General features: G+C 58.3%; 55 protein-coding genes, 1 tRNA gene and 1 pseudogene (2 of these 57 only partly in view). 27 read left to right on the forward strand and 30 right to left on the reverse strand.

What is annotated here, in order from left to right; translation table 11 throughout:
* The 6 genes from gcvH to B195_RS17375 form a co-directional block, all read left to right on the forward strand.
* Positions 1-110, forward strand: the final stretch of a protein-coding gene (gene gcvH / locus B195_RS17350) for a glycine cleavage system protein GcvH (RefSeq protein ID WP_003440638.1). Its footprint begins 274 nt before the window's first position; only the last 110 of its 384 coding nucleotides appear in the window; its start codon lies beyond the left edge, outside the window; the stop codon is at positions 108-110.
* Positions 111-120: 10 nt separating this feature from the next.
* Positions 121-2,979, forward strand: coding sequence for an aminomethyl-transferring glycine dehydrogenase (gene gcvP, locus B195_RS17355; RefSeq protein WP_003440635.1), 2,859 nt, complete (start codon positions 121-123; stop codon positions 2,977-2,979).
* A 102-nt stretch (positions 2,980-3,081) separates the two neighbouring features.
* Positions 3,082-4,458, forward strand: coding sequence for an L-serine ammonia-lyase (locus tag B195_RS17360; protein ID WP_003440631.1), 1,377 nt, complete (start codon positions 3,082-3,084; stop codon positions 4,456-4,458).
* Between the two features lie 17 nt (positions 4,459-4,475).
* Entirely contained in the window at positions 4,476-5,600 is a 1,125-nt protein-coding gene (gcvT, locus tag B195_RS17365) for a glycine cleavage system aminomethyltransferase GcvT (RefSeq protein ID WP_003440627.1), read from the forward strand.
* Positions 5,601-5,985: 385 nt separating this feature from the next.
* Positions 5,986-6,198 carry a cold-shock protein gene (locus B195_RS17370; protein WP_003440624.1) on the forward strand — a complete coding sequence of 71 codons (213 nt, stop codon included), beginning with the start codon at positions 5,986-5,988 and terminating at the stop codon, positions 6,196-6,198.
* A 96-nt stretch (positions 6,199-6,294) separates the two neighbouring features.
* Positions 6,295-6,783, forward strand: coding sequence for an RDD family protein (locus tag B195_RS17375; protein WP_003440621.1), 489 nt, complete (start codon positions 6,295-6,297; stop codon positions 6,781-6,783).
* Positions 6,784-6,874: 91 nt separating this feature from the next.
* Here B195_RS17375 and B195_RS17380 read toward each other — a convergent pair whose 3' ends face one another.
* The 4 genes from B195_RS17380 to rpoE all read right to left on the reverse strand — a co-directional run bounded on the left by B195_RS17380 (position 6,875) and on the right by rpoE (position 10,662).
* On the reverse strand, positions 6,875-8,296 hold the full coding sequence (locus B195_RS17380; protein ID WP_003440619.1) for a DegQ family serine endoprotease: 1,422 nt from the start codon (positions 8,294-8,296) through the stop codon (positions 6,875-6,877).
* A gap of 185 nt (positions 8,297-8,481) precedes the next feature.
* Positions 8,482-9,450 carry a MucB/RseB C-terminal domain-containing protein gene (locus tag B195_RS17385; RefSeq protein WP_003440616.1) on the reverse strand — a complete coding sequence of 323 codons (969 nt, stop codon included), beginning with the start codon at positions 9,448-9,450 and terminating at the stop codon, positions 8,482-8,484.
* An 8-nt stretch (positions 9,451-9,458) separates the two neighbouring features.
* Complete coding sequence (locus B195_RS17390; RefSeq protein ID WP_003440613.1) at positions 9,459-10,049, reverse strand: sigma-E factor negative regulatory protein; 591 nt, start codon at positions 10,047-10,049, stop codon at positions 9,459-9,461.
* A gap of 31 nt (positions 10,050-10,080) precedes the next feature.
* Entirely contained in the window at positions 10,081-10,662 is a 582-nt protein-coding gene (gene rpoE / locus B195_RS17395) for an RNA polymerase sigma factor RpoE (RefSeq protein ID WP_003172477.1), read from the reverse strand.
* Between the two features lie 503 nt (positions 10,663-11,165).
* Here rpoE and nadB point away from each other — a divergent pair.
* The gene (gene nadB, locus B195_RS17400) at positions 11,166-12,782 is read left to right on the forward strand and encodes an L-aspartate oxidase (protein WP_003440603.1); all 1,617 of its coding nucleotides are present in this window, start codon (positions 11,166-11,168) and stop codon (positions 12,780-12,782) included.
* On the opposite strand, the gene B195_RS17405 is transcribed toward nadB, so the two are convergent.
* Complete coding sequence (locus B195_RS17405; protein WP_003440600.1) at positions 12,751-13,203, reverse strand: protein YgfX; 453 nt, start codon at positions 13,201-13,203, stop codon at positions 12,751-12,753. The genes nadB and B195_RS17405 overlap by 32 nt on opposite strands.
* On the reverse strand, positions 13,187-13,441 hold the full coding sequence (locus B195_RS17410) for a succinate dehydrogenase assembly factor 2 (protein WP_003440597.1): 255 nt from the start codon (positions 13,439-13,441) through the stop codon (positions 13,187-13,189). Before B195_RS17410 ends, B195_RS17405 begins: the two co-directional genes overlap by 17 nt.
* A 139-nt stretch (positions 13,442-13,580) precedes the next feature.
* Here B195_RS17410 and B195_RS17415 point away from each other — a divergent pair, with 139 nt between their 5' ends.
* Positions 13,581-14,522, forward strand: a complete 942-nt coding sequence (locus B195_RS17415; protein WP_003440594.1) for a folate-binding protein YgfZ — start codon at positions 13,581-13,583, stop codon at positions 14,520-14,522.
* Between the two features lie 19 nt (positions 14,523-14,541).
* On the forward strand, positions 14,542-15,360 hold the full coding sequence (locus B195_RS17420) for an HDOD domain-containing protein (protein ID WP_003440591.1): 819 nt from the start codon (positions 14,542-14,544) through the stop codon (positions 15,358-15,360).
* Between the two features lie 44 nt (positions 15,361-15,404).
* On the opposite strand, the gene B195_RS17425 is transcribed toward B195_RS17420, so the two are convergent.
* Positions 15,405-16,811 (reverse strand): sensor histidine kinase, encoded by a 1,407-nt coding sequence (locus tag B195_RS17425; RefSeq protein WP_003440588.1) that lies wholly within the window; start codon positions 16,809-16,811, stop codon positions 15,405-15,407.
* Complete coding sequence (locus B195_RS17430; protein ID WP_003440586.1) at positions 16,804-17,475, reverse strand: response regulator; 672 nt, start codon at positions 17,473-17,475, stop codon at positions 16,804-16,806. The genes B195_RS17425 and B195_RS17430 overlap by 8 nt, the downstream gene beginning before the upstream one ends.
* 450 nt (positions 17,476-17,925) lie before the next feature.
* On the opposite strand from B195_RS17430, the gene B195_RS17435 reads away from it, so the two are divergent.
* Genes B195_RS17435 through B195_RS17450 form a run of 4 tightly spaced genes read left to right on the forward strand, consistent with a single transcriptional unit; the run spans position 17,926 to position 21,962 of the window.
* Positions 17,926-18,903 (forward strand): tripartite tricarboxylate transporter substrate binding protein, encoded by a 978-nt coding sequence (locus B195_RS17435; RefSeq protein ID WP_003440582.1) that lies wholly within the window; start codon positions 17,926-17,928, stop codon positions 18,901-18,903.
* 57 nt (positions 18,904-18,960) lie between these two features.
* A complete protein-coding gene (locus B195_RS17440) occupies positions 18,961-19,419 on the forward strand; it encodes a tripartite tricarboxylate transporter TctB family protein (RefSeq protein ID WP_003440579.1) in 459 nt (152 codons plus the stop codon).
* 1 nt (position 19,420) lies between these two features.
* Entirely contained in the window at positions 19,421-20,935 is a 1,515-nt protein-coding gene (locus tag B195_RS17445; RefSeq protein WP_003440577.1) for a tripartite tricarboxylate transporter permease, read from the forward strand.
* A complete protein-coding gene (locus B195_RS17450) occupies positions 20,928-21,962 on the forward strand; it encodes an AbrB family transcriptional regulator (RefSeq protein WP_003440574.1) in 1,035 nt (344 codons plus the stop codon). The genes B195_RS17445 and B195_RS17450 overlap by 8 nt, the downstream gene beginning before the upstream one ends.
* Before the next feature lie 5 nt (positions 21,963-21,967).
* On the opposite strand, the gene ung is transcribed toward B195_RS17450, so the two are convergent.
* Positions 21,968-22,660: a uracil-DNA glycosylase gene (gene ung / locus B195_RS17455; protein ID WP_003440570.1), complete on the reverse strand. Its 693-nt coding sequence runs from the start codon at positions 22,658-22,660 to the stop codon at positions 21,968-21,970.
* An 84-nt stretch (positions 22,661-22,744) separates the two neighbouring features.
* Entirely contained in the window at positions 22,745-23,044 is a 300-nt protein-coding gene (locus B195_RS17460; RefSeq protein ID WP_003440568.1) for a hypothetical protein, read from the reverse strand.
* A gap of 204 nt (positions 23,045-23,248) precedes the next feature.
* On the opposite strand from B195_RS17460, the gene B195_RS17465 reads away from it, so the two are divergent.
* The 4 genes from B195_RS17465 (at position 23,249) to B195_RS17480 (ending at position 25,312) form a co-directional block, all read left to right on the forward strand.
* Positions 23,249-23,470, forward strand: coding sequence for a cysteine-rich CWC family protein (locus tag B195_RS17465; RefSeq protein ID WP_003440566.1), 222 nt, complete (start codon positions 23,249-23,251; stop codon positions 23,468-23,470).
* A 33-nt stretch (positions 23,471-23,503) separates the two neighbouring features.
* The gene (locus B195_RS17470) at positions 23,504-24,196 is read left to right on the forward strand and encodes a pseudouridine synthase (RefSeq protein ID WP_003440564.1); all 693 of its coding nucleotides are present in this window, start codon (positions 23,504-23,506) and stop codon (positions 24,194-24,196) included.
* A gap of 77 nt (positions 24,197-24,273) precedes the next feature.
* Positions 24,274-25,131, forward strand: coding sequence for an alpha/beta fold hydrolase (locus B195_RS17475; protein WP_003440562.1), 858 nt, complete (start codon positions 24,274-24,276; stop codon positions 25,129-25,131).
* Positions 25,132-25,238: 107 nt separating this feature from the next.
* Positions 25,239-25,312, forward strand: a tRNA-Gly gene (locus B195_RS17480).
* Positions 25,313-25,496: 184 nt separating this feature from the next.
* On the opposite strand, the gene betA is transcribed toward B195_RS17480, so the two are convergent.
* The 4 genes from betA to speB all read right to left on the reverse strand — a co-directional run bounded on the left by betA (position 25,497) and on the right by speB (position 31,441).
* A complete protein-coding gene (betA, locus tag B195_RS17485; protein WP_003440560.1) occupies positions 25,497-27,185 on the reverse strand; it encodes a choline dehydrogenase in 1,689 nt (562 codons plus the stop codon).
* A gap of 2 nt (positions 27,186-27,187) precedes the next feature.
* Positions 27,188-28,741: a cytosine permease gene (locus B195_RS17490; protein WP_003440557.1), complete on the reverse strand. Its 1,554-nt coding sequence runs from the start codon at positions 28,739-28,741 to the stop codon at positions 27,188-27,190.
* Between the two features lie 118 nt (positions 28,742-28,859).
* Entirely contained in the window at positions 28,860-30,368 is a 1,509-nt protein-coding gene (locus B195_RS17495; protein ID WP_003440554.1) for an aldehyde dehydrogenase, read from the reverse strand.
* 95 nt (positions 30,369-30,463) lie between these two features.
* Positions 30,464-31,441 (reverse strand): agmatinase, encoded by a 978-nt coding sequence (speB, locus tag B195_RS17500; protein WP_003440552.1) that lies wholly within the window; start codon positions 31,439-31,441, stop codon positions 30,464-30,466.
* Positions 31,442-31,594: 153 nt separating this feature from the next.
* Here speB and B195_RS17505 point away from each other — a divergent pair, with 153 nt between their 5' ends.
* From B195_RS17505 to B195_RS17520, 4 genes are all read left to right on the forward strand, one after another.
* Positions 31,595-32,509 (forward strand): LysR family transcriptional regulator, encoded by a 915-nt coding sequence (locus B195_RS17505; RefSeq protein ID WP_003440549.1) that lies wholly within the window; start codon positions 31,595-31,597, stop codon positions 32,507-32,509.
* A gap of 123 nt (positions 32,510-32,632) precedes the next feature.
* Positions 32,633-34,129, forward strand: coding sequence for a PLP-dependent aminotransferase family protein (locus tag B195_RS17510; RefSeq protein ID WP_003440546.1), 1,497 nt, complete (start codon positions 32,633-32,635; stop codon positions 34,127-34,129).
* A gap of 134 nt (positions 34,130-34,263) precedes the next feature.
* Complete coding sequence (locus tag B195_RS17515; RefSeq protein WP_003440543.1) at positions 34,264-35,334, forward strand: sugar phosphate isomerase/epimerase; 1,071 nt, start codon at positions 34,264-34,266, stop codon at positions 35,332-35,334.
* Between the two features lie 51 nt (positions 35,335-35,385).
* On the forward strand, positions 35,386-36,660 hold the full coding sequence (locus B195_RS17520; RefSeq protein ID WP_003440542.1) for an MFS transporter: 1,275 nt from the start codon (positions 35,386-35,388) through the stop codon (positions 36,658-36,660).
* A 95-nt stretch (positions 36,661-36,755) separates the two neighbouring features.
* Here B195_RS17520 and B195_RS17525 read toward each other — a convergent pair whose 3' ends face one another.
* The 3 genes from B195_RS17525 to B195_RS17535 form a co-directional block, all read right to left on the reverse strand.
* Positions 36,756-37,391 carry a LysE family translocator gene (locus tag B195_RS17525; RefSeq protein WP_003440539.1) on the reverse strand — a complete coding sequence of 212 codons (636 nt, stop codon included), beginning with the start codon at positions 37,389-37,391 and terminating at the stop codon, positions 36,756-36,758.
* A gap of 147 nt (positions 37,392-37,538) precedes the next feature.
* Positions 37,539-38,696 carry a phosphatidylserine/phosphatidylglycerophosphate/cardiolipin synthase family protein gene (locus B195_RS17530; protein ID WP_003440537.1) on the reverse strand — a complete coding sequence of 386 codons (1,158 nt, stop codon included), beginning with the start codon at positions 38,694-38,696 and terminating at the stop codon, positions 37,539-37,541.
* 1 nt (position 38,697) lies between these two features.
* The gene (locus tag B195_RS17535; RefSeq protein ID WP_003440535.1) at positions 38,698-39,288 is read right to left on the reverse strand and encodes a YceI family protein; all 591 of its coding nucleotides are present in this window, start codon (positions 39,286-39,288) and stop codon (positions 38,698-38,700) included.
* A 263-nt stretch (positions 39,289-39,551) separates the two neighbouring features.
* Here B195_RS17535 and olsB point away from each other — a divergent pair, with 263 nt between their 5' ends.
* Positions 39,552-40,307 (forward strand): L-ornithine N(alpha)-acyltransferase, encoded by a 756-nt coding sequence (gene olsB / locus B195_RS17540; protein WP_003440534.1) that lies wholly within the window; start codon positions 39,552-39,554, stop codon positions 40,305-40,307.
* Complete coding sequence (locus B195_RS17545; RefSeq protein ID WP_003440531.1) at positions 40,307-41,107, forward strand: 1-acyl-sn-glycerol-3-phosphate acyltransferase; 801 nt, start codon at positions 40,307-40,309, stop codon at positions 41,105-41,107. Before olsB ends, B195_RS17545 begins: the two co-directional genes overlap by 1 nt.
* Before the next feature lie 10 nt (positions 41,108-41,117).
* Here the strand turns inward: B195_RS17545 and B195_RS17550 are convergent, their stop codons facing one another.
* Entirely contained in the window at positions 41,118-41,702 is a 585-nt protein-coding gene (locus B195_RS17550; protein WP_003440529.1) for an ACP phosphodiesterase, read from the reverse strand.
* A gap of 156 nt (positions 41,703-41,858) precedes the next feature.
* On the opposite strand from B195_RS17550, the gene B195_RS17555 reads away from it, so the two are divergent.
* Genes B195_RS17555 through B195_RS17565 form a run of 3 tightly spaced genes read left to right on the forward strand, consistent with a single transcriptional unit; the run spans position 41,859 to position 44,410 of the window.
* Entirely contained in the window at positions 41,859-42,161 is a 303-nt protein-coding gene (locus B195_RS17555) for a helix-turn-helix transcriptional regulator (RefSeq protein WP_003440527.1), read from the forward strand.
* 12 nt (positions 42,162-42,173) lie between these two features.
* Complete coding sequence (locus B195_RS17560; protein WP_003440525.1) at positions 42,174-43,340, forward strand: MFS transporter; 1,167 nt, start codon at positions 42,174-42,176, stop codon at positions 43,338-43,340.
* 20 nt (positions 43,341-43,360) lie between these two features.
* The gene (locus tag B195_RS17565) at positions 43,361-44,410 is read left to right on the forward strand and encodes an alkene reductase (RefSeq protein ID WP_003440520.1); all 1,050 of its coding nucleotides are present in this window, start codon (positions 43,361-43,363) and stop codon (positions 44,408-44,410) included.
* 626 nt (positions 44,411-45,036) lie between these two features.
* Here the strand turns inward: B195_RS17565 and rpoS are convergent.
* From rpoS to B195_RS17605, 8 genes and pseudogenes are all read right to left on the reverse strand, one after another.
* A pseudogene (gene rpoS, locus B195_RS17570) lies at positions 45,037-46,041 on the reverse strand (RNA polymerase sigma factor RpoS).
* A gap of 106 nt (positions 46,042-46,147) precedes the next feature.
* Positions 46,148-46,975, reverse strand: coding sequence for a peptidoglycan DD-metalloendopeptidase family protein (locus B195_RS17575; RefSeq protein WP_003440517.1), 828 nt, complete (start codon positions 46,973-46,975; stop codon positions 46,148-46,150).
* 192 nt (positions 46,976-47,167) lie between these two features.
* Positions 47,168-47,803 carry a protein-L-isoaspartate(D-aspartate) O-methyltransferase gene (locus B195_RS17580; protein ID WP_003440502.1) on the reverse strand — a complete coding sequence of 212 codons (636 nt, stop codon included), beginning with the start codon at positions 47,801-47,803 and terminating at the stop codon, positions 47,168-47,170.
* Positions 47,804-47,844: 41 nt separating this feature from the next.
* Positions 47,845-48,594 carry a 5'/3'-nucleotidase SurE gene (gene surE, locus B195_RS17585; protein WP_003440501.1) on the reverse strand — a complete coding sequence of 250 codons (750 nt, stop codon included), beginning with the start codon at positions 48,592-48,594 and terminating at the stop codon, positions 47,845-47,847.
* Entirely contained in the window at positions 48,582-49,640 is a 1,059-nt protein-coding gene (gene truD / locus B195_RS17590) for a tRNA pseudouridine(13) synthase TruD (protein WP_003440499.1), read from the reverse strand. The genes surE and truD overlap by 13 nt, the downstream gene beginning before the upstream one ends.
* Positions 49,637-50,110, reverse strand: coding sequence for a 2-C-methyl-D-erythritol 2,4-cyclodiphosphate synthase (ispF, locus tag B195_RS17595; protein ID WP_003440497.1), 474 nt, complete (start codon positions 50,108-50,110; stop codon positions 49,637-49,639). The genes truD and ispF overlap by 4 nt, the downstream gene beginning before the upstream one ends.
* Positions 50,111-50,153: 43 nt before the next feature.
* Positions 50,154-50,999 carry an S-formylglutathione hydrolase gene (fghA, locus tag B195_RS17600; RefSeq protein WP_003440495.1) on the reverse strand — a complete coding sequence of 282 codons (846 nt, stop codon included), beginning with the start codon at positions 50,997-50,999 and terminating at the stop codon, positions 50,154-50,156.
* 87 nt (positions 51,000-51,086) lie between these two features.
* Positions 51,087-52,199 (reverse strand): S-(hydroxymethyl)glutathione dehydrogenase/class III alcohol dehydrogenase, encoded by a 1,113-nt coding sequence (locus B195_RS17605; protein ID WP_003440492.1) that lies wholly within the window; start codon positions 52,197-52,199, stop codon positions 51,087-51,089.
* A 108-nt stretch (positions 52,200-52,307) separates the two neighbouring features.
* Here B195_RS17605 and B195_RS17610 point away from each other — a divergent pair, with 108 nt between their 5' ends.
* The gene (locus B195_RS17610) at positions 52,308-53,204 is read left to right on the forward strand and encodes a LysR substrate-binding domain-containing protein (RefSeq protein ID WP_003440489.1); all 897 of its coding nucleotides are present in this window, start codon (positions 52,308-52,310) and stop codon (positions 53,202-53,204) included.
* Between the two features lie 79 nt (positions 53,205-53,283).
* Here B195_RS17610 and ispD read toward each other — a convergent pair whose 3' ends face one another.
* The 4 genes from ispD to B195_RS17630 form a co-directional block, all read right to left on the reverse strand.
* Positions 53,284-53,988: a 2-C-methyl-D-erythritol 4-phosphate cytidylyltransferase gene (ispD, locus tag B195_RS17615; RefSeq protein ID WP_003440486.1), complete on the reverse strand. Its 705-nt coding sequence runs from the start codon at positions 53,986-53,988 to the stop codon at positions 53,284-53,286.
* Positions 53,985-54,263, reverse strand: coding sequence for a cell division protein FtsB (ftsB, locus tag B195_RS17620; protein ID WP_003440483.1), 279 nt, complete (start codon positions 54,261-54,263; stop codon positions 53,985-53,987). The genes ispD and ftsB overlap by 4 nt, the downstream gene beginning before the upstream one ends.
* Positions 54,264-54,426: 163 nt before the next feature.
* Positions 54,427-55,716: a phosphopyruvate hydratase gene (gene eno / locus B195_RS17625; protein WP_003440481.1), complete on the reverse strand. Its 1,290-nt coding sequence runs from the start codon at positions 55,714-55,716 to the stop codon at positions 54,427-54,429.
* 328 nt (positions 55,717-56,044) lie between these two features.
* A protein-coding gene (locus B195_RS17630) for a CTP synthase (protein WP_003440470.1) crosses the window boundary here: on the reverse strand, positions 56,045-56,929 show its 3' portion. The gene runs 747 nt beyond the window's last position; the window shows 885 of its 1,632 coding nt (coding positions 748-1,632); its start codon lies off the right edge, out of view; the stop codon is at positions 56,045-56,047.

Here is a 56,929-nt window from a genome sequence, read left to right on the forward strand (position 1 = left end):
TGGGTCAAGGCTGGTTCTTCCGTTTCAAGCCTGCTGATGCGAATGCCGTCGAGCAATTGCTGGATCAAGATGCCTACGACCGCTTGATCAAAGCTCAAGACGACAACTGAGGAGCCTGTCATGACCATCAATCTCAGCACCGCCAATGAATTTATCGCACGCCACATAGGCCCGCGTCAGGCCGATGAGCAAGCCATGCTCGCCACCCTCGGTTTTGATTCCCTTGAAGGCCTGAGCGCCAGCGTGATCCCGGAAAGCATCAAGGGCACCAGCGTTCTCAACATGCCGGCCGGGCAAAGCGAAGCCGACGCGCTGGCCTCGATCAAAGCCATCGCCGCCAAGAACCTGCTGTGCAAGACCTATATCGGCCAGGGCTATTACAACTGCCACACCCCTTCGCCGATCCTGCGCAACCTGCTGGAAAATCCGGCCTGGTACACCGCCTACACCCCGTACCAGCCAGAAATCTCCCAGGGCCGCCTCGAAGCCCTGCTCAACTATCAAACCCTGATCAGCGATCTCAGCGGTCTGCCGATTTCCAACGCATCGTTGCTCGATGAGGCCACCGCCGCCGCCGAGGCAATGACGTTCTGCAAGCGCCTGAGCAAGAACAAAACCAGCCGCAGCTTTTTTGCTTCCAGCCACTGCCACCCGCAAACCCTCGACGTGCTGCGCACCCGTGCCGAACCACTGGGCATTGAGGTGGTCGTGGCTGATGAGCGCGATCTGACTGACGTGTCGGCCTTCTTCGGTGCCCTGCTGCAATACCCGGCAAGCAACGGCGACGTGTTTGATTACCGCGACCTGGTTGAACGTTTTCATGCCGCCAATGCACTGGTGGCCGTAGCGGCTGATCTGCTGGCCCTGACCCTGTTGACACCGCCAGGCGAGTTTGGCGCCGACGTGGCCATCGGCAGCGCCCAGCGTTTTGGCGTACCTCTGGGCTTCGGCGGCCCCCATGCGGCCTACTTCGCCACCCGCGATGTCTTCAAGCGCGACATGCCGGGGCGTCTGGTCGGTGTTTCGGTTGACCGTCACGGCAAACCGGCATTGCGCCTGGCCATGCAAACCCGCGAGCAACATATCCGCCGCGAGAAGGCCACCAGCAACATCTGCACCGCCCAGGTCCTGCTGGCCAACATCGCCAGCATGTACGCCGTGTACCACGGGCCCAAGGGCCTGAGCCAAATCGCCCGGCGCGTTCACCAACTGACGGCGATCCTGGCCAAAGGCCTGAGCGATCTGGGACTGAAGGTCGAGCAAACCGCCTTCTTCGACACCCTGACCCTGAACACCGGCAGCCACACCGACGCCCTGCATGCCAAGGCCCACGCCCAACGCATCAACCTGCGCCTGATCGATGGCCAGCGTCTGGGCCTGTCGCTGGACGAAACCAGCGGCCAGTCCGATGTTACTGCGCTGTGGGCGTTGCTGGCAGCGGACGGTCAGACCCTGCCTGACTTCGACGCACTGGCCGCGACAGTGACCGGCACCCTGCCGGCGGCACTGCTGCGCCAGTCGCCGATTCTCAGCCACCCGGTATTCAATCGCTACCATTCTGAAACCGAACTGATGCGCTATCTGCGTCGTCTGGCGGACAAGGACCTGGCCCTGGATCGCACCATGATCCCGCTGGGCTCGTGCACCATGAAGCTCAATGCCGCCAGCGAAATGATTCCGGTGACCTGGGCCGAGTTCGGCAACCTGCACCCCTTTGCACCCGCCGGGCAAAGCCTGGGCTACCAGCAATTGACCACCGAACTGGAGGCCATGCTGTGCGCTGCCACCGGTTACGACGCCATCTCGCTGCAACCGAACGCCGGCTCCCAGGGTGAATACGCCGGCCTGCTGGCCATTCGTGCCTATCACCAGAGCCGTGGTGAAGAACGTCGCGATATCTGCCTGATCCCGTCCTCGGCCCACGGCACCAACCCGGCAACCGCCAACATGGCCGGGATGCGCGTGGTGGTGACGGCATGCGATGCACGGGGCAACGTAGACATCGAAGACCTGCGCGCCAAAGCCATCGAGCACCGCGAGCACCTGGCGGCCCTGATGATCACCTACCCCTCGACCCACGGTGTATTCGAGGAAGGCATCCGCGAAATCTGCGGCATCATTCATGACAACGGCGGCCAGGTGTACATCGACGGCGCCAACATGAACGCCATGGTCGGCCTGTGCGCACCGGGCAAGTTCGGCGGCGACGTGTCCCACCTCAACCTGCACAAAACCTTCTGCATCCCCCATGGCGGCGGCGGCCCGGGTGTCGGCCCGATCGGCGTCAAATCGCACCTCACGCCATTCCTGCCGGGTCACGGCACCATGGAACGCAAGGAAGGCGCGGTGTGCGCGGCACCGTTTGGCAGCGCGAGCATTTTGCCGATTACCTGGATGTATATCCGCATGATGGGGGGCGAAGGCCTCAAGCGTGCTTCGCAGCTGGCGATCCTCAATGCCAACTACATCGCCCGCCGTCTCGAAGAGCATTACCCGGTGCTGTACTCGGGCAGCAACGGTCTGGTGGCACACGAATGCATTCTTGACCTGCGCCCGCTCAAGGACAGCAGCGGCATCAGCGTCGACGACGTGGCCAAGCGCCTGATCGACTTCGGCTTCCATGCGCCGACCATGTCGTTCCCGGTGGCCGGCACGCTGATGATCGAGCCGACCGAGAGTGAATCCAAAGAAGAACTGGACCGCTTCTGCGAAGCCATGATCCGCATCCGCGAAGAAATTCGCGCGGTCGAAAACGGCAGCCTGGACAAGGAAGACAACCCGCTGAAAAACGCCCCGCACACCGCCGCTGAAATGGTCGGTGAATGGACCCACCCGTACAGCCGCGAACAGGCGGTGTATCCGGTGGCGTCCTTGATCGAAGGCAAATACTGGCCGCCGGTTGGCCGGGTCGACAACGTATTCGGTGACCGCAACCTGGTGTGTGCGTGCCCGTCCATCGAAAGCTACCAGGAGGCGTAACCCACCCATCCCTGCAGGAGCGAGCTGTTATGCAACGAGAAGCTCGCGCCTGCAGTGGATGATGTTTTTTGCCAATAAACCTATAAGAAACCGGAGAACCCCATGTCGTTAAGCGTGTTCGACCTGTTCAAGATTGGCATCGGCCCCTCCAGCTCCCATACCGTCGGCCCCATGCGCGCAGCCGCGCGTTTTGCCGAAGGTCTGCGCCGTGATGAACTGCTGCAAGACACAGCCTGCGTGAAAGTTGAACTCTATGGCTCCCTCGGCGCCACCGGTAAAGGCCACGGCAGCGACAAGGCCGTGCTGCTGGGGCTTGAAGGCGAGCATCCGGATACCGTAAACACCGAAACCGTAGCCGAACGTCTGGCCACCATTCGCAGTAGCGGGCGTTTGAACCTGCTGGGCGAACACCCCATCGATTTCAACGAAAAGTCGCATCTGGCGATGATTCGAAAACCCCTGCCCTATCACCCCAATGGCATGATTTTCCGGGCGCTGGATGGCGCCGGGATTCAGATCCGCAGCCGCGAGTATTACTCGGTGGGCGGCGGCTTTGTGGTGGATGAAGGCGCGGCAGGCGCTGATCGCATCGTCGAAGACAGCACCCCCTTGAAATACCCGTTCAAGACTGCCAAAGACTTGCTGCGCCATTGCGTCACCCACGATCTGTCGATCAGCCAGGTGATGATGGCCAATGAAAGCGCCTGGCGCCCTGAAGCACAAACCCGCAGCGGCTTGCTGAATATCTGGCAAGTGATGCAGGACTGCGTGAGTGCGGGCTGTCGTAACGAAGGTATTTTGCCGGGCGGCCTGAAGGTCAAGCGACGGGCGGCAGCGCTGCACCGTCAGTTGTGCGCCAACCCCGAGGCCGCGCTGCGCGATGCGCTGTCAGTGCTGGACTGGGTGAATCTGTACGCCCTGGCCGTCAATGAAGAAAACGCCAACGGCGGCCGGGTGGTCACAGCGCCCACCAATGGTGCGGCGGGGATTATTCCGGCGGTTCTGCATTACTACATGCGTTTTATTGGTGGGGCCAATGAGGACGGCGTGGTGCGCTTCATGCTGACTGCCGCCGCCATCGGCATTTTGTACAAGGAAAATGCCTCGATCTCGGGCGCCGAAGTGGGCTGCCAGGGCGAAGTGGGCGTGGCCTGTTCCATGGCCGCAGGCGCGTTGTGTGAAGTGCTGGGCGGCAGCGTTCAGCAAGTCGAAAACGCCGCCGAAATCGGCATGGAGCACAACCTTGGCCTGACCTGCGACCCCATTGGCGGACTGGTACAGGTGCCCTGCATCGAGCGCAATGCCATGGGTTCGGTCAAGGCCATCAATGCCGTGCGGATGGCCCTGCGCGGCGACGGCCAGCATTTTGTCTCACTGGACAAGGTAATCCGCACCATGCGCCAGACCGGCGCCGACATGAAAAGCAAATACAAAGAGACTGCCCGCGGCGGTCTGGCCGTCAACATTATTGAGTGCTGATTTTCAAGGAGTGACCAATGTCCACCGAACAACTGCTTAAAACCCCGCTGCACGCACTGCACCTTGAACTCGGGGCCCGTATGGTGCCGTTCGCCGGTTATGACATGCCGGTGCAATACCCGTTGGGTGTAATGAAAGAACATCAACATACCCGTGAACATGCCGGGTTGTTCGATGTGTCGCACATGGGGCAAATTCTGCTGAGCGGCGCTGATGCGGCCAGGGCCCTGGAAACCCTGGTCCCGGTAGACATCATTGACCTGCCGGTTGGCATGCAGCGCTATGCCATGTTTACCAATGAACAAGGTGGCATCCTGGATGACCTGATGGTCGCCAATCTGGGCAATGACCAGCTGTTTCTCGTGGTCAACGCCGCCTGCAAGGACCAGGACCTGGCGCATCTGCGCAAACACCTGGGCAAGCACTGCGACATCCAGCCGCTGTTTGAAGAACGCGCCCTGCTCGCCCTGCAAGGTCCGGCAGCGGTTACCGTGCTGCAAGGTCTGGCTCCCGAAGTGGCAAGCATGACCTTTATGCAATTTGCCCCGGTCACCCTGCTGGGAACTGAATGCTACGTCAGTCGTTCGGGCTACACCGGGGAAGACGGTTTTGAGATTTCGGTCCCCGCTCAACACGCAGAGGCACTGGCGCGCCACCTGCTGGCCGATCCGCAAGTGCAAGCCATCGGCCTTGGCGCCCGTGATTCGCTGCGACTGGAGGCCGGCCTGTGCCTGTACGGGCATGACATGAACGACAGCACCACGCCGGTTGAAGCCAGCCTGCTCTGGGCGATCTCGAAAAATCGGCGCGCCGAGGGTTCCCGGGCCGGCGGTTTTCCGGGTGCAGACATCATTTTTGCCCAGCAGCAAAACGGCGTAGCGCGCAAGCGTGTGGGCCTGCTGCCCCAGGAGCGCACACCCGTACGTGAAGGCGCTGAAATCGTTGACGCTGAAGGCACTGTCATCGGCAATGTATGCAGCGGCGGTTTTGGGCCGACTTTGGGTGCGCCTCTGGCCATGGGTTATCTGGATACAGCCTTTACCGCGCTGGACTCAGAGGTGTGGGCAATCGTGCGCGGCAAACCTGTACCGCTGAAAGTTTCGAAGTTGCCATTTGTTCCACAACGTTATTATCGCGGGTGAGCTAAAGCTTAATTAGTGCAGTTGCATGTTCACGCTCCATGGGTGTCATGCAACCGCCACCAAATGGTGCAAACTTTCGATAGCGAAAACACATGTTTCAACATGAGCGCAATCGAACATCCGCATGATCAACAGCCTTGTAAAACTGCATTAACAACCTGAAAAAACGGGCTTGGCGCGGCCTGCCAAAGGGGCTTGTTTTTTCATTTCCGGTTTCGTAAAGTTTGCTCACTGTGTTTGCATGGGTCGCTGGAATCGTGACCTGGGCAGTAGCTCTATGTTTGCTACAACCCGTTCTGCGTCTCTTACTTTCCTGCAACCCAGCACCAGTCCTCTTACACAACTAAGAGGCTGTCATTAATTGTTAGCGTCAAGGAATTAAGAAATGTCCCAACGTCAGAGCGGTACCGTTAAGTGGTTTAACGACGAGAAAGGTTTTGGTTTCATTACCCCGGAAAGCGGTCCGGACCTGTTTGTGCACTTCCGTGCCATTCAGGGTAATGGCTTCAAAAGCCTGAAAGAAGGCCAGAAAGTGACCTTCATCGCAGTTCAGGGCCAAAAAGGCCTGCAGGCTGATGAAGTGCAAGCAGAAGGCTAAGCTTTCTCGCGTTGAAAAGCCTCTGATGGTGACATCAGAGGCTTTTTTGTTGGCGTAATTCCGTAAGATGGCGCTTTTCCTTCACGAGACCCTGCCATGTCGAAACAACCGCTTAGCCCGCAAGGCGACTTTCCCGCCGTTGGCCTGGGGCGCCGCCTGGCAGCTATGTTCTATGACTTTTTGCTGTGCACGGCCCTGCTGATCGTCACTACGTTCATCTACAAACTGATCATGATGAGCTTTATCGGCGAAGCCAAAATGCGGGCGTTGTCCGAGTCGGGCGCTCTGGATGGCGACCCGCTGCTTTCCACCATTTTGTTTTTTGTCCTGTTCGGTTTCTTTGCCAAGTTCTGGACCCACTCAGGGCAGACCCTGGGCATGCAGGTCTGGGGCATACGCGTACAGAATGCCGATGGCAGCGCGATCAGCCTGTGGCAGGCCCTGCTGCGATTTATCGTCTCTATCGGCTCCTGGCTGTGCCTGGGGCTGGGGTTTATCTGGTCGCTATTCGACAAGCACAAACGTACCTGGCACGACATGTACTCCAGCAGTCAGCTGGTACGCATTCCCAAGCCAAAGAAATAAAAAAAACCCGTATCTCGCGATACGGGTTTTTTATTAGCAGTGACTTCAGAACTGCAGGAGCAACATGCTCGCTCCTGCAATTCACATCAGGTTATTCAGCCAGCTTGAAGGTAATGAAGCTGGCACGACCCTGACGCAGAACCCGCATCGATACCGAACGGTTCTTCGGCAATGCCTTGGCAATATCAGTGAACTGCTTGGCATTGGTAATTGCCTGATTGTTCAGATGAGTAATCACGTCGCCAGGTTGCAGGCCGATCAGGGCAGCCGGGCCGTCCTGTACGTCTTTGATGATCACGCCACCTTTGATGTCATTGGCTTTCTGCTGCTCTTCGGTCAGATCCGCCACGGACACGCCCAGACGATTGCTGCTGAGTTCTGCACCTGCTGCAGGAGCCATTTCTTTCCCTTCATCGGGAATAGCACCCACCGTCAGATCCAGGGTTTTGCGCTTGCCGTCACGAACCACTTCAAGGGTCGCCTTGCTGCCGGCCTTGAGCGCGCCAACCAGGTGCGGCAGGTCTGCGGACATCACGATCGGCTGACCATTCATGCTCAGGATCACGTCACCCACTTGCAGGCCGCCTTTGGCAGCAGGACCATCATCGAGCACCTGAGCCACCAGCGCACCGGCCGGTTTATCCAGGCCAAACGACTCGGCCAGGTCTTTGTTGACCTCTTGAATCACCACACCCAACCAGCCACGGCTTACCTTGCCGCCTGCCTTGAGCTGATTGGCAACATCCATCGCCACATCGATAGGAATGGCGAAGGACACGCCCATGAAGCCGCCGGAACGGGTATAGATCTGCGAGTTGATGCCCACCACTTCGCCCGTCAGGTTGAACAACGGGCCACCCGAGTTACCCGGGTTGATCGGCACGTCAGTCTGGATGAACGGCACGTAGCTTTCATTGGGCAGGCTGCGACCGATAGCGCTGATGATGCCCTGGGTTACAGTGTGGTCAAACCCGAACGGCGAACCGATGGCAACCACCCACTGACCGGCCTTGAGGTCCTGGGATTTACCCAGTTTCAAAACAGGCAGGTTTTTGCCCTCGATTTTCAGCAATGCGACGTCGGAACGGGGATCAGTTCCGACCAGCTTGGCTTTCATTTCGCTGCGGTCAGACAGGCGCACAACGATTTCATCAGCATCCGCCACCACATGGTTGTTGGTCAGAATGTAGCCATCCGGCGAAATGATGAAACCCGAGCCCAGGGACTGGGCCTCACGCTGACGGCCACCCTGGCCACCACTGCCTGGGGGCAGGCTGCGTTCGAAGAAGTCGCGCAGGCCGGGCGGCAAACCTTCGAGGTCAGGCATTTGGCCCATGCTCGATACTTTGCGCTCCGGCAGCTTTTGTGTGGTGCTGATATTCACCACAGCCGGAGAGGCTTGCTCGACCAGCTGCGTGAAATCAGGTAACTGCGCTTCAGCAAGAGCCGGCACTGCCTGCCCGAGCATCAGCACGGCTGCAAAAATGGGTAAGTAAGATTTCAATCGAGGCATTGATTTACAGCTCCCGTTAATAGCAAGCAGAGTTAAGCGACAGGCACCAAAAAACTAAAGCCAGCATAGACCCTTTTTTTTGGCCCCGGAAAACAAACAAGGCCAGAGCCTTGCGGGCCCTGACCTGTACGAAAAGATAAAAGGTACGGTAAAACTGAATGCTCACCCATCATGTTCGAGCACCGCTATGGCTTGCCCTGGGGCGCAGGATCGCTCTGACCGGCACGCATCGAGAGTGCGATGCGCTCTGCGGTACCCATCGGAATTTCACCCACAACAGTGGCCATCATGTTCCCCTGCGGGGTGGTGAGATGCCTTGACACCGCAACGGTCGGGCCCAGCTGCAACCGCGTATCGGGTACAGCGTTACCCTTCAGTGGCTCAAGAAACACGGAGAAGCGCGTCAAACCATCGTCATACAAGAGGCTGGTAACTTCAGACTTGGTCTTGGGATCCAGGCGCACTGTACTGCTGATCTGTTCAAAACCCGGCGGCAACCAGTCGGAATGCCAGACATGCGAAGTTTTGACTAAAGGTGGCTCAGCATCAGCCGCAACAACGGGACGGCATTTACCAGTGGGCTTGAGTTCACTGTCATCCGGGGGCGTAGTATCGATACTGGTGAACTGGAAACGCTCAAGTAACTGCCCTTTATCATTGAGTAACAACGATTTCAGCGCTAAACCGGTTTCGTTATCCAGATACAGTTCAACCCCGTAACGATGTTGATCGCGAGGGGTGAAAGCAATTACTGATACCGGTCTTCCAGCGACCCGAGAGTCGCCAACTTTTGCAACCGAATACCAGTCATCAATTCTCTTGGTATCGAGCTGACGCGCCGTAGCTGCAGGAATATCCCCGAGACCGGAGATAAACTTGCCAGTGACGCACTCGGTATGTCCATCTGCACGAACAACCTCTTGCGCAGCACCGTCCAACTGCATCAGTCGTTCACGAACGGAGCCGTCCTGCACTCGGTGCCAGATGCCATGGGTAGAAAAACTACCATTACGTTCGTAGACGAAAGTGCCCTTGTAGCTTTGTTGTTGCTCGGCTTGCCCAAGACGTTTGAGCCAGTCCCGGGCTTCATCTGCCTGGGCCGGAAGAACAAACAGGCCCGTCAGCAGAAGAGGTAACAGAGGTAGGACGCGCATGATGGTCCTTAGCGATTTTCCAGGCTGGCAGCACGAGCATAAGGCAGAGGGCTTTCAGTCCCCTTCATCGCCGCTTGCTGGGCATGCTGGCGCAGATAACCTGGCAAACGCTGATCTTGCCATCCTGGCTGACCTTGCAGAACACCGTTAGCCATGGGACCGGTGGCCTGATCGGAGCTCTCGCTGTAGTTTGCCAGTACCGCCGGGCCTTTAACCATCGGAGCGCTCAGGCTCTGCTGGCTGTTTTGCTGGGCCAGCTGGGCACCTACGATGTCATCCTGGTTGTACAGTCTTACGCCCGCCAATACGGCAACGGTGACCGAAGCAGCGACGGCCAGACGGCCAATGCTGCGCCACGGACCACGTACGACTTTGGCAGGGGCCTGCTCTTCAGCCAACGCGGCCGAAACGGCAGATGCGATATCCAGACGCGGAATCAACAGGTCTTTGTGCATCACAGCACGCGCCACCTGATAACGGGACCAGGTCTCACGTGTTTGTGTATCGTCAAAGGCATTCAACACCCGACGCAATTCCAGTTCGTCCGCTTCGTTATCCATCACCGCGGACAGCGATTCCTGCAGGGCTTCACGACTCATGGCGGTTCCTCTCTTGGCTATCGCCGCTGTCTCAGTTTTCCTGCAACAACGGCTGCAGGGCTTTATCGATGGCTTCCCGAGCGCGGAAAATCCGGGAGCGCACGGTACCCACCGGACATTGCATGACGCTCGCAATGTCTTCGTAACTCAGACCATCAAACTCACGTAAAGTTAACGCCGTACGCAAATCTTCTGGTAATTGCTGAATGGTGCGGTGAACCGTGCCCTCAATCTCGTCACGGAGCAAAGCGCGCTCCGGCGACTCAAGATCCTTGAGACCGTGATCACCATCATAAAATTCAGCGTCTTCAGAACTCACATCACTATCAGGGGGACGTCGACCGCGAGACACCAGATAGTTTTTCGCCGTATTGATGGCAATACGATACAGCCACGTATAAAAGGCACTGTCACCGCGAAAATTACCGAGTGCCCGATAAGCCTTGATAAAAGCTTCTTGAGCGACGTCCTGGGCTTCATGGGTGTCGTGCACAAAACGCACGATCAACCCGAGAATTTTGTGTTGATACTTCAACACGAGCAGATCGAAAGCTCGCTTGTCGCCACGCTGTACGCGCTCGACCAGCTGCTGATCCTCTTCCTGGGTTAGCATGAACACTCCTCATAAGACCGGGAGGAAGATTGCTTTGCTAATTGATCAGGCTTGCAAACATAGACTCGGCTTTTACGCAAAAGTTCTCTCCCCCCTGGCAAGTTTCCTGCGCACTCTGATTTGGCACGCACGAAAACGCAGCTCGGGTCAGCCCGGCTGCGTCGATAATCTTGTCGCCAAATTCAGCAACTGAAGTCAGACCATAACCCCAGCTGCACATTTGACGCTGTTCTCCCACATGAAGGGCAACCCTCTATGGAACCCTGGCCCGCAGGAAAAGTTCAAAATCCCATACGAAATCAAGCCATACGGTACCGGGCAACAGGCCAATGCCGGGCAGCCCCGAGCGCTTGCCGATCAATTGTGCAAATCGACATGCAGCCCCCGCAAGTCTGAGGCACACTCCCTGCCCGCGGTACTTTCCCAAAGCCACAAAAGCCCGGCTATTGTGCCGATCCCCCCCTCTATATACTAGAGGGCGCTTTTATTGCGGATTCAGAAGAATGAGCCAACATTTTCAACATGATGTGCTGGTGATTGGCAGCGGCGCTGCCGGTTTGAGCCTGGCCCTTACTCTGCCGGGCCATATGCGCATTGCAGTTCTCAGCAAAGGCGATCTGGCCAATGGCTCGACGTTCTGGGCACAGGGTGGCGTGGCCGCAGTTCTTGATGACACCGACACCGTACAGTCCCACGTCGAAGACACCCTCAATGCCGGGGGTGGCTTGTGCCATGAAGACGCGGTGCGGTTTACCGTAGAGCACAGCCGCGAAGCCATCCAGTGGCTGATCGACCAGGGCGTACCCTTCACCCGTGATGAAGACGCAGACCCCGAACAGCCGGGCTTTGAGTTCCACCTCACCCGCGAAGGCGGGCACAGCCACCGGCGAATTATCCATGCCGCCGACGCTACCGGCGCTGCCATTTTCAAAACCCTGCTCGAGCAGGCCCGCCAACGGCCCAATATTGAATTGCTGGAACAGCGGGTTGCCGTCGATCTGATTACCGAGCGCCGGCTTGGCCTGGATGGCGATCGCTGCCTGGGTGCCTATGTGCTCAACCGCGCCACCGGAGAGGTCGAGACCTTCGGCTCACGCTTCACTATTCTGGCCACGGGCGGCGCCGCCAAGGTCTACCTCTATACCAGCAACCCCGACGGCGCCTGCGGTGATGGCATTGCCATGGCCTGGCGCTCCGGGTGTCGCGTGGCGAATCTGGAGTTCAACCAGTTCCACCCCACATGCCTGTATCACCCCCAGGCCAAAAGCTTTCTGATTACCGAAGCTTTGCGTGGCGAAGGCGCACACCTCAAGCTGCCTGACGGCGAGCGCTTCATGCATCGCTTCGATCCGCGCGGGGAACTGGCACCACGAGATATCGTCGCCCGTGCTATCGACCACGAGATGAAGCGCCTGGGCATCGATTGCGTCTATCTCGATATCAGCCACCAGTCCGATACCTTTATCAAAAGCCACTTCCCGACCGTCTATGAGCGCTGTCTGGAGTTCTCCATCGATATCACCAAGCAGGCGATCCCGGTGGTCCCGGCGGCGCATTACACCTGCGGCGGGGTAATGGTGGACGAGCATGGGCATACCGATGTGCCGGGCCTGTATGCCATTGGTGAAACCAGCTTCACCGGCCTGCATGGTGCCAACCGCATGGCCAGCAACTCGTTGCTGGAATGTTTTGTGTATGCCAAGTCGGCAGCGGCCGACATCCTCTCCCAACTGCCACAGGTAGCGACGCCTGTGGCCCTGCCGGACTGGGATGCCAGCCAGGTCACGGACTCGGATGAAGATGTGATCATTGCCCACAACTGGGATGAGTTGCGGCGCTTTATGTGGGACTACGTAGGCATAGTGCGCACCAACAAGCGCCTGCAACGGGCACAACACCGCGTGCGCCTGCTGCTGGACGAAATTGACGAGTTCTACAGTAATTACAAAGTCAGCCGCGACCTGATCGAGCTGAGAAATCTGGCGCAAGTGGCCGAGCTGATGATCCGCAGCGCCATGGCGAGAAAGGAGTCACGGGGCCTGCATTACACCCTCGACTACCCGCACATGCTGCCCGAAGCCCTGGACACTATTCTGGTGCCAACCACCTACGTCGACTGAACTTCAGGCGCACGCGCAAACGCCGGTGCTGATCCGGCGCCAGCGCGTCGCGGGGTATGCACAACGTGCGCACCCGACGCTCGCCGCGCAGGCTGAAACGCACAATCACCACACTTGGCAGCGCCAGACTGTCACGGCGCAACTGCACGGCCTGCCAGCCCCTGGCCCGGTTCCATAGCTGCCAGCCATCGGCAGTGCGGCGCAATCCGCGAAAGGCCGTGGCGTGGGTCAGCCGAATGTGCCGCCCCCACAGCCAGATGCCATGGGCCAGGCACAGAAAAGCACCGGACACACGCGCCCAGACAGGTATCGAGAGAAGGAAAATTGAGATCAGCGCCAGCATCTGGGCTGCGAGACAGGCCGCCAGCAATTGCCCTGAGGCCTGCCAGCGGCACTCGAAATAATTACTTGGGCTGGACACGATCCAGGATCATGCGAACCATGCGCTGCAGTTCCGGGTCTTCGGACTCTGCGCGCTCCATGAACCAGCCGAACATGTCCTGGTCTTCACACTCGAGCAGCTTGCGATAGCATTCGCGATCGACATCATTCAGGGTGGCGTACACTTCCTTGACGAAAGGCACCAGCAACACGTCAAGTTCAAGCATGCCGCGACGGCTGTGCCAGTAGAGACGATTGAGTTCAACATCTTCGACCATGGAGCGCTCCTCAAATAGAGCGCAAGTATACAGGCCGATCCGCCATAGAACAGTCGGCTTTGGTCGCCCGGCATTGAACTACCCATTTACAGGGCGCACCTCTATGATGTGTCCCAGACTTTATTACCTGCGAAGACCCATGGCCGACTCTGCTTTTTTCTGCACCCTGTCCCACGAAGGCGTTCTCGCCGTCATCGGCAATGACGCCAGCAAGTTCCTGCAGGGACAGCTGACCTGCAACCTCAACTATTTGAGCGAGACGCGCTCGAGCCTGGGTGCGCGCTGCACACAAAAAGGCCGGATGCAGTCCAGCTTCCGCATTCTCCTTGAACCTGAAGGCTGCCTGCTGGCGATGGCCCGCGAACTGGTCGAGCCACAGTTGGCAGACCTGAAAAAATACGCCGTGTTCTCCAAGTCGAAACTGACCGACGACAGCGCCAGCTGGGTACGCTTTGGCCTGAACCAGGCCGATGCAGTGTTGCAAAGCCTGGGCCTCGACCTGCCAGCCGAGACCGACAGCGTAGTCAGAGCCAATGGCCTGATCGCCATTCGCGTGTCCCCGGGCCGGGCTGAACTATGGACCGCGGCCGACCAGGCCGACAGCCTTTTACAGCAATTGAAAGCGCAACTGGTAGAAGCCGACCTCGATCAATGGATCTTGGGTCAGATCCGCGCCGGTATCGGCCAGGTCATGCCCCAGACCCGCGAACTGTTCATTCCGCAGATGCTCAACCTGCAGGCGGTGGGAGCAGTCAGCTTCAAAAAAGGCTGCTACACCGGCCAGGAAATCGTCGCGCGCATGCAGTATCTGGGCAAGCTCAAACGCCGCCTCTACCGCCTGCATCTGGAAGCCGGCGAATTACCCGAGCCTGGAACGCCTCTGTTTACTCCTGCGAATACCGGTAGCGTGGGTGAAGTGGTGATTGCAGCCCATGCAGAAAACGGCATTGAGCTGCTGTGTGTTCTGACTGCCGATGCCGTTGAAGCAGGCGAAATCCATGTAGGTGATGCACAGGGCCCCACCCTTTCGCTGCTTGATTTGCCGTACCAGCTAGACCGCGATCGTGAGATCCAGCGCTAATTGCCACTAGAGAACAGAAATGAGCACGCTGGCACACAAAGTCCAGATGGACTTGATTAAGGCCATAGATAAAGATGACCTGGTTTTGCCCACGCTACCGGAAGTGGCGCTGAACATCCGCAAGGCAGCAGAAAACCCTGAAATCAGCGTCAGTCATCTGAGTAAAGTCATAGGTCGCGACACCGCCCTGTCGGCGCGACTGATCAAGGTCGTCAACAGCCCGCTGCTACGAGCCCTCTACGAAGTCACCGACCTGCACACCGCCATCACCCGTCTGGGCGTCAACTACAGCAGTAACCTGGCTATCGGACTGGTGATGGAGCAGATCTTTCATGCCCGTTCGCAAGTGGTCGAAAACAAAATGCGCGACGTCTGGCGCCAAAGCCTGGAGGTCGCCGGGATTTGCTACACCTTGTGTCGTCGATACACCTCGCTCAAGCCTGATCAGGCAGCACTCGGGGGGCTGGTCCATCAAATTGGCGTGCTGCCGATCCTGACCTACGCCGAAGACCACAATGAACTGCTGTTCGATCCGGTATCGCTGAATCACGTGATCGAAAGCATTCATCCGCGCATTGGCGACAAGCTGCTGACGGTCTGGGAATTCCCGGAAATGTTGCTGAAACTGCCCGGTCAGTACCAGGACTTCACCCGCGATTCCAAAACCATCGACTACATCGACCTGGTACAAATCGCGACCCTGTTCTGCTCGCAAGGCAGCAACGCAGTTCCGGGGCTTGAGCTGAGCACCCTGCCGGCCTTCAAAAAACTGGGGGTGGATGCCGACGATCAAAGGTTCCAGGACGATCTGAACGCTGCCCGCGGGATGTTTATCTGAAGCCGGATCGCACCTGTAGTCGCTGCCGCAGGCTGCGGCAGCGACTACGAGGTCTGCATCCGCCTGTCGGCCAGCACAAAACTCACCCGCACTTTCAACCCGCCCTGCTCACCGTCGTGCAGGCTGATCGGTGCCAGGTGCGCCCGACAAATCTCACCGACAATCGCCAGCCCGAGCCCCGAACCTGCCACCTGGTGGTTACGCCGATAAAAGCGTTCAAAAACCCGCTCGCGGTCCTCAAAGGGGATGCCCGGCCCGTCGTCCTCAACCTCAAGCACGGCATGGGGCGTCACCCGCAGAATCACATTGCCGCCCTGTGGAGTGTGGGCCAATGCGTTATCCACCAGATTGCTTAACAACTCACTCAACAAGGTGGGCTCCCCGCGCATCCACACTGGCTGGTCGGCCTCAAGCGCCAGGGCCACGCCCCGGGCATGTGCGAGCGGCGCCATGGCCATTCCCAGCTCCCGGGCCAACTGGCTGAGATCGAGCAACTGCGCACCGCCTTCGGCAATGGCCCGTGCCCCGTTTTCAATCCGCGCCAGCGACAACAACTGATTCGCCAACAGGGTCAAACGGTCGGTGTCATCGGCAGCCTGTTCAAGGGTGTTGCGCCAGGTGGGCGGCTCATTCGCCCGCAGACCCAACTCAAGCCGGGCCTTGAGCACCGCCAGTGGGGTACGCAACTCATGGGCGGCGTCGGCGATAAATTGCGCCTGGCGCTCAAACTGCCCGCGCAAACGCTCGGTGAAGTGATTGAGCGCCTGCACCAATGGCCGCAACTCGCGCTGGACCGACACCAGCGGCAATGGCCGCAAGTCATCGGGCTGGCGCTCCTCGACGGCGGTGCGCAAGCGCTCGAGCGGTCGCAGTGCGGCGCTTACCGCAAACCACACGACGATCAAGGCTCCCAGCCCCAGCATGCCCAGGCGCAATAGCGTATCGGCCATCAGGCTGCGCGCCATGGACACCCGCGCCTCGTCGGTTTCAGCAACGCGGATTTCCGCCATGCCATTCATGTTGGGCTCGCTAACCGCCTTGAGCAGACTCACCACCCGCACGTTCTGCCCCAGATACTGGCCGTTATAAAACCGCGCCAGGGCCGGGTAATCATCGGTACGGGGGGTACCGGGTGGCGGAGCCGGTAACTGTTCATAACCGGAAATCAGCCGCTGATGAATATCGTTGACCTGGTAGTAGATACGTCCGGCGCTATCGTAGGCAAAGGTGTCGAGCGCTACATAGGGTACATCGGCACTCAAACTGCCATCGCGCTGTGACAGCCCGGCAGCAATAGTGCGCGCCGACGCCAGCAAGGTCCGGTCATAGGCGGTGTCGGCAGCTTCACGGCCGTTGAAGTAAGCGCTAAAGCCACTGGCCAGCATCAACACCACCAACAGCAGCGAGAGGTTCCACAGCAGGCGCCCGCGCAGGCTGTCGAATTTAAACATCGCGGCCTTCCAGCAAGTACCCCAGACCCCTGAAGGTCACAATGGCTACTGCCTGGCCGTCGAGTTTTTTACGCAGGCGGTGAATATAGATTTCGATAGCGTCAGAACTGGCTTCCTCATCCAGGCCAAATACCTGGGCTGCCAGTTGCTCCTTGCTCATGACTCTGCCGGGCCTTGCGATCAGCGCCTCAAGCACCGCTTGCTCGCGGGAGGTGAGAATCAGCAGTTCATCGCCAAGGGTGAAGCGCCGGGTGCCCAGGTCGTACACCAGAGATCCGCACCGCTGCTGGCGCTCCCCGCCCAGTACAGTGCGCCGCAGCAGGGCTTTGACCCTGGCCTCCAGCTCAGTCAGTTCGAAGGGTTTTGCCAGATAATCGTCAGCCCCCAGATTGAGCCCGTGAACCCGGTCCCTGACATCGCTGCGGGCAGTCAGCATCAATACCGGCAAGGTCTTGCCCCGGCTGCGCAAACGCGCCAGCACCTCAAAACCGTCCATGCGCGGCAATCCCACATCCAGGATCGCCACTGCATATTCCTCGCTGCTCAAGGCCAGGTCGGCAGCCACACCGTCGTGCAGCACATCCACGGTCAGACCAGTGCTTTTCAAGGCCTGGGCAACACTCTCGGCCAGCTGCAGCTGATCTTCGACCAAAAGTACACGCATCGGGTTTACCTCATTATTTTTGTGCAGGCCGGGGCCTTTCTTTGCGCGGAGTGTACAGACGGCAGAAATACTGTGAAGTGCGAAAACCGGGAAAGAGCAATGAAAGGCAACTGAAAGGTTCGCGAAAGGTTGGCTGATTAGGATCCGGAAACGGACAGTTACAACTGTCATCGCGTTACGCCCTGAAAAACGCCTCGAAGCGTTTTCGCCAATAAGAACAATAATGGAGCACCCTGCATGCTGACTCTTCAGCCCAAGGCCCGCCGCCTTTCTGTTTCCTCCCTGTTGGCTCGACACTCCCGCTCCCTTGCGAAAGACTTTTTGTCGCCTCCCTGTTTTGCGCAATAAAGCTGATGCACGGCGCCAGCCCGGCACGGGCGTTTCCCGCCGCCACCGGCTTTCAGCGAACAATTGCTGCCCCCTAAAAACAAAAACTCCTTTGGAGACACCATGAATCTATCACTGCGCACCGTAGCTCTTGCCGCCGGCTGCATGCTCTTCGCCGGCCAACTGATGGCAGAACCGAAACGCCCGGAATGCATCGCCCCGGCCTCGCCTGGCGGTGGTTTCGACCTCACGTGCAAGCTGGCCCAAAGTGCACTGGTTAACGAAAAACTGCTCAGCAAGCCGATGCGCGTGACCTACATGCCCGGCGGAGTGGGCGCCGTTGCCTACAACGCCGTGGTCGCCCAGCGTCCCGCCGATGCCGGCACCCTGGTGGCCTGGTCCAGCGGTTCATTGCTGAACCTGGCGCAAGGCAAGTTCGGTCGCTTCGATGAAAATGCCGTGCGCTGGCTCGCCGCCGTGGGTACCAGCTATGGGGCGATTGCGGTGAAAAATGATTCGCCCTACAAGAACCTCGATGATCTGGTTCAGGCACTGAAGAAAGATCCAGGCAAAGTGGTCATCGGCTCCGGCGGAACCGTGGGCAGCCAGGACTGGATGCAAACAGCCTTGATCGCCAAGGCGGCAGGAATCAATCCGCGGGACTTGCGCTACGTTGCCCTTGAGGGTGGCGGTGAAATCGCAACCGCGCTGCTGGGTGGTCACATTCAGGTAGGCAGTACCGATATTTCCGACTCCATGCCGCACATCCAGAGCGGTGATATGCGCCTGCTCGCCGTGTTCGCCAATGAACGTCTGGATGAGCCCGAAATGAAAAACATCCCGACCGCCAAAGAACAGGGCTACGACATCGTCTGGCCTGTGGTTCGCGGTTTTTACCTGGGTCCAAAAGTCAGCGATGAAGACTACGCGTGGTGGAAAGACGCATTCGACAAGCTGCTGGCTTCCGAAGAATTCGCCAAGCTGCGTGATCAGCGCGAGCTCTTCCCCTTCGCCATGACCGGGCCGGAGCTGGACACCTATGTGAAAAAACAGGTGGCTGACTACAAAACCCTGGCCCAGGAATTCGGCCTCATCCAGTAACCGCCGCTGACCGCTGGCTGTGCCCCTGAAGACCGGGGCACATCCCAGGAGTGAACCATGCTCATACAACGAATTTTTGCCTCGGTCCTGCTCGTCGTCTGCGCCGGTCTGGCGATCATGGCCTGGCCGTATCAGGCTGCTTTTTCCTACGAGCCCGTAGGTCCTCGCGCCTTCCCCTTGCTCATGCTCGCCTTGATGGCACTGGGTCTGATCTACATGATTTTTCGCCCCTCGCCTGTGGTGCATAGCGAAGAAGACCCGCAGCTGGATCGCCAGACGCTGACCAAGATCGGCCTGTGTGTCCTGCTGTTACTTGTCTTCGCCGGCACCTTCGAACCCCTGGGTTTTATCCTCAGCAGCGCGCTGGTCGGCATCCCGATGGCACGTTTGTATGGCGGCCGCTGGTTGCCCGGCATCCTGATCATCAGCTTGATGAGCGTCGGCCTTTATCTGCTGTTCGATAAAGCCATGGACGTACCGCTGCCGCTTGGCCTGCTCGACGTTCTGGAGAACTGATATGGATACTTTTGGCTATTTGGGCCAGGGCTTTGGCGTCGCGCTCACGCCCTACAACCTGATCACCGCACTGTGCGGCACCCTGATCGGCACCGTGGTCGGATTGCTCCCCGGCCTAGGCCCCATCAACGGGGTGGCACTGCTGATTCCCATTGCCTTCGCCCTGGGACTGCCTCCCGAATCCGCGCTGATCCTGCTGGCTGCCGTGTACCTGGGCTGTGAGTACGGCGGGCGTATCAGCTCGATCCTGCTGAATATCCCCGGTGAAGCGTCCACCGTAATGACCACCCTCGACGGCTACCCGATGGCCCGCAAAGGCCTGGCAGGCGTGGCGCTTTCACTGTCCGCCTGGAGCTCTTTCATTGGTGCCTTTATTGCCACCTGCGGCATGGTGCTGTTCGCCCCGCTGCTGGCCAAATGGGCGATAGCCTTCGGTCCGGCGGAGTACTTCGTACTCATGGTATTCGCCATCGTCTGCCTGGGCGGCATGGCCGGCGATCGTCCACTCAAGACATTTATCGCCGCCTTGATCGGTCTGTTTCTGTCGACGGTGGGGATTGATGCCAACAGCGGGGTTTACCGTTTTACAGGGGACAACATCCACCTGACTGACGGCATCCAGTTTGTGGTGCTGGTACTGGGCCTGTTTTCCATCAGCGAAATCCTGTTGCTGCTGGAAAAAACCCATCGCGGGCAAGAAGCCGTGAAAGCCACCGGCCGCATGATGTTCAACTTCAAGGAAGCCTCTGCGGTATTCGTGGTGAATATCCGTTGCGGCCTGCTCGGATTCATCATGGGCGTCCTGCCGGGTGCAGGCGCAACCCTGGCCAGTGCCGTGGCCTACATGACGGAAAAACGTCTGGCGGGTACTTCGGGCAAATTCGGCGAGGGTGACATGCGCGGTCTGGCCGCTCCCGAGACTGCCATCGGTGCTTCGGCCTGCGGTGCCCTGGTACCGATGCTGACCCTGGGCGTACCGGGTTCGGGTACCACGGCTGTGATGATTGGCGCATTGTCGCTGTACAACATCACGCCCGGCCCGCTGCTGTTTCAACAACAGCCGGATATCGTCTGGGGCCTGATCGCTTCGTTGTTTATCGCCAACATCATGCTGGTGATCCTCAACATTCCGATGATTCGCATCTTCACCCGGATTCTTTCGGTGCCTAACTGGGCGCTGGTGCCGGTGATCGCGATTATTACCGCCATCGGCGTCTATGCCGTCCACGCCACCACCTTCGATCTGTTCCTGATGATCGGTATCGGCATCTTCGGCTATATCCTGCGCAAGCTCGATTTCCCGCTATCGCCGGTACTGCTGGGTTTCATCCTCGGCGGACTGATGGAACAGAACTTGCGCCGCGCCCTGTCGATCTCCAACGGCGCGCTGGAAATTCTGTGGGCAAGCCCGATCACCCTGGGTGTTTGGGTACTGACCGCGATCATGCTGTTGATGCCTGTTCTGCGTATCTGGCGCAAGCGCAGTGCCAAACGCCGCGCCCTGGCCAATGCCTGAGCAAGGGTTCAAGCACTGGTGGGGAACGCCGCTGGTCGGTCTGGCCGGCGGATTTCTCGCCAGCCTGATCGGCTGGCCACTGCCCTGGATGGTCGGCTCGTTGCTGGCGATCATTTTGGTCCGCTGCCTGACTCCGTGGCAGCTGGCCGAGATTCCGGGCGGACGTAAATGTGGGCAGTGGATTGTGGGCATCGGCATCGGCCTGCACTTCACCCCCCTGGTCATGGAGCAGGTGCTGGCGCATTTCGGCCTGATCTTTGTCGGCGCGCTGCTCACCAGCGTGTCGAGCGTGCTCGGGGTGTGGATCATGCGCCGCAGTGGAGAGGACCGCGCTACGGCGTTTTTCTCCAGCATGCCGGGCGGTTCGGGGGAGATGGTCAATCTCGGCGCTCGCAATGGTGCCGTATTGAGCCGGGTCGCTGCCGGACAGAGCCTGAGGGTGCTGATGGTGGTGCTGTGCGTACCGGCCGCCTTCAAGTACTTGCTCGGCGAAGGCGCTCCGGCGCTGCATCCCGCATCAGTCAACCTCTACTGGTTAGCCCTGCTGTTTCCGGCCGGTGCGCTGATGGCCTGGCTCTGGCAACGCTTGCGCCAGCCCAACCCCTGGTTATTCGGACCGCTGCTGGTCAGCGCCAGCGTCAGTATTTATTGGAACTTGCACATAGGCCTGCCCGATGGCAGCAGCCAGGCGGGCCAATGGTTGATCGGCAGTGGACTGGGCTGTCATTTCAACCGGGCGTTTTTTCGCCGTGCCCCGTCCTTCATCGGCCGCACATTAACAGGTACGGCGCTGACGATGCTGATCGCCAGCCTGTGCGCACTCGGCCTGAGCAGCCTGACACAACTGGATCTGCGCTCCATGACCCTGGGAATGATGCCTGGCGGTATCGCAGAAATGAGCCTTACCGCAGAAACCCTGCAGTTGTCGGTACCTCTGGTCACCGCCCTGCAGGTGATGCGTTTGCTCTTCGTGCTGTTTTTGGCCGAACCGCTGTTTCGCTACTGGGTACGGCCTCGCCCGGACTAACGCCCTCAGGCCGGCGGCAGTTTCCAGTCGATCGGGGACAACCCGTTTTGCTCAAGAAACTTGTTGGTTCGACTGAAGTGACCGTTGCCGATAAACCCCCGATAGGCGGAAAGCGGCGAAGGATGTACCGAGGTCAGCACCAGATGCTTGGTGGCATCGATCAGTTTCTGTTTGCTTTGCGCATGGGCGCCCCACAACAAAAACACCAGTTTGGGCTGTTGCTCACTCACCACCTGGATAATCCGGTCGGTGAAGTGCTCCCAACCTTTTTTGGCGTGGGACGCGGCATTGGCGCGCTCCACTGTCATGGTGGTGTTGAGCAGCAACACCCCCTGCTCTGCCCAATGCTGCAAGCAGCCATGGGTGGCGATATCGATATTCAGATCGCGCTTGAGCTCTTTATAAATATTGACCAGCGAAGGCGGCACGGGAATGCCGGGCTGGACCGAAAAACACAGGCCATGGGCCTGACCGGGACCGTGATAGGGATCCTGTCCAAGAATCACTACTTTGATCTTGTCCAGCGGGGTCAGGTTGAGGGCATTGAAAATAAGCGGGCCCGGCGGATAGATTTCCTTCCCGGCGGCATGCTCCTGGCGCAGGAACTCGCGCAGCTGGGCCATATAAGGTTTTTCGAACTCCTCGCGCAAAGCCTGCTTCCAGACCGGTTCAAGTTTTATACGATCATCCGACGTCATGACTACATCCTGAAAAACAATGGAGCGGACACTAGAAAAGCCCGTCTCCATTGTCAATTCATCAATGCATCTGCCGGGCATTCTCTACCTGTCCCACCCCCGGCCCTGGCCACCGCCACCATAACCGTGGCCATTACCGTAGCCATATCCATGACCCGACGGATAAGCAGGTCCATGGTTATAGTGCGGCGCACCCTGGTAATAGCGTGGCGGCGCAGCATAGTAGCCACGGGAATGACCGTAGTAAGGGCCGTAATAACCATAGCCATAAGGCGCTGGCGCTACATAAACCTCAGAGCGATAGCCGCTGTAGCCCGGGTAATAGGGCACACAGGCAGACAAGGCCAGAGCAAGCACAACAAGGCTGAGCAGACGACGGTACATGGCGGCCTCCTGGACCGCTGATGAGCACACCCGGCGGCGCCGGGGGCAGTAAATGGCGATGCCATCCACACCTTTTAAGACCACGAAAAACAGTTTCGGTGCCGCGGATCAAATAATTCTGACAGGCGTGGCGGGCGACATATCACTGCGCCTGCTTCCCGTCGAAGGGCATACAATAGCCGGGTCATTCACCGGACCCCAGCCATGACCACGCCTGATCTCTGCCCTGCCTGCGGGGCGCGCAACGACTGCTCGATGGCCAACGCCAATACCGCGGAACAACCCTGCTGGTGCTACAGCGTCAGTATCGACCCGCAGGTGCTGCAAGCCTTGCCACTCGCCCAGCAAGACCTGGCCTGCCTGTGTCCCCGCTGCGCGCAGGTGCAAAACCAATTGCCGCCCGCGCAACCGGAACGCCTCGGGTAAGATGCCAGCCTCTATTTTTTGTGATCGAGCGTCATGCGCGTAGACCGTTTTCTGAGCAACTTGCCCCAGTTCAGCCGCCAACAGGTCCGCCTGCTCCTGATCGAAAAACGGATACGGGTCGATGGCCGCATCGTCTGCGATCCACACCATGAAATACGGGCTTTCAGTCGCATTGAATGTGATGACGTGCTGCTGCAGGCTGGCAAACCTGCGCGGTATTTCATGCTGCATAAACCCCCCGGTTGCGTCAGCGCCACCCAGGACCCGGAACATCCGACAGTCCTCGATCTGCTGGATGAACCGGACAAGCAGGAACTGCATATTGCTGGCCGGCTGGACTTCAATACCAGCGGGTTGATGCTGATTACCAATGACGGGCAATGGTCACGCCGTCTGACCCAGCCGCAGACCAAACTGCCCAAGGTGTATTACGTTGAGACAGAACAAGTCATAGGCCAGGAGTATGTCTCCAGGTTCAATGAAGGGGTCTATTTCGCCTATGAAGACCTGACAACACAACCCGCCGGGCTCGAACTGCTGGGCCCTTGCAGTGCACGCCTGAGTATCGTTGAAGGACGCTACCATCAGGTCAAACGCATGTTTGGCTACTTCAACAACAAGGTTGTTCACCTGCACCGGGAGAGCATCGGGCCATTGCAGCTCGACAGCCAGCTCGCCCCCGGCCAGTACCGGCCCCTGAGCCCCCAGGAAGTCGATCTGTTCTGACCCCGTGTCCGCATGACTGTCATATAGCCGGTGCATCCTCGGTCTTGCCGACACTCGGTTCACTGGAGTCTGACGCCATGCTCAAGCCCGAAATCAAAGTGCTCGATGTTCAAGGTCAATACCGAATTCACACCGAGTTCTATCGCTCGGATACTGCCGAAAACACCATTATTCTGGTCAACGGTTCCATGGCCACCACCGCCTCGTTTGCCCAGACCGTGAAGAATCTGCACCCGCATCTGAACGTCGTGCTCTACGACCAGCCCTATGCCGGCAAATCGAAACCGCACAACCGGCATCAGAAAATGCTGACCAAGGAACTTGAAGCGCAAATGCTTCTGGAGTTGATCGAGCATTTTTCGGCGAATTACCTGATGTCGTTTTCGTGGGGCGGGACTGCCGCGCTGACAGCCCTGGCGTGCACACCACGGCGCATCGAGAAGGCCGTGATCAGTTCATTTTCACCCCTCATCAACGGGCCCATGCGCGACTACCTGGAGCGTGGCCGGCGCTGCCTTGCTGACTGCAACCGCACACAAGTGGGCAACCTGGTCAACGATACCCTGGGCAAGCATTTACCCTCGCTGTTCAAGCGCTTCAACTTTAAACACGTCAGCAGCCTGGCCGAGCATGAGTACGCACAAATGCATTTTCACATCGAACAGGTGCTGACCTGTGACCAGCCGTGCTTGCTTGATACGGCCAGCGGTATCGAGATCCCGGTGCTGTTCATCAATGGCGCATGGGATGAGTACACCTCGGCCAGCGACGCGCAACACTTTGTCCAATCGATTGAGAACAGTCAGTTTGTTCGCCTGGAAAACACCGGGCACTTTCTGGATATGGAGCACAAATCAGCGAGCCATATCAGCAAGGCTGCCATGCTCGGTTTTCTGCAGCCGGCACACGCTGAGCATCTGGCAGCGAGCCGCTGATGCAGTGCCAAGGGTAAGAGAGGGAATGAATGCGCTTGAAATTTACAATTTCAGGAATAAAAACTTCTCATCAAGGCCGACTTCTGGTACAAAGTCAGCCGCTCTGAGCGGGTATAGTTTAGTGGCAAAACGAAAGCTTCCCAAGCTTTAGTTGAGGGTTCGATTCCCTCTACCCGCTCCACTTTTGCTTCCATGCAAACGCAGCAAACTCCCCCCCGAACATCTGAAACCAAAACGCTGTTGTGCTCATCAGAGCAACATCCTCACTGCAAGCTCACCCCGTCAGCCTGACGCGGCAGTTTCGCGAGCCTGGTTCATGGCCGGCAGCAAGCCACGACGCACTTGCTGCACAGCACATTGAAGATTTAAACCCTGACATTTCTCACTGGTGCCGAAGGCCGCTGGCTGGTTTCCCACTGCGCAGCCAGGCCCACCACCACATCGGACTCAGGCAACATCCCGCACCCGCGAACCAGATCTGCGGCCCGCTCGGCAAGCATGATGGTCGGGGCGTTGAGGTTGCCGTTGGGTTCGGTTGGAAAGACCGATGAATCGATCACCCGCAGACCCTCAATCCCGCGTACCCGTAGTTGTGAGTCCACCACTGCCATGTCGTCTTCACCCATACGACACGAGCCGCACGGATGGTAGGTGCTTTCAAGGTTCTCACGTACGAACTGGTCAATCTCGGCATCAGTGTTCACATTCGGCCCCGGAGCGATTTCGCTCTCACGGAAGCGGTCCATCGCCGGCTGGCCGATGATTTCCCGGGTCAGCCGCACACAGCGACGGAACCCCTCGCGGTCCTCTTCACGCTGCAAATAGTTGAAGATAATTTCGGGATGCTCGTAAGGGTCAGCCGAGCGAATTCGAACATGGCCACGGCTCTTGGGTTTGTTCGGCCCGGTGAGCACCATGAAGCCGTGCCCCTTGATCGGCTTTTTACCGTCATAACGCATGGCCGCCGGCAAAAAATGAAACTGAATGTCCGGCCAGCGCAACCCTTGCCCCGAGCGAATGAAACCGCCGGCTTCAAAGTGGTTGGTTGCACCCAGCCCATCCTTGCAGACCAGCCAGCGCAAACCGATCATCAACTTGCTCAGCGGGTCCATTTTACTGTTCAGGGTCACCGGCTCTTTGCAGGCGTACTGAATGTAGATTTCCGAGTGGTCCTGCAAGTTTTCGCCGACCCCGGGCAGATCATGCCTGACCACCACCCCGGCCTTGTTCAGTACCGCAGCCGGACCGATACCCGAGCGTTGCAACAGGTGCGGCGAACCGATGGGCCCCGCCGAGATCAGTACTTCCCGGGAGCAGCGCACGGTATGGGTCTGGCCGCCGTGGTCGTAGCTCACCCCCACTGCACGCTTGCCGTCGAGCACGATCTGGCGCGTCATCGCCCGGGTGATCACCGTCAGGTTGGGACGCTCCATGGCCGGGCGCAAATAAGCGTTGGCCGTGGAGCATCGAACCCCGTCCTTGACCGTCATATGCATGGCACCAAAGCCTTCCTGCATATAACCGTTGCAGTCGTCGGTCTTGATGTAACCCGCCTCTTCACCGGCATCGACCCACGCCCCGTACAGCGGGTTCTTCATTTTGTTGCCACTGCTGGTATGCAACGGGCCGCTGCCGCCGCGATAAGCATCACCGCCGGCATCACAGCTCTCGGCACGCTTGAAATACGGCAGGCAATTACGGTAGCCCCAGCCTTCGGCACCCAGGGACTCCCATTCATCAAAGTCATAGGCATGCCCGCGGATATAGACCAGTCCGTTGATGGAGGATGAGCCCCCAAGCACCTTGCCGCGCGGACAGTGAATGCGACGTCCGTCGAGGTAAGGCTCCGGCTCGGTTTCGTAGCGCCAGTTGTAGCGGGTGGTGTTCATGGGCATCGAAAAAGCGCTCGGCATCTGAATCATCACGCTGCGATCACTGCCGCCGAACTCCAGGACCAGCACCTCTACGTCCGCATCTTCGGTCAGACGGTTGGCCAGCACGCACCCGGCAGAGCCCGCGCCAATGATGATGTAGTCATATTTTTTATTGTTCATGGTTATCTCCAAATACTCGTTTCACTGACCAGCGGCACAAGTGGTACCGGCATCGGCATGACCGCCGCCCCTGGGTCCCCGGTGCTGTAATGCGGATGCGTCTGTTCGATGTCCTGAATGACCCGCTCTTCATGATTGAGATCAATCGAGCGGCTGAGCCAGAAGTACGTCAGGCCGGACACGATCAGCCCGACCAGCCAGGCAACGTCGATATTGCCCAGGGCTTTGGCCAGCGGGCCGACAAACACTTCTTTCTGGGCCACGCCATCGAAGATGTAGAAAAACGGGATCATTGCGACGAAACCAATGGCATACGACGCAAGGCCGCGCAGGCCCCAGCTGCCGTAAAGACTGTCGCGGGCCATGAAGAAATGCGGGATGGCGTAGCGCCCCTTGCGCACAAAGAAGTAGTCCGTCAGGTTCACCGCAGTCCAGGGCACCAGGAAATACAGCATCACCACCAGGTAGATGCCCAATACCGAAAGACCCTTGTCAGAGTCCTGCAGACCCAGCGATACACCCAGCTGCAGCAGGATCACGAAAATGATTGCCAGCACCCGTGCCTTGCGCGTCGGTTCGATATGCCTGATGGAGTCGACGCAGGTCAGGGTGGTCAGCTTCGCGCTGTAGATGTTCATGGCCATGACCGGCAGAAACACCAGGATGGTAACGCCGACCACCACGATGCCCATCACGGACGAGACGGTATTGCCCACTTGCGACAGGGCCACCAGAACGTTGGTGGCATGCAGGTGGTCGGCCAGCCAGGCGCCCACCGCAATCATCCAGGCACCCGACAGCGAGGCACCGAGAAACACCACGGCAATCAACTTGCCGCTATGGGTATTCTTCGGCAGGTAACGCGAATAATCGGACACATACGGCGCATAGGCGATGTTGTAACTGGCCGCCGCGGCAAACTGGGTGATAAAGCCGGTCCAGTTAAAACCCAGGGGCGGTGCCTCGACCTCGCCGATAGCGAGCAATGGCAGCGGCGTGTCGGGCACCCAATGCATCAGCACCGCCAGTGTCACCAGCCCGTACAGGGGAATTGACAGAAACAGGGCCCATTTAAAACTGCGATGCATCCAGTCATGCCCCAGGATTGCCAGGACTGTCGCCGGCACCGTCACCACCAGCGCAACCGTCAGCGGATCAAAACCGAACAGTTCCTTGAGGCCCTGCATCATCAACACCAGGTTGACGATATTGAAACCGGCGAACACAAACAGCGTCGCCAGCAGCGCCAGAATCACCCCGCGATAGCCGAACTGGGCCCGCGACTGGATCATCTGCGGCAACCCCAGGTGCGGCCCCTGGGAACCGTGGAAGGCCATGAACAAGGTGCCAAACATGATGCCCAGCGTTCCGGCCAGAATCGTCCATAGGGCGCTCAAGCCAACACTGGGCCCTACAAAGCCGATGGTCATGGTGAAAAAGGTGAAGTTGCCGAGAAACCAGAAAGGTCCCTGGCTGGAAAGTTTGTCGGTGCGCTCATTTTCGGGAATGAAATCGATTGAGTGCCCTTCAACAGCCGATGAGGGTGGTGTGTGCATGATGTACTCGCAGAAGTAGTGAAGATCATGACCCGATAACTGCCCTGCCCCGGGGCGAGCTGTCGCCCTTTATCAGGGTTGTGACAGCCGCCCGGTGCACAGGAGTGTCAATCGACACTCAGGGCAGCGTTATCCACACGGCTTTGGTTTCCAGCAGGTGATCGAGCTGTTCAGCCCCCAGATCCTTGCCAAAACCGGACTGCTTGTAGCCACCAAACGGCATCGAAGGATCGATGGTGCCGTGGCCGTTGACATAGACCATCCCGGCCCGCAGACGCGGGATCAGGCTGTGCACCCGGCCCAGGTCGTTGGAGTACAGGGCTGCAGCCAGGCCATAGGAAGAGTCGTTGGCCAGCGCCAGCGCTTGCTCATCATCATCGAACGCAGCCGTGACCAGCACGGGGCCGAAAATCTCTTCCTGGACGATCTGCATGTCGTTGCGACAATGGGCAAAGATCGTCGGCTCCACGAAGTAGCCCGGCCCGTCGACCGGCTGGCCGCCGTATACCAGCTCGGCCCCCTCACGCTTGCCGAGGGCGATGTAGTCCAGTACCCGTTGCTTCTGCTGTTGCGATACCAGCGGGCTGATAAAGCAGTCCGGGTCCAGCCCGGGGGCCATTTTCAGTGCGCGGGTACAGGCGATCAGTTCACGCAAAAAGCTGTCGTAAATGCTGCGATGGACGTAGGCCCGGGTGCCGGCGTCGCACACCTGGCCCGAGTTGAAGAACACCCCGTTGGCAATCGCTTGCGCCGCGGCAGGCACGTCGGCGTCCGCGAGAACGATTACCGGGGATTTCCCCCCCAGCTCCAGGGTCAGGCGCTTCATGTCGCCCAGCGCCGCCTGGCCGACGGTGCGGCCGACCGGCGTCGAACCGGTGAAGGTCAGTTTGTCGATACCCGGATGCGTCGCCATCGCGGCACCCACCACACTTCCCCGTCCGGTGACGATATTGATCACACCATCCGGGATGCCCGCTTCCTGCACCAGCTCAGCGAAGCGCAGGGCCGACAGCGAAGTCAATTCAGCCGGTTTGACCACTATGGTGCAGCCGGCTGCCAGTGCCGCGCCGAGTTTCCAGGCCATGGTTTGCAGAGGGAAGTTCCACGGCACGATAGCGCCCACCACCCCGATCGGCTCTTTACGGGTGTAGGCCAGATAATTACCGGGCAGCGACGGTTCAACAGTACGGCCGTGGATTTTCGTGGCCCAGCCTGCAAAGTAACGCAGGGTATCCACTGTGCCTTGCACATCCACTGCCCGTGCCGCGACCACCGACTTGCCCATGTCGATCGACTCGATTTCAGCCAACTCATCGCCATGGAGCTCAATCAGTTCTGCCAGCCGATGCAGCATCCGCTCACGTTCCAGCGGTTTGACCTGACGCCACGGGCCACCGTCAAACTGGGCCCGGGCGGCTTGCACGGCGCGGTCCAGATCGGCCGCGGTGCCCATGGGAACACGGGTCAGAAAGCCCCCGGTAGAGGGCTCGATGACATCCGAGGTTTGTTTGTCGCTGGCCTCGACCCATTCACCACCAATAAACATCTTCTGCTGTTTGCCGAGAAAAGCCTGGGTGGCTTCGCTCAAGCCGAATTTCTGCAAGTACTGCTTGACCGTCGTGTCCATTATTATTCTCTCGGGCCGGGCGTCAGACATCGCGCCAGGCCTCCTGGGTTCAAGACTCAATCCGGGGCTGCACGCAAGCCCCCGGCACTGGTGTTTCAGAGTGCGCGGGCCTTGGCCCGTTCGTGGTAGATAAAACCGATGCTGTTGAGCAGCAGTTGCGCGGCAAGAATCGACGTCACGCCCGCCGGGTCATACACCGGAGCGACCTCCACCAGGTCCATGCCGATGATGTTGCCTTTGCTGCGCTTGGCCAGCGCCTGAATAATCTCCAGCACCTCGTAGTACAGAAAGCCGCCATGGCTCGGCGTGCCTGTGCCCGGGGCGATCGAAGGGTCGAAACCGTCAATGTCGATGGTGATGTAGTACTTGACCCCCTGAGGGATCAGCTCCAGAACGCCCTCGGTACCCAGGCGACGGACATCGCGCACCGAGAGGATTTTTGAGCCGGCAGCGTGGGCCGCTTCATAGTCATCGCGGTTGGAGGACGAAACGTTGCGGATGCCCATCTGGGTCATGCCGACGATATGGTTCATTTCTGAAGCGCGGCGCAGCGGGTTGCCGTGGCCGTAGCGAACCCCATGACGCTCATCAACAAAGTCCAGATGCGCATCAAAGTGCACGATATGAATTGGCCCTTTGCCTTCGAAGGCCTTGATGACCGGGGCGTGAACCGAGTGGTCGCCGCCCAGGACCACAGGCATTGCGCCTGACTCGAGAATCTTGCGGACCGCAAATTCGATATTGTCATTACTCGCTTTCATATCGGTGTGGACGATATCCGCATCCCCCACATCGACCATGCGCACGTCCTGGGAGGTAAGGTACATCACGTCATCTTCGTGATCGTAGGCACCGGCATGACCGAAAGAAAACAGGGTCGATGCCTCGCGAATCCCGCGCGGCCCAAAACGGGCGCCCGAACGCCACTGTGTACCCATGTCATTGGGTGCGCCGAGGATGGCGACATCGGCATCCAGGGTTTCCCAATCAGTACAGACCGGGGATTTACCGAACGTGCAATGCCCTACAAACGGAAGGTTCAAACGGCCGGACTCATATCCATTGCTAGACATATCGATCTATCTCCAATTCTTGTTATTGCCATGGGGGCGCACTGGTAAGTGCCTGGCGCTGGAGTGACTATGAGCGCAGCTTTTCATAGAAAAAATGCTAATCATCCGATACATATATCGGCAGATCCGATGCATCGATAGGGAGAGGACCGGTTGAATCAGCTACATACCGTGGACCTGAAGCTGCTCAGAGTATTCGCCGAGATCGTCAAATGCGGCGGCTTCTCTGCGGCTCAAGCAGCGCTGAATATCGGCCAGTCGACCATCAGCGAACAGATGACCCATCTGGAAACCCGTCTTGGGGTCAAGCTCTGTCAGCGCGGGCGCAGCGGCTTTCGCCTTACAGAACAGGGCGTGGCGATTTTCGAATCTACCCGGCGGCTGCTGGCCGCCGTAGATGACTTCTGCCTGGATGCCGATGTGCTCAAGCAGAAGATCACCGGCAAGCTGAACCTGGGCATCATTGACTCAACCATTACCGACCCCGATTCTCCCCTGCCGAAAACCACCCAGCGCTTCGTTTCCAGAGGCCACGATGTTCACCTCAATGTGTATGTCGGGACCCCTGCCGAACTCGAAGAACGGGTGCTGGACAACCGCCTGCATCTGGCCATCGGGCACTTCCCGAATCACGTCTCGGGGCTGGACTATTTACCCCTGTACCAGGAGGCCCTCGGACTGTATTGCGGGCGGCGCCATCCCTTGCACGGCAGTACCGCAGAGAATGCCGAACTGCTTGAAGAGATCAGCGAGAGTCGAATCGTAGCCCGGGGCTTCATGCAGCAGCACGACCTGGACCGACTGGGTGTGAGCAAGGCCGCCGCCACCGTAGACAACATCGAGGCGCTGGCGATCCTGATCATCTCCGGTGCTTATCTGGGGTTTCTGCCCATCCACTTTGCCGCTCAGTGGGTCAATACCGGTGAGATGCAACAATTGGCCCCGATGAGCCTGCACTTGAAGTCGCCGTTCGATGTCATCACCCGACGCGGCGTTGCCCCGTCACCGATTTTGCGGGTATTCCTTGAGGACCTGGCGGCCACCGCACGGCAAGAGGTCCAGCCTTGAACACAGTGTCGCCTACACCTCGCACATTCTTGTGCAGACGGGTTTTGCTGCGCCGGTCCGTGCAACATAATGGCGCCCCTCAGTGCCTGAGGGCGCAATAAGAACAATAGAGGCAAACAGACCATGAAATCCCCCGGCGGTCGGCTCCTGACCGGCCTCACGCTGGACCGCACCAGCTCAACCCCCCTGTACCGTCAGCTGTACTTGCAGATTCGCCAGCAAATCCTCGCCGGCCGGCTGCAAGGAGGCACCCGCCTGCCCTCCACCCGGACCCTGTGCAAAGAACAGGGGCTGTCACGGATTACCATCCTCAATGCCTTCGACCTGCTGATCGCTGAAAGTTTTCTGGTCTCACGCCCCGGTGCCGGTACCTATGTCTGCGCGGAATGGGAGAACCGCGAAGCCGCCCCTGACGAGCCGCCCAGACCGCCGCGCCTGTCACACTTGAGCCAATCTGTGCTGTCCATGCGCAGCGACCATTTCAACGGCGTCTCCTACCAGGCCTGGGAGCCGGACTGCCCGACGTCTTTCCTGCCCAGTCAGGTCGCGTTCGATGCCTTTCCACTGCACGTCTGGAAACGCCTGATGAACCGGCACCTGTGCCAGCCGACCAAAGCCATATTGGGTTACGGCGAAGTAAAGGGTTTGCTGCAACTGCGCGAAGCGATTGCCGAGTATGTCTATGACGCTCGCGGTATCGAGTGCGATGCCGGCCAGGTGGTGATCGTCTCGGGTGCCCAGCAGGCGTTCAACCTGCTGGGCATGTTGCTGCTCGATCCGCAGGACAGTATCTGGATGGAAGACCCCGGCCATATCTCGGCGCGCATTGCCCTGCAGGCCCAGGGTTGCCGGGTGGTGCCATTGCGTATCGACGACCAGGGAATCGATCTGCAGCAAGGCCTTCAAGAATGCCCTGAGGCTCGTCTTGCGTTCACCACGCCGTCACGCCAGCACCCGCTGGGCATTACCATGAGCTACGGCCGGCGCCAGGAATTGATCGAGTGGGCAAATCGTGGCCATCGCTGGATCATCGAGGACGACTGCGACAGCGAATTCACCTATTGCGCAAAGCCACTGCCCGCTCTTTACGCCATGGACCAGTGGTCCCGTGTCATCTACGTCGGCACCTTCAGCAAGGTGCTCTACCCTTCCTTGCGCCTGGGCTACGTGATACTGCCCCAGGCACTGGTGGAGCCCTTCTGTGCCATGCGCGCGGTCATGGACCGCAGCCCGTCGACCCAGCTGCAAGCGGTTACGGCCGACTTCATCCGCGAAGGTCATTTCCTTGGCCATATCCGGCGTATGCGCGCTCTTTACCAGTCGCGCCAGGACTGCCTGATACAGGCACTGAAACAGCGGCTGGGCAATTTCATGGACGTGAAGCCGGTCAATGTCGGCATGCATGTCATTGCCTGGCTTGACCCCGGACTGGATGACGCGGTCATTGCCAAGGAGCTGGCCCGACACCAGATCCATACCTATGCCTTGAGCGACTACTGCGTGAAACGTTACTTGCCGCCCGGACTGCTTATCGGCTTTGCCGGAACCCCGATCGAACAGGCCACAGAAAAAGTCGAGGCGCTGGCTCAGGCGCTGCTGAAGATGGGCCACGCTCTGTGAGCAGGCAGGCCCCGGTGAAACAGAGGCTGAAAGTGGTCATAAGAATTAAAAAATAATGGCTCTATTGGTAGAACCACTCTGGTGCGATAAAGGCCTTACCGACCGATTCGGTGCCTGTACCAGGAATAATTCTAATGAACTGTATTCAAGCACGCTTCAACTCCCTGCTAAGCCACAACAGCCGCAGCGACTGCCCGCCTCCACTGTTGACTGCGCAACTGGCCAGCAAGCTTATCGATCGCCTGGAGCGCATGCGTCTGTTCGCCCATGCCTATCCCTTGCTGACCAACCTGACCCACGGTCGGGTCAAGCCCGCTGAACTGCTGGACTTCGCCTGGCGCCATGAGTTGCAAGGCCTGAGCCTGCATCTGCTGGATGGCGAGGCCAACAGCCTGAGTAACATGAACCCGCAACAGCTTCAGGAGTTTTCCCATAAGGCAGCAACGCTGGGCCTGGACATACATCTGGAGATCAGCAGCACCCGCAAAGAAGACGTGGATCAGGTTATCGCCATCGCCAAGGCTATCGGCACTCGCAACATCCGGGTCTATGCGCGTTATGAAGGTCATCTGTCACGGGTAATGGCACTGATCGAGGAGGATCTGCGCTATCTGGCGCAACAGGCAGACCTGCACGATCTGTTCTTCGACTTTGAGCAGCATGAAGAGTTGAAAAGCCATGAAATCGCCCAGTTGCTCAGCCGCCTGGATCACCCCCGCCTGCATGCGTTGTTCGACTTCGGCAATATGATCAATGCCTGCGAGCAACCCTTGACGGCCCTGAAGCAGTTGTCTGCGCACATCCGCCAGGTGCACATGAAAGGGGTACGCGTGGTGCCCGAGAAAAATGGTTTCGGCCATTACGGGGTGCTGCAAGGGGGTACCGAAGATCACCTGCCAAGTGCACGCATGATGTTCGAGTTGCTGATGCTCGGCGAGCAGGAGCCGCAGGTTATCGCCTTTATTCTTGAGCAGGAAAATCACTACGCCGCCCCCGCCTTCCGCCAGTCGGATGAGACACAAGACCCTTTCATCGAGTACCGCCAAATGAGTGAAACGGCACTGCCGCCGGGGTTTTGCGCCGAACGCATGATGGCTGCAGAGCACCAGTGGGCGAACAACCAGATTCGCTATGTGCGCGGCCTGCTCGGTGAGCTGAAGGTTCTGGCACAACTAACACTGGCGGATACGCCGGTCTGTGCCTGACCCCGCACCACACTCGCCAAAACGTCACGTTACTTTCTGTGGAAAACAAAAATGACCGCACAGACAAAAGCCAAATGGCTGCGTTTCCTCGTCCTCATTCTTGGCGGCGGAACCATCTATAAACTCGCCAGCCTGAAAGATGCCTTTTACGTTCCCATCCAGCAATACATGGGGCTGAGCCATACCCAACTGGGCACGTTACTGAGTGCCAACGCTATCATCGCCACAGCGTTATTCGTGGTCGGCGGTTATCTGGCGGACCGCTTTGCCACACGTAAACTGATTCCCCTGGGGTTGATCGGGACAGGCAGTCTGGGACTTTACCTGGCCACCTTTCCCGGCTTCGACAAGATGCTGATCGTGTTCTGCCTGCTGGCAGTCTGCGCTGACTGTATCTATTGGCCTGCCCTGCTCAAGGCTGTGCGCAATCTTGGCGAGGAAGGCGAACAAGGCCGCATGTTCGGTTTTCTGGAGGGTGGCAGGGGCATCGTCGATACACTCGTGGCGTTTTCAGCCCTGGGGGTGTTCGTTGCCATGGGCTCGGGCGAAGCAGGCCTGAAATCGGCCATCGTCTTCTATTCTCTGGTCGATATCTTTGCCGGGATCATCACCTGGTTCCTGCTGCGAGACAGCAAGACAGCCCCCGCCCCCAAGAAAGAGGACAGCCTGTCGGGTATGTCCGGATTGCTTGAAGCCATTCGGATTCCGGGGATCTGGCTGGTCAGCTTCAACGTGTTCATGGTCTATATCGTCTACTGCGGCCTGACCTATTTCATTCCCTACTTAAAGGATATCTACGAATTGCCCGTGGCACTGGTCGGTGCCTACGGGATCATCAACCAATACTTCCTCAAGATTCTGGGCGGGCCGGCGGGCGGCTTCATGGCAGACAAGTATTTCAAGAGCCCGTCGCGCTATCTGAAATGGGCGTTCCTGGCCCTGATTCCCGCCATGGCCGCGGTGTTGCTGGTGCCCAAAGGCGAACACTTCATTTATATCGGCATGGCCGCCACCCTCTCGTTCGCGCTGATTGTTTTCACCATGCGCGGCGTGTTCTGGGCTCCCATGAGCGAGGTGGGGATTCCTCAGCGCATCACCGGCTCGGCCTTCGGAATTGCCTGTCTGATCGGCTATGCGCCCGGCATGTTTGCCTACGTGATTTACGGTTCGATCCTGGACCACTTCCCGGGCCAGCAAGGCTACAACTATGTGTTCAGCCTGATGAGCCTGTTTGCCGTCATTGGCTTCATGGTTTGCAGCCTCTTGTACCGTGTAGTGCGCAAGGAAACAGCCGGCACCCCTGACAGCGATCTGGTCCGGGCCTGAGTATTCAACCAGGGCGAAGGTGAGTCACTTGCCTTCGCCTGCGGTTGTCGACCACTGCGGTGCTATCAATAGCGGCGGCCTTGCCAGCGGCCCCCTCAGCGAATACTTGCCAGCAACCCTGGCAAGGCATGCATCAGGGCGCTGATGGCAAAACCGATGAACATCACGCCACACAGCCGGGTAATCAGTCGTTCATGGCGTTGATACAGCGCCCGCACGTGCCCGGCGCCAACAATGCCAATCAGAATTACATAAGCTGCGGCGCCCCCCAAAAAGCTCAACACAATCAGCCACGGCAGCATTGCCCAGGTCAGCAGTTCGGCACGACTGGACAGCAGCGCAGTGAAGGTGGCCACCGCAACGGGGTAGGCCTTGGGGTTGGTCAGGCCAAACAGAATGCCGTGGGCAAAGGGCTGGCGCGCAGGGCCTTGCCGGGCCTCGTTGCCAGGCTGGGCGCGCACTGCACGCAGCCCCAGCCAGAACAGATAAAGACCGCTGAGCAAGCCCAGAATGTTGAATGCGGTACTGCCGAACTCCCGCGCCCCGACAATGGCAATCAGGGCAGTGCTGCACCAGATCACGTCACCCAGCAAATGCCCGCATAGAAATCCGGCCCCGGCACGTCGACCGCGGGCGGCGCCAATCCCGAAAACCGCCAGCACCCCGGGTCCCGGGGTGATGCCATAGATAAAGCCAGAAGCCAGTACCGCCAGTAACAACGAAAGTGTCATGCAAAACGCTCCAGAAAAATCGTGCCTCAGGCTGTCCATTGGCCCGCGAGGTGGCAAGATTCTGCACGTTCGGCAGCGCTCTGTAACCGAATGCCCGGGGAAAATTTGCATAGGACTCAACAAAACCCTCAACGCGGGTTTTGCCGGCTAGTGGCGGCGCCCCAGAACGTTGACCACCAGACGGTCAACCCAGCCCCAGATTCGCTGTTTGACCCGTCGCCATAGAGGACGTGACTGCCAGGCTTGCAGGCTGATGGGCATGCTCTGGGCGAAGTCGGTGACAAAACTGGCGGCCACTGCCTGAGTCAGCACCGGGTCCAGCGCCTCCAGATTGGCTTCAAGGTTAAAGCGCAAATTCCAGTGGTCGAAGTTGCACGAGCCAATACTCACCCAATCGTCGATCAGGACCATTTTCAGATGTAAAAAGCACGGCTGGTATTCAAATATCTGCACCCCGGATTTGAGTAGCCGCGGGTAGTAACGATGCCCGGCATAGCGTACTGACGGATGATCGGTACGCGGCCCGGTCAGCAACAAGCGCACATCGACGCCCCTGCCCGCCGCACGACGCAGCGAGCGACGAACGCTCCAGGTGGGCAAAAAATAGGGGGTGGCGAGCCAGATGCGATGTTGCGCACTGTTAATCCCACGCACCAGCGATTGCAGAATATCGCGATGCTGGTGGGCATCGGCATAAGCCACGCGCCCCATACCTTCACCTTCATCGGGGACCCGCGGCAAACGCGGCAAACCGAAGTGCGTTGCAGGTTTCCAGGCCTTACGGCTGATATTGGCGCGCCACTGGCGATCAAACAGCATCTGCCAGTCCTGCACCAACGGCCCCTGGATGGCGACCATGACTTCATGCCAGTCGCAGGTGTTTTGGCCGGGCTGCCAAAAGTCATCGGTCACCCCGGTGCCACCGACCACGGCCAATTGATGATCCACCAGCAATAGCTTGCGATGATCGCGATACAGGTTGTTCAGGCCCCGGCGCCAGCTCAACCGGTTGTAAAACCTGAGCTCTACCCCCGCATCGGTCAGTCTGCGCCGCAAGCCCGGGGTAAACGCCAGACTGCCGTATCCGTCAAACAGACAACGCACCCGCACTTCGCGCCGGGCCGCCTGTTCCAGGGCCTGGACTATGGCTTCGGCACAGTCGCCGGCCTCCACCAGATACAGTTCCAGATCGACATGTACCTGCGCCTGGTCGATAGCCGCCAGCATGCGAGGGAAAAATTGCGGGCCGTCGATCAGCAACTCGAATTGATTGGCGCTGCGCCATGGAAACACTGCGCCAGCCATATCAGCGGGCCGTGAAAATCAGCACCGCACCCACCGGTACTGAAAAACTGATGGCCGACAAGCCGGCCATTTTCCGCAGGGTTTCGAGCTGGGGTTGCAAGCCAAAGTCTTCGGCCTGCAGCATCAGCGGTTCAAGTGTCACCACTTGAAAACGCCGCTCATCAAGACGGGTGGCCAAGAGTTCGGCTTCGTAGGTGTGCTGCTTGCCACGCAGGCTTACCGTGACCGGCAAGTGCAGCTCCAGTTGCGCACCATTGGCCAGGTCATTGATGGGCTGCAGATCGATCTGCGCGGTGATTTGCGCTTCCGGGAAGTTTTTGAAATCGAACAACAGGTCGCGCATGCGCTCATCGCGCAACGGCACCGCACTGTTGACCGAGTCCATTTCGATCCGCAATTGCGCGCGGCCTTTAGGATCGACCTTGCCGTGCAGCACTAAAAAACGATGCAGGTCGGCGACATTGGCATTTTGCGTGGTGATAAATGACAGCCTTGAGGACTCACCGTCCAGGTACCAGTTGGCCTGGGCAGACAGGCTCACGCCGAGGGTCAGGCACAGGGCGCAGGCAGAAGATAAAAACGCTTTGAACATAAAAACTCATAGGCAGATAAACGTGGGCGAACATTACCCCGAGTCCGGGTACTTGCAAGTGCTGTGGCGGAAAATTTTCATACAGCCTTAGGACGCTTATCCGATCCTACAGTTCCTCCAGTAAAGCACTCCCATAGAGCCTGTCATACAAGCATCACCCAAACGTCACGGTGATGACATTGCACCTGCCTAGCCTGAAGTTGCACCCCTCAGTCGATTGGCAGAAAACCAAGGCAGGCACCATGTCTGCACGGAGATTCGCAATGTCCCAGCTCGTCCGTATCCGCGACACGGTTCAAGAACGACGCCTGAAGGCAGAACGTCTGATCGGCCCCGGCGCCTTGCGTGAAGCTCAAGCCCTGCGCTTTCGCGTATTTGGCGGCGAGCTGAAGGCAAAACTCAAGAGTGCCGAACACGAACTGGATGAGGATGATTACGACGCCCATTGCGAGCATATCGGCGTTCGTGACCTCAATAGCGGCCAACTGGTAGCCACCACCCGCCTGCTCGATCATTGTGCGGCGCTGAACATCGGCCATTTTTACAGCGAAGAAGAATTCAGCCTTCACGGGCTGGCGCACCTGCAGGGCTCAGTGCTGGAGATCGGCAGAACCTGTGTCGACCCGGCCTACCGCAATGGCGGCACCATCGCTGTGCTCTGGGGTGAATTGGCCGAGGTCCTCAATCAGGGCGATTACCACTACCTGATGGGGTGCGCGAGCATTCCGATGCAAGACGGCGGCGTCCAGGCCCAGGCGATCATGCAGCGTCTGCGTGAACGCTACCTGAGCACCGTGCACTTGCGTGCAGTACCTAAAAAACCGCTGCCGGCCCTGGATATTCCAGCCAACGTCATCACCGAAATGCCGCCACTGCTCAAGGCCTACATGCGCCTGGGTGCAAAGATCTGTGGCGAGCCGTGCTGGGATGAGGATTTTCAGGTCGCCGACGTCTTCATCCTGCTCAAGCGTGACGAGTTGTGCCCGCGATATGCCCGCCATTTCAAGGCGGCCGTGTAATGCAGCGCCTGCGCCAGTATGGCCGGGTAGTGCGGGTTCTCGCCGTGGTCAGTCTGGGCCTGGGCATGGCGAGTCTGTTCGGGCTGATGGAGCGCTTGCACCTGGACAGTACGATGGCCCGTCGACAGCGCTGGTCGCAATTTTTCATGACCCGCCTGTGTGCTGCCCTGCCCTTTCGCGTCACCCTGGTGGGCGAGGTGCCTGCAACGCCAATGCTGTGGGTCAGTAACCATGTGTCATGGACCGACATTGCCCTGCTCGGAAAACTGACGCCACTGTCTTTCCTGTCCAAGGCCGAGGTTCGCGGCTGGCCAGTGGCTGGCTGGCTGGCCGCCAAGGCAGGCAGCCTGTTCATTCGCCGGGGCGCGGGCGACAGCCAGCTGGTTCGCCAGCAAATGAGCCGGCATCTGCAACAACAACTGCCGCTGCTGATGTTTCCCGAAGGCACCACTACCGATGGACGCTCCGTACGCACGTTTCATGGGCGTTTGCTGTCGGCGGCCATTGAAAGTCGGGTGGCGCTGCAACCGGTTGCGATTCGTTACTTGCGCAATGGCGAGGTCGACCGGATAGCACCCTTCATTGGCAATGATGATTTGCTGTCCCATTTATTGCGTCTGTTCAGCCATGAACAGGCGGACGTCGAGATTCATCTGCTTGAGCCAATTGCCTGTGACCGGCAGGAACGTGCCGTGCTGGCCTATAGAGCCCAGGAGGCGATAAGCCGAGTGCTCAGTGGTGCGCCGCGTCACTGCAGGAGCGAGCCTGCCGGCGCTGGCATCTGCGTGCAGGACACTTGAACCCGGGCGACTAGGGCAACAGCGAGCGCTGTTGTCTGGCGTACGTCTGTAACTGCGGATAAAACGCCCGGAAATCCTCACTGAGGGGCTCATACAGCGCCTGCAGATCCGCCATCGCCCCGGCCAGTTCCTCTGGCCGCGAAAGACGTCGGGCAATGCCCCGGAACACTTGTTCCAGTACCGCGAAATCCCGATAGGAGCCAAGCCAGTCATCCGCCGCCATGTGCGGCGCGATGGCGGCAAGACGTTTGGGCAATTGCGGCTGCGTCACCAGCACCTGGTAGAAACCTGAGGTAAAGCGGTCCAGAGGACCTTCGGCATACTGCGCCCAGTCCCGGGCCAGGCAATGGTCGAAAAAAACGTCAAGCACTATGCCAGCATAGCGCCGGCGGGTCTGGCTGAATCGCGACAGCGATTGATCGACCAGGGGATGCGCATCGGTAAATACATCAATGCTTCGATGCAGCTGGATCGCAGATTCGATTTGAGGGCTGTATTCGCCTTGCAGGCGTCCTTTTACAAAGTCGCCATACAGGCTTCCGAGTAATTCGTCAGGGCGCTGGCCGCCAAGGTGCAGATGTGCGAGATAATTCATGCCGGGCAGTTTAACACTGCCACACCAATATCGTTATAACCCGATATACCGATTTATGCTGATTCAAGAAGCAAATCGTATTTGTATATCGCGATATAACGATTTAAAGTTCGCAACTTCGCGATATAACGCTGCATTTCAATGAGCACCACCACCATGCCGATCGACCTCGACGAAATAATAAAAGCGCTGGCACACCCAGTACGCCGAGAAATCATTTGCCTGCTTAAAAACCCGCAAGTGGAGTTCCCCGACCAGCATCACAGCACTGAACACGGCGTCTGCGCCGGACAGTTCGACCAACGTTTCGGCCTGTCGCAATCCACTGTCTCCGCCCATCTGGCCACCTTGCAACGCGCTGGTCTGATCAGCAGCCAGAAGGTTGGCCAGTGGCACTTTTTCAAACGCAATGAGGAAACCATCAAGGCTTTCCTCGCCGCAATCAACCAAGAGCTTTAACAAGGATTTCCAATGCCCCTCTCGCTACTCATTCTGGCGCTCAGCGCTTTCGCCATCGGGACCACCGAGTTCGTGATCATGGGGTTGCTGCCCGATGTCGCTGCGGACCTTGGTGTGTCGATCCCGGGCGCAGGCTGGCTCGTCACCGGTTATGCACTGGGTGTAGCTATCGGGGCGCCATTCATGGCGCTGGCAACTGCCAAATTGCCGCGCAAGGCAGCCCTGGTGGCGCTGATGGTGATATTTATCATCGGCAACCTGCTCTGCGCACTGGCCAGTGATTACAACGTGCTGATGTTTGCCCGTGTGGTAACCGCCCTGTGTCACGGCGCGTTCTTCGGTATCGGCTCGGTAGTGGCTGCAGGCCTGGTACCGGCCAACAAGCGCGCTTCGGCAGTGGCGCTGATGTTCACCGGTTTGACCCTGGCCAATGTGTTGGGCGTGCCCCTGGGTACCGCACTCGGTCAGGCGGCAGGATGGCGTTCGACGTTTTTCGCGGTGACCGTGATTGGCGTGGTGGCGTTGATTGGCCTGATCCGCTTCCTGCCTGCCAAGCGTGACGAAGAGAAACTCGACATGCGTGCCGAACTGGCCGCACTCAAGGGCGCTGGCATCTGGCTCTCTCTGAGCATGACGGCGCTGTTTTCCGCATCGATGTTCACTCTATTCACCTATGTCGCGCCCTTGCTGGGCGATGTCACCGGCGTCTCGCCCAACGGTGTGACCTGGACCTTGTTGCTGATCGGCCTGGGCCTGACCGTGGGCAATATCATCGGCGGCAAGCTGGCTGACAAGCGTCTGGCCGCGACCTTGATCGGCGTGTTCATCTCGATGGCGGTTATTTCCACCGTTCTTAGCTGGACCAGTGTCGCGCTGATTCCGACCGAGATCACTTTGTTCCTCTGGGCCACCGCTTCGTTTGCCGCCGTGCCCGCACTACAAGTGAACGTCGTGACCTTCGGCAAGGCCGCCCCCAATCTGGTATCCACCCTGAACATCGGTGCTTTCAACATCGGCAACGCGCTGGGCGCCTGGGTTGGCGGCAGCGTGATTGCCCACGGCTTCGGCCTCACCAGCGTGCCACTAGCTGCCGCGGTTCTGGCGGTTCTGGCATTGCTGGTCACCCTGATTACTTTTCGCCAGAACGGCAATCCCGAACTGGCCACTGCCACACATTGATCCTTGAGAGGGCTGCATAAATGACCACGATTTTCGATCCGATCAAGCTGGGCGACCTTGAACTGCCTAACCGCATCATCATGGCCCCCCTCACCCGCTGCCGCGCCGATGAAGGGCGGGTTCCAAACGCGCTGATGGCTGAGTATTACGTTCAGCGCGCGTCGGCAGGGCTGATCCTGAGCGAAGCCACTTCGGTAACGCCAATGGGCGTCGGCTACCCTGACACCCCCGGCATCTGGTCTGCCGACCAGGTTCGCGGCTGGGGCAACATCACCAAGGCGGTCCACGCGGCCGGTGGCCGTATCGCGTTGCAGTTATGGCACGTTGGCCGGATCTCCCACGGGATGTATCTGAACGGCGAAGCCCCTGTTGCACCAAGTGCCATTGCAGCTAAAGGCCATGTAAGCCTGGTGCGTCCAAAGGTGGATTTCCCCACCCCACGCGCACTGGAAACTGCCGAGATTGCAGACATTGTCGAGGCTTACCGTGCCGGCGCCGAGAACGCCAAGGCCGCAGGCTTTGACGGCGTAGAAATCCATGGTGCCAATGGTTACTTGCTCGATCAGTTCCTGCAAAGCAGCACCAACAAGCGCACCGACCAGTATGGCGGCTCGATCGAGAACCGCGCCCGTCTGCTGCTCGAAGTCACCGATGCCGCCATTGATGTCTGGGGTGCCGGCCGGGTTGGCGTGCACTTGTCGCCACGTGCCGACCTGCACGACATGGGTGATGACAATCTGGCTGAAACCTTTGGCTATGTCGCCCGTGAACTCGGCAAGCGCGGTATCGCTTATATCTGTGCCCGCGAGCATGAAGCGCCAGACAGCCTCGGCCCACAGCTCAAGGCAGCCTTTGGCGGCCCGTACATCGTCAATGAGAGTTTCACAAAAGGCAGTGCCAATGCCTGGATCGCAGCGGGTAAAGCCGATGCTGTCGCGTTCGGTGTGCCATTCATTGCCAACCCGGACCTGCCAGCACGCCTGAAGGCCGATGCACCGCTCAATGAAGCAGACCCGCAGACCTTCTATGCTAAAGGCCCTACCGGGTACATCGACTATCCAGCGCTGTAACGCCTGACCCGGGAACAGGCGCACACTGCACCTGTTTTCTGTCTGTAACGCAAAACGCCCAGGGCCATTGCCCTGGGCGTTTTGCGTTTGATTCGGGTAACCGGCTCAACGATGAATCGCCGCTGCAGCCACTTTTTTCAAGGCAAAAAAAGGGGCGGTTTGACCCGCCCACATTTTTTCCCTATTCCCTTTTGTCCCTTTCATCATCCTGATGAATCACGTCCTGCGATTGTCCCTGAGCACTCATCCTTGAGCACTGTGTCGATCCGTCGGCACAGTTGAGATACTAAAGACTTTAAGAATGGCTGCAAGCGCATCAGTTAGGGTTTTTAAATCCGGATCAGACTTAACAAAACAATAAAAATGTTTAAATTCAATCAGTTACAACCTATGAAAGTCAGAAGCAAACTATCCGCAAGCCTGTTTTCGCCCTTGGCTTACATGAAAGGTAAGCAAAGGCTTACAGCCCATGACAGATAAAGTTCCAACCCCTGCCTGACTGCACTTTTGAGACTGACCGGTCACCCGCACGCACTCAAAAAAACCCCTTGGCAGCAGCGGTCCAGATTCTGCGGGCACAAAAAAGCCCCGAATATTTCGGGGCTTTTTAGCGAGCAGGATGCCTGTTACTGAAACAGCGACTCACTGGACAAACCGTTGCGCTCAAGGATCTCGCGCAAACGCTTGAGCCCCTCGACTTGAATCTGCCGAACACGTTCGCGTGTCAGACCAATCTCCAGACCAACATCTTCGAGGGTACTGCTTTCATGACCACGCAACCCGAAGCGGCGAATCACCACCTCACGCTGCTTGTCTGTAAGTTCAGACAACCACTGATCGATACTTTGCGACAGGTCATCGTCCTGAAGCAGCTAGCAAGGATCTGTAGGTCGATCATCTGTCAGGGTATCGAGCAGGGTTTTATCGGAATCAGGGCCTAAAGAAACATCCACCGAGGACACCCGCTCATTCAGTCCAAGCATGCGCTTGACCTCTGCGACGGGTTTTTCGAGCAGATTGGCAATTTCTTCAGGGGAAGGTTCGTGATCGAGCTTTTGCGTAAGTTCGCGTGCAGCCCGCAAGTAGACATTGAGCTCTTTGACGACATGAATCGGCAAACGAATGGTGCGGGTCTGATTCATGATCGCCCGTTCAATCGTCTGGCGGATCCACCAGGTGGCGTAAGTCGAGAAACGGAAACCGCGCTCGGGGTCAAACTTCTCTACTGCGCGAATCAGTCCCAGGTTGCCCTCTTCAATCAGATCCAGTAGCGAGAGCCCACGATTGACGTAGCGACGGGCGATTTTCACCACCAGACGCAAGTTGCTTTCAATCATGCGCTTGCGCCCGGCCGGATCTCCACTTTGCGACAAGCGCGCAAAATGAACTTCTTCTGCTGGGGAGAGTAACGGAGAAAAGCCAATTTCATTGAGATACAGCTGGGTCGCATCGAGCGCCCGGGTGTAGTCAATGTACTTGTGCTGTTTTGTAGCGGTCGCTTTTTTGGACTTGGTGCGGGCAGTAGGGGTTGATTCGTCGTCTTCTGACATCAAGTCGCTGTCGATGCCGGAGTCCATAAGGAGCACCTCATCGTCGATGTCAAACCCCGGGGCTTCTTTACTGAGAGCCATTGTTGTAGTCCTTTGGTGAGTTCGACCTCAAGCTCAAGCTTCGCCTATATCCTTGGCAATGCTGGAGCCTGTTCCTTAACTACATCAGGAACAGGCTGGTAAGCGATCAACGGCGTGGAAGGAATTGCAGTGGATCTACAGGTTTACCCTGACGGCGAATCTCAAAGTGAAGTTTCACCCGGTCTGTACCAGTTGACCCCATTTCGGCAATTGTCTGTCCGACCTTGACCTGCTGCCCCTCCCGAACCAACAGCCTACGGTTGTGGCCGTAAGCACTGACGTAGGTATCGCTGTGCTTGATGATGACTAATTCGCCGTAGCCCCTCAATCCACTGCCGGCGTAAACAACTGACCCATCAGACGCAGCCAAAACAGGCTGTCCCAAATCTCCGGCGATATCAATACCTTTATTCAAACTACCGTTTGAAGAAAATTTGCCAATCAAAATGCCATTAGAAGGCCATCCCCAGCCTTTGGGAGCAGGGCCTGCAGGCAGTGCCGCAACGGCCGCTGGCGCAGCTGCTGCGGTGCTCGCGCGTTTGATTACCGTGGTTTTGCTGCCTGCAGAATTCGAGACGACAGTCGTGGTGGTGCCACCTGCGGGCAGGGTTCCGGCACGTCCGTCAAAGCGAATTGTTTGACCTGGGACAATAGTGAAAGGAGCCGCAATATTGTTTTTCGCCGCTAGAGCCTTCCAGTCCCAGCCGTAGCGAAAAGCAATTGAGAACAACGTGTCGCCACGTCGCACCACGTATTGCCCGGTTGTTACCGCCGGACGCTGAGCGACCCCGTTGCGGTCAACCACACGCACGCCATTCTTGGGTGTGCTGGAGCACGCGGCCAACAAAACCAGGACGGCACTCAGGCATAGACCGACTACCAGTCTGTGATAGCTTTTGGTTCCCATACGCTGCGCAATGACTGTGAGACTCACCCGCCGCTCCCTTTGAAGATGGCTAAATATTAGTACGCCAGTATTGGCCATGGTTTGGCGCAAGTATAACTGGCAACACAGCTTTACAGACGGCAAAGCCAAATCATAAAAAATTCAGGCAACGACAGAGCCCGACCGCTGCGCAGTATGACCTGCACCCGGCCCCATAATTCAGCAGGGCCGAACAAAGACTCAGGCCAGGGGCCCGTTGAGCAGCGGCACAAAGCGCACATTGCCGATCACCCGCCGGGCAAAACCGTGCTCTTCACGTACGATCAGCATCAATTGCTGAACCTCGCCTGCCCCCACCGGAATCACCAGGCGCCCGCCGGGGGCCAATTGATCCAGCAGCGCCTGGGGGACATCGGTCGCCACCGCGGTCACGATAATGCCGTTATAAGGCGCCAGCGCAGGCCAGCCTTCCCAACCGTCGCCCCATCGGAACACCAGGTTACGCAGGTTGAGCTCGAGCAGTCGCTCCTTGGCCCGATCCTGCAACACCTTGATCCGTTCTACGGAAAATATTCGCTCGACCAGCTGCGAGAGAACCGCGGTTTGATAACCCGACCCGGTCCCAATCTCCATGACCTTGTCCAGCGGGCCGTCCTCAAGCAGCAACTCGCTCATGCGGGCGACCATATAAGGCTGGGAGATGGTCTGGTTGTTGCCTATGGGCAGCGCCGTGTCTTCATAGGCCCGGTGCGCCAGTGCTTCGTCCACGAACAGATGCCGTGGCGTACGCCGAATAACCTCAAGCACTTTCTGGTTAACGATGCCCTCTTCCCGCAGGCGCTGAATCAGCCGCTCCCGGGTACGCTCGGAGGTCATGCCAATGCCGCGATGCATCAGGCCATCCTGTTCACGCCCCATCACCCCAGACCCTCCAGCCAGACACCGAGGCTTTTGAAACCATCGCCAAAAGTGCGGTCAAGTTGCAGCGGCGTGATCGAGACATAGCCCTGCATCACGGCATGGAAGTCCGTTCCCGGGCCGCCATCCTCTGCATCGCCGGCAGCCGCAATCCAGTAGCCGGCCTTGCCACGCGGATCCACAACCCGAACCGGCGCCGCAGCACGGGCACGATGCCCCAGACGCGTGAGTTGAATACCGCGAATTTTATCGAGCGGCAGATTGGGAATATTCACGTTCAGGACCGTACGCGGCGGCAAGTCCAGCACCCCGTGCGCTTCAACCAGCTTGCGGGCGAAATAGGCCGCTGTCGGCAAGTTGTCCAGTTGACGCGACACCAACGAAAACGCGAACGAAGGGTGATCGAGAAAACGCCCCTCAAGCGCCGCAGCCACAGTCCCTGAATACAGCACATCGTCACCCAGATTGGCACCCAGGTTAATTCCCGAGACCACCATGTCCGGCTGCTGCTCCAACAGACCATTAAGGCCCAGGTGAACGCAATCGGTCGGCGTGCCATTAATGCTGATAAAGCCATTGGCCAGGGTGTGCGGATGCAAGGGCCGATCCAGCGTCAGTGAACTGCTCGCCCCGCTTTTGTCTTGCTCGGGCGCAATCACCACGCACTCGCAATAATCGGCCAGCGCGCCATAAAGCGCGGCCAGACCCGGGGCAGTGACCCCGTCATCGTTTGAAATCAGAATACGCATAGGCTGTCCGTTTGACCCAAAGGCACCAGATCAACAAGTTCTCGCACCAGGACAGTAGCGAAGCATCCGGCCGGCAGAACAAATTCCAGTTGCAGAATGTCAGGCTCCGGATAATGCCACGTCAACCGGCCAATGGGCAGCCGCAGGATACGCCGTTCATGGCTCATGCCTGCTCGAACCAGCCAGTCACGCAAATCAGCTTCGCGCCCGGCAACGGACTGTTCCAGTTCATGGGTTGCACCGGTGGTCGGCGACTCGCCCTCGCCCCACAAGGGACCGGTGGGATGAAGGTCGAGAATGCTCAGTCGCGGGTCGCTGCATTCAGCCTCACCCGCCGCAAAGAAACTGCGACTGTCGGTAAAGGCCAGTAAATCGCCAACCTGTGCACGTTGCCAGCTACCATCGGCTACCCGCGCCGCCAGCACCTGATTGAACAGATAACTGCGAGCGGTGGACAACAGCCGCGAGCGCACATTGCGCTGCTCAGGCAAGGCTTTGCGCGCCGCATAGTCACGGGCCTCACCCAAATTACCGCCCTGCCAGCCGAAACGCTGGGTGCCGAAATAGTTCGGTACGCCCTGTTTGGCGATCAGTTCAAGACGTTGCGCCAACGCATCCTTGTCCCCGGCCAGTTGCGTCAGGCGCAGGGTGAAACCGTTGGCAGCATGGGCGCCGCGTTGCAACTTGCGTTTGTGGCGGGTGCTTTTGAGAATTCGCAGGGTGTCGTTTTCAGCGCCCGACATGTCAGGATCGGCCTTGCCCGGCAACTGCACGCTGAACCACTGGCGCGTCAGGGCCTGACGGTCTTTCAAGCCTGCGTAACTGACCGTACGCAGCGGCACGCCTGCGGCCTTGGCGATCCGCCGTGCGGCTTCTTCAGTGTTCAGCCCCCGCTTCTCGACCCACAACCACAGATGCTCGCCATCACCGGACAACGGAATATCCAGCACTTCATCAACCTGGAAGTCTTCAGCCGTGGCCTTGAGCACCGCGGTCCCCAAAGGCTCGCCGTAAGCCAGCGGCCCCAGCAGATCAAACTCGTTCATCCGCGAACCAACAACGCGACGGAATGCACAGCGATGCCTTCTTCACGACCGACAAAGCCGAGCTTTTCGGTGGTGGTGGCTTTTACGTTTACCTGGTCCAAATCAACCTCTAGATCCGCCGCAATCAGCGCGCGCATCGTTTCAATATGCGGCGCCATTTTTGGCGCCTGGGCAATGATGGTGTTGTCGACATTGCCGACTTTCCAACCTTTGGCATGGATCAGCCCGACGACATGACGCAACAGGACGCGACTGTCTGCGCCCTTGAAAGTCGGGTCGGTATCAGGAAAGTGCTTGCCGATGTCGCCCAGCGCCGCAGCGCCCAACAAAGCATCGCTGAGTGCGTGCAACAGCACGTCGCCATCAGAATGGGCCAACAGCCCGAATTTGTGGGAGATCCGCACGCCGCCCAGGGTTATAAAATCGCCTTCAGCAAAACAGTGCACATCATAGCCGTGGCCAATACGCATAAAAAAACGCCCCGATTAAGTCAGGGCGTGATTCTACCCACTATTAAGCGCTTAGTGCGCTCGCGTGGTGACGCAAGTGGTCGTCAATAAAGCTGGCGATGAAAAAATAGCTATGGTCGTAGCCCGGCTGCAGACGCAAGTTCAACGGATGCCCCGCCAGTTTCGCAGCCTGCTGCAGTGCCTCGGGCTTGAGCTGCACACTCAGAAAGTCGTCCCGATCTCCCTGATCCACCAATAGCGGCAGCTTTTCACGGGCCTCGCTGATCAAAATGCACGCGTCCCATTCACGCCACCGCGAGCGCTCATCCCCCAGATAATGGGAGAAGGCCTTTTGCCCCCACGGGCAATCCATCGGGTTGCTGATCGGCGCAAAAGCGGACACCGACTGATAGCGTCCCGGATTGCGCAACGCACAAACCAAAGCTCCGTGGCCACCCATGGAGTGTCCGCTGATCCCGCGTTTTTGCGAGGCAGGGAAATGCGCTTCAACCAATGCCGGCAATTCCTGCACCACATAATCATGCATGCGGTAATGCTGAGCCCAAGGCTGCTGCGTTGCGTTCAGGTAAAAACCTGCACCCAGGCCGAAATCCCAGGCGCCATCGGGATCATCCGGAACCCCGTCGCCACGGGGGCTGGTGTCCGGCGCCACGATAATCAGCCCCAGTTCGGCGGCCATTTTCATAGCGCCGGCCTTGTGCATGAAGTTTTCATCGGTACAGGTCAAACCCGACAGCCAGTACAACACCGGCAGCCTGGCGCCCTGCTCGGCCTGGGGCGGCAAGTACACGGCAAATACCATGTCGCAACCCAGTACTTCAGAACGGTGCCGGTAGCGCTTGTGCCAGCCACCGAAGCTTTTCTGGCAGGAAATATTTTCCAGTGTCATGGACAGCTCCAAGCTTTCAGCTGCAAGCCACAAGTAAAAGCAGGCATGTGTTTCTCCCGCTTATAGCTTGTAGCTTGCAGCTCTTCGTCAGAAGTGGATTACAGTACGAATGCTTTTGCCTTCGTGCATCAGGTCGAAGGCCTTGTTGATGTCTTCCAGGCCCATGGTGTGGGTAATGAAAGTGTCCAGCGGGATTTCACCGGTTTGCGCCATGTCGACATAGCTTGGCAACTCAGTGCGCCCACGCACGCCACCAAAGGCCGATCCACGCCAGACTCGGCCGGTGACCAACTGGAACGGACGGGTCGAAATTTCCTGACCGGCACCGGCGACACCGATGATGACGGACTCGCCCCAACCTTTGTGGCAGCACTCCAGTGCCGCACGCATCAGTTGCACATTGCCGATGCACTCGAAAGAAAAATCGACGCCGCCGTCAGTCATGTCGACTATCACTTCCTGAATCGGGCGATCAAAGTCCTTCGGGTTGACGCAATCGGTCGCGCCCAGTTGCCTGGCGATTTCAAACTTGCCCGGGTTGATATCGATGGCAATGATCCGCGCGGCCTTGGCCTTTACTGCGCCGATCACCGCTGAAAGGCCGATGCCGCCCAGGCCGAAGATGGCTACGGTGTCGCCCGGCTTGACCTTGGCAGTATTGATCACGGCACCAATACCCGTGGTGACACCACAACCCAGCAGGCAGACCTTCTCCAGCGGTGCGTCTTTTTGAATCTTGGCCACCGAAATTTCCGGCAACACGGTGTATTCCGAAAAGGTAGAGGTGCCCATGTAATGGAAAATTGGCTGCCCTTTGTAGGAGAAGCGCGTGGTGCCGTCCGGCATCAGGCCTTTACCCTGGGTGGCACGAATCGCCTGACACAGGTTGGTTTTGCCTGACAGGCAGAATTTGCACTTGCGGCATTCCGGCGTGTACAGCGGGATGACGTGATCGCCCACTGCGACGGAGGTAACACCTTCGCCGATCGCCTCAACTATAGCGCCGCCTTCATGGCCCAAAATCGACGGAAAGATGCCCTCCGGATCGGCCCCCGACAAGGTGTAGGCATCGGTATGGCATACACCCGAAGCCACCACCCGCAGCAACACTTCACCCGCCTTGGGCATCGCAACGTCAACTTCGACGATTTCCAGCGGTTTCTTGGCCTCGAAGGCTACGGCAGCACGTGACTTGATCATCAATCGACTCCAGCAAAGTTAAAACAAGACCAGGAGTGTAAATCAGCGCTGACTGATTAATAATCCGGACAAAAGCAAAACATTATTGCCATACAGGGATAATCAACTGTGAATGAGAGCCGCTGGGAAGGCATTGATGAGTTTGTTGCGGTGGCCGAATGCGGCCAGTTCACCGCTGCTGCAGAACGCCTTGGCGTGTCGTCATCGCACATAAGCCGCCAGGTCGCCCGACTCGAAGAACGCCTGCAAACCCGCCTGTTTTATCGCAGTACGCGCCGGGTAACCCTGACCGAGGCCGGTCAGACATTTTTACAGCACTGCCAGCGCTTGCAAGACGGCCGCGAAGAAGCCCTGCGTGCAGTCGGCGACCTGGCCAGCGAACCCAAAGGCATGCTGCGAATGACCTGCGCAGTGGCCTACGGCGAACGCTTTATCGTGCCGCTGGTGACACGTTTTATGGGGTTGTACCCGCAGTTACGGGTCGATATCGAACTGAGCAATCGTCCATTGGATCTGGTGCACGAGAGCCTTGATCTGGCGATCCGCCTGGGCCGGCTGCAGGACTCACGACTGGTAGCCACCCGCCTGGCACCACGACGTATGTATCTGTGTGCATCGCCGTCATACCTGGAACATTACGGCCGCCCCCATAGCCTGTCGGAATTGAGCCGTCACAACTGTTTGATTGGCAGCTCAGATCTATGGCAATTGCAGCAGGACGGGCGCGAATTTTCGCAGCGGGTGCAAGGCAACTGGCGCTGCAACAGCGGGCAGGCAGTACTGGATGCAGCCCTGCTGGGGGTCGGGCTGTGCCAGCTACCGGACTATTACGTGCTGGAGCATTTGAAGACTGGGGCTCTGGTGTCTTTGCTAGAAACTCATCAGCCACCCAATACCGCGGTTTGGGCGCTCTATCCGCAGCAACGGCACTTGTCGCCAAAGGTCAGGAAGCTGGTGGATTATCTGAAGGAAGGATTGGCAAAGCGAGAGGAGTATTTGGGTTAGAAACCTGTAGCAACGAGCTTGCCTCGCCATCTTTTGATCTTTTAAAAGATCGCGAGGCAAGCTCGCTGCTACAGAGGGATCAACGATTGACCCAGCGCAACCGCAGCCACTCGAGGTCCTCGGGGCGGGTCACCTTGATGTTGTCCGAGCGACCCTCGATCAGGCGCGGCGCGAGGCCCGCCCACTCCATGGCTGAGGATTCATCAGTGATTTTGGCATCTGCCACCAGGCTATCAGCCAGGGCCCGGTGCAATGCTCCCAGACGGAACATCTGCGGCGTGTACGCCTGCCAGATCAGACTGCGATCGACGGTTTCAACCACCCGGCCATGCTTGTCGACGCGCTTGAGCGTGTCCCGCGCAGGAACCGCCAGCAAGCCACCGACCGGGTCGAGGGCCAGTTCGCGCAGCAATTTGTCCAGATCTTCACGGGACAGGTTCGGGCGTGCGGCATCGTGAACCAACACCCAATCGTCATCAGACGCGCCCAGTGCATGCAGATGCAGCAACGCATTGAGCACCGAATCGGCACGCTCACGCCCGCCCTCTACCCGGGCGATCCGTGGATCTGCGGCACAGGGCAAGGAAGGCCAAAAAGGGTCATCAGAGGCAATGCTGACCACCAGCCCCTTGAGGCCCGGATGGTCAAGAAAACAGCCGAGGCTGTGTTCCAGAATACTGCGCCCGCCCAACTGCAAATACTGCTTGGGACGGTCCGCGGCCATACGGGCACCAACGCCCGCGGCAGGAATCACGGCCCAGAAGGCCGGTGACAGGGAACTCATTGGGCCAACTGGTAGAGGGTTTCGCCCTCCTTGACCATGCCCAACTCATGGCGAGCACGTTCTTCAACGGTCTCCATGCCTTTTTTCAACTCCAGAACTTCCGCATCCAGCACACGGTTGCGCTCCAGCAATACTTCGTTTTCAGCATGCTGATCGGCGATTTGCTGGGTCAGGTCGGTAACCTGCGCCAAACTGCCATTCCCCACCCACAGGCGATACTGTAGGCCAGCCAGCAGCAAGAGCAAGATGAGAAACAACCAATTAGGACTGCGCATCGAATATCAGGTATCCAGTGAAAAGACAGCCATGCCGAAAAACGTAAACAACCAATAGTACAAAGCCTGGAGAACCCAGGCTTGTATAGATTCAGATTAGTGTCAAAAAACTCGTCTAAGCGAAAATTCCGACACAACCTGCTGTCTTTTTACCACCAACTGCTTAGCCGCGAAACTCGCTGCGACCGTTGTACTTGGCTTTTGCGCCCAATTGCTCTTCGATACGCAGCAATTGGTTGTACTTGGACACGCGATCCGAACGGCACAGAGAGCCGGTCTTGATCTGGCCAGCCGAAGTACCCACTGCCAGATCGGCAATGGTGGAATCTTCGGTTTCGCCGGAACGGTGCGAAATCACTGCAGTGTAACCAGCGGCCTTGGCCATCTGGATAGCTTCCAGGGTTTCGGTCAGGGTGCCGATCTGGTTGAACTTGATCAGGATCGAGTTGGCGATCTTCTTATCGATGCCTTCTTTCAGGATCTTGGTGTTGGTTACGAACAGGTCGTCCCCTACCAGCTGAACTTTCTCACCGACTTTGTCGGTCAGGATTTTCCAGCCATCCCAGTCAGACTCGTCCAGGCCATCTTCAATGGAGATGATCGGGTAGCGCTGAGTCAAACCTTTGAGGTACTCGGCGAAACCTTCGGAGTTGAACACCTGGCCTTCGCCAGACAGGTTGTACTTGCCGTCTTCGTAGAATTCGCTGGCCGCACAGTCCAGAGCCAGGGTCACGTCAGTGCCCAGGGTGTAACCGGCATTGGCGACAGCTTCGGAGATCACTTTCAGTGCATCTTCGTTGGAAGCCAGGTCAGGTGCGAAACCACCCTCATCGCCCACTGCAGTGCTCAGGCCACGAGCCTTGAGTACAGCTTTAAGGTGATGGAAGATTTCAGTACCCATGCGCAGCGCGTCGGAAAAGGTCTTGGCGCCAACCGGCTGCACCATGAACTCTTGAATGTCGACGTTGTTATCTGCGTGCTCGCCACCGTTGATGATGTTCATCATCGGTACCGGCATCGAGTAAACACCCGGGGTGCCGTTCAGGTTGGCGATGTGTGCGTACAGCGGCAGGTCCTGGTCCTGAGCCGCAGCCTTGGCAGCTGCCAGGGATACAGCGAGGATGGCGTTAGCGCCCAGGGAACCTTTGTTTTCAGTGCCGTCCAGCGCAATCATCGCGTGGTCCAGCGCTTTTTGATCAACCGGGTCTTTACCCAGCAGCAAATCGCGAATCGGGCCGTTAATGTTGGCAACGGCTTTCAAAACGCCTTTGCCCAGGTAACGGCTCTTGTCGCCATCACGCAGTTCCAGCGCTTCACGGGAACCGGTGGAAGCACCGGAAGGCGCGCAAGCACTGCCGATGATGCCGTTGTCGAGAAGCACGTCCGCTTCCACGGTGGGGTTGCCACGGGAGTCGAGAACTTCACGACCTTTGATGTCGACGATTTTTGCCATTGTTGTAAACACTCCAAAGTTGACGAAAACGACGCAGCTGAGGGAAATTTTGTCATCATCGACAAGGGCCAATCTGCAGGCAGCCTTGAGGACGATAAGGTTCGGAGCCAGGGGTCCGAGAAATCGTGCGGTACTTTACCGGAGAAACGAGGGTGATGCGGTTTCTATTGTCGGAAAACTCTTCACAGAAGTGTCTGCCGCAGACATCGGCGACCGCGGCTGCCAAGGCAAACACGTGGTCGTCGGTAGTCAGTAGCACGCAAAAACCAGGGTGATCTTCTGGAAAGTCCGCCAGAACCTGCGCGGACTTTCCATTACACCCTGCTGCTTAAGCGTTTTTTTCGTGCTGAGCCAGTGCAGCCTTGACGAAACCCGTGAACAACGGATGACCGTCACGTGGCGTGGAGGTGAACTCCGGGTGGAACTGGCAAGCAACGAACCAAGGATGATCCGGTGCTTCAACCACTTCTACCAGCGCGCCGTCACCGGAGCGACCGGTTACTTTCAGGCCGGCTTCCATCAGTTGAGGCAGCAGGTTGTTGTTCACTTCATAGCGATGGCGATGACGCTCAACGATCACGTCCTTGGCATAGCAGTCGTGAACCAGAGAGCCGGCGGTAAGCTGGCAGTCCTGTGCACCCAGACGCATGGTGCCGCCCAGATCCGAAGTTTCGGTACGGGTTTCAACAGCACCGGTGGCGTCTTCCCACTCAGTGATCAGGCCCACAACCGGGTGGCCGCTGTTGCGATCGAACTCGGTGGAGTTGGCGTCTTTCCAGCCCAGCACGTTACGTGCGAACTCGATAACCGCCACTTGCATGCCCAGGCAGATACCCAGGTATGGCACCTTGTTTTCGCGAGCATATTGAACCGCAGTGATCTTGCCTTCTACGCCGCGCAGACCGAAGCCGCCCGGAACCAGAATGGCATCGACACCTTCCAGCAGTTCAGTACCTTTGTTTTCGATGTCTTCAGAATCGATATAACGCAGGTTGACCTTGGTACGGTTGGAAATACCGGCGTGGCTCATCGCTTCAATCAGCGACTTGTACGCATCCAGCAGTTCCATGTACTTGCCGACCATGGCGATGGTGACTTCGTGCTCAGGATTGAGCTTGGCGTCGACCACTTGTTCCCATTCGGACAGGTCGGCGCTGTTGCATTCCAGACCGAAACGCTCAACGACAAAATCATCCAGACCCTGAGCGTGCAG

This window comes from Pseudomonas sp. Lz4W (genome assembly GCF_000346225.2).
Taxonomy (GTDB): Bacteria; Pseudomonadota; Gammaproteobacteria; order Pseudomonadales; family Pseudomonadaceae; genus Aquipseudomonas; species Aquipseudomonas paraversuta.

Excerpts from the sequence above, each read along its gene's own strand:
- gcvP (WP_003440635.1), top strand. The coding sequence starts at position 121 with ATGACCATCAATCTCAGCACCGCCAATGAATTTATCGCACGCCACATA.
- B195_RS17360 (WP_003440631.1), top strand. The coding sequence starts at position 3,082 with ATGTCGTTAAGCGTGTTCGACCTGTTCAAGATTGGCATCGGCCCCTCC.
- gcvT (WP_003440627.1), top strand. The coding sequence starts at position 4,476 with ATGTCCACCGAACAACTGCTTAAAACCCCGCTGCACGCACTGCACCTT.
- B195_RS17370 (WP_003440624.1), top strand. The coding sequence starts at position 5,986 with ATGTCCCAACGTCAGAGCGGTACCGTTAAGTGGTTTAACGACGAGAAA.
- B195_RS17375 (WP_003440621.1), top strand. The coding sequence starts at position 6,295 with ATGTCGAAACAACCGCTTAGCCCGCAAGGCGACTTTCCCGCCGTTGGC.
- B195_RS17380 (WP_003440619.1), bottom strand. The coding sequence starts at position 8,296 with ATGCCTCGATTGAAATCTTACTTACCCATTTTTGCAGCCGTGCTGATG.
- B195_RS17385 (WP_003440616.1), bottom strand. The coding sequence starts at position 9,450 with ATGCGCGTCCTACCTCTGTTACCTCTTCTGCTGACGGGCCTGTTTGTT.
- B195_RS17390 (WP_003440613.1), bottom strand. The coding sequence starts at position 10,049 with ATGAGTCGTGAAGCCCTGCAGGAATCGCTGTCCGCGGTGATGGATAAC.
- rpoE (WP_003172477.1), bottom strand. The coding sequence starts at position 10,662 with ATGCTAACCCAGGAAGAGGATCAGCAGCTGGTCGAGCGCGTACAGCGT.
- nadB (WP_003440603.1), top strand. The coding sequence starts at position 11,166 with ATGAGCCAACATTTTCAACATGATGTGCTGGTGATTGGCAGCGGCGCT.
- B195_RS17410 (WP_003440597.1), bottom strand. The coding sequence starts at position 13,441 with ATGGTCGAAGATGTTGAACTCAATCGTCTCTACTGGCACAGCCGTCGC.
- B195_RS17415 (WP_003440594.1), top strand. The coding sequence starts at position 13,581 with ATGGCCGACTCTGCTTTTTTCTGCACCCTGTCCCACGAAGGCGTTCTC.
- B195_RS17420 (WP_003440591.1), top strand. The coding sequence starts at position 14,542 with ATGAGCACGCTGGCACACAAAGTCCAGATGGACTTGATTAAGGCCATA.
- B195_RS17425 (WP_003440588.1), bottom strand. The coding sequence starts at position 16,811 with ATGTTTAAATTCGACAGCCTGCGCGGGCGCCTGCTGTGGAACCTCTCG.
- B195_RS17430 (WP_003440586.1), bottom strand. The coding sequence starts at position 17,475 with ATGCGTGTACTTTTGGTCGAAGATCAGCTGCAGCTGGCCGAGAGTGTT.
- B195_RS17435 (WP_003440582.1), top strand. The coding sequence starts at position 17,926 with ATGAATCTATCACTGCGCACCGTAGCTCTTGCCGCCGGCTGCATGCTC.
- B195_RS17440 (WP_003440579.1), top strand. The coding sequence starts at position 18,961 with ATGCTCATACAACGAATTTTTGCCTCGGTCCTGCTCGTCGTCTGCGCC.
- B195_RS17445 (WP_003440577.1), top strand. The coding sequence starts at position 19,421 with ATGGATACTTTTGGCTATTTGGGCCAGGGCTTTGGCGTCGCGCTCACG.
- B195_RS17450 (WP_003440574.1), top strand. The coding sequence starts at position 20,928 with ATGCCTGAGCAAGGGTTCAAGCACTGGTGGGGAACGCCGCTGGTCGGT.
- ung (WP_003440570.1), bottom strand. The coding sequence starts at position 22,660 with ATGACGTCGGATGATCGTATAAAACTTGAACCGGTCTGGAAGCAGGCT.
- B195_RS17460 (WP_003440568.1), bottom strand. The coding sequence starts at position 23,044 with ATGTACCGTCGTCTGCTCAGCCTTGTTGTGCTTGCTCTGGCCTTGTCT.
- B195_RS17465 (WP_003440566.1), top strand. The coding sequence starts at position 23,249 with ATGACCACGCCTGATCTCTGCCCTGCCTGCGGGGCGCGCAACGACTGC.
- B195_RS17470 (WP_003440564.1), top strand. The coding sequence starts at position 23,504 with ATGCGCGTAGACCGTTTTCTGAGCAACTTGCCCCAGTTCAGCCGCCAA.
- B195_RS17475 (WP_003440562.1), top strand. The coding sequence starts at position 24,274 with ATGCTCAAGCCCGAAATCAAAGTGCTCGATGTTCAAGGTCAATACCGA.
- betA (WP_003440560.1), bottom strand. The coding sequence starts at position 27,185 with ATGAACAATAAAAAATATGACTACATCATCATTGGCGCGGGCTCTGCC.
- B195_RS17490 (WP_003440557.1), bottom strand. The coding sequence starts at position 28,741 with ATGCACACACCACCCTCATCGGCTGTTGAAGGGCACTCAATCGATTTC.
- B195_RS17495 (WP_003440554.1), bottom strand. The coding sequence starts at position 30,368 with ATGGACACGACGGTCAAGCAGTACTTGCAGAAATTCGGCTTGAGCGAA.
- speB (WP_003440552.1), bottom strand. The coding sequence starts at position 31,441 with ATGTCTAGCAATGGATATGAGTCCGGCCGTTTGAACCTTCCGTTTGTA.
- B195_RS17510 (WP_003440546.1), top strand. The coding sequence starts at position 32,633 with ATGAAATCCCCCGGCGGTCGGCTCCTGACCGGCCTCACGCTGGACCGC.
- B195_RS17515 (WP_003440543.1), top strand. The coding sequence starts at position 34,264 with ATGAACTGTATTCAAGCACGCTTCAACTCCCTGCTAAGCCACAACAGC.
- B195_RS17520 (WP_003440542.1), top strand. The coding sequence starts at position 35,386 with ATGACCGCACAGACAAAAGCCAAATGGCTGCGTTTCCTCGTCCTCATT.
- B195_RS17525 (WP_003440539.1), bottom strand. The coding sequence starts at position 37,391 with ATGACACTTTCGTTGTTACTGGCGGTACTGGCTTCTGGCTTTATCTAT.
- B195_RS17530 (WP_003440537.1), bottom strand. The coding sequence starts at position 38,696 with ATGGCTGGCGCAGTGTTTCCATGGCGCAGCGCCAATCAATTCGAGTTG.
- B195_RS17535 (WP_003440535.1), bottom strand. The coding sequence starts at position 39,288 with ATGTTCAAAGCGTTTTTATCTTCTGCCTGCGCCCTGTGCCTGACCCTC.
- olsB (WP_003440534.1), top strand. The coding sequence starts at position 39,552 with ATGTCCCAGCTCGTCCGTATCCGCGACACGGTTCAAGAACGACGCCTG.
- B195_RS17545 (WP_003440531.1), top strand. The coding sequence starts at position 40,307 with ATGCAGCGCCTGCGCCAGTATGGCCGGGTAGTGCGGGTTCTCGCCGTG.
- B195_RS17550 (WP_003440529.1), bottom strand. The coding sequence starts at position 41,702 with ATGAATTATCTCGCACATCTGCACCTTGGCGGCCAGCGCCCTGACGAA.
- B195_RS17555 (WP_003440527.1), top strand. The coding sequence starts at position 41,859 with ATGCCGATCGACCTCGACGAAATAATAAAAGCGCTGGCACACCCAGTA.
- B195_RS17560 (WP_003440525.1), top strand. The coding sequence starts at position 42,174 with ATGCCCCTCTCGCTACTCATTCTGGCGCTCAGCGCTTTCGCCATCGGG.
- B195_RS17565 (WP_003440520.1), top strand. The coding sequence starts at position 43,361 with ATGACCACGATTTTCGATCCGATCAAGCTGGGCGACCTTGAACTGCCT.
- B195_RS17580 (WP_003440502.1), bottom strand. The coding sequence starts at position 47,803 with ATGACCTCCGAGCGTACCCGGGAGCGGCTGATTCAGCGCCTGCGGGAA.
- surE (WP_003440501.1), bottom strand. The coding sequence starts at position 48,594 with ATGCGTATTCTGATTTCAAACGATGACGGGGTCACTGCCCCGGGTCTG.
- truD (WP_003440499.1), bottom strand. The coding sequence starts at position 49,640 with ATGAACGAGTTTGATCTGCTGGGGCCGCTGGCTTACGGCGAGCCTTTG.
- ispF (WP_003440497.1), bottom strand. The coding sequence starts at position 50,110 with ATGCGTATTGGCCACGGCTATGATGTGCACTGTTTTGCTGAAGGCGAT.
- fghA (WP_003440495.1), bottom strand. The coding sequence starts at position 50,999 with ATGACACTGGAAAATATTTCCTGCCAGAAAAGCTTCGGTGGCTGGCAC.
- B195_RS17605 (WP_003440492.1), bottom strand. The coding sequence starts at position 52,199 with ATGATCAAGTCACGTGCTGCCGTAGCCTTCGAGGCCAAGAAACCGCTG.
- ispD (WP_003440486.1), bottom strand. The coding sequence starts at position 53,988 with ATGAGTTCCCTGTCACCGGCCTTCTGGGCCGTGATTCCTGCCGCGGGC.
- ftsB (WP_003440483.1), bottom strand. The coding sequence starts at position 54,263 with ATGCGCAGTCCTAATTGGTTGTTTCTCATCTTGCTCTTGCTGCTGGCT.
- eno (WP_003440481.1), bottom strand. The coding sequence starts at position 55,716 with ATGGCAAAAATCGTCGACATCAAAGGTCGTGAAGTTCTCGACTCCCGT.